Origin of the sequence: Amycolatopsis thermoflava N1165, from assembly GCF_000473265.1 — a bacterium.
Taxonomy (GTDB): domain Bacteria; phylum Actinomycetota; class Actinomycetes; order Mycobacteriales; family Pseudonocardiaceae; genus Amycolatopsis_E; species Amycolatopsis_E thermoflava.
In genome coordinates this window covers 1,183,076-1,238,994 of the sequence record NZ_KI421511.1, presented here as the reverse complement: position 1 = coordinate 1,238,994, position 55,919 = coordinate 1,183,076, and the positions used below count along the sequence as shown (strand labels likewise).

The 55,919-nt window shown below is 71.9% G+C and carries 55 protein-coding genes; 23 read left to right on the top strand and 32 right to left on the bottom strand.

Translation table 11 applies throughout. The features are described 5' to 3' along the window. Nucleotides 1–18: 18 nt before the first annotated feature. Nucleotides 19–1,740 carry a GAF domain-containing sensor histidine kinase gene (locus AMYTH_RS0106095; protein ID WP_027929543.1) on the bottom strand — a complete coding sequence of 574 codons (1,722 nt, stop codon included), beginning with the start codon at nt 1,738–1,740 and terminating at the stop codon, nt 19–21. 88 nt (nt 1,741–1,828) lie between these two features. Then, a complete protein-coding gene (locus AMYTH_RS0106090; RefSeq protein ID WP_027929542.1) occupies nt 1,829–2,263 on the bottom strand; it encodes an Lrp/AsnC family transcriptional regulator in 435 nt (144 codons plus the stop codon). A gap of 132 nt (nt 2,264–2,395) precedes the next feature. Here AMYTH_RS0106090 and pdhA point away from each other — a divergent pair, with 132 nt between their 5' ends. From pdhA to AMYTH_RS0106075, 3 genes are read left to right on the top strand one after another with little or no spacing between them, the layout of a single operon-like run. Then, nucleotides 2,396–3,484 (top strand): pyruvate dehydrogenase (acetyl-transferring) E1 component subunit alpha, encoded by a 1,089-nt coding sequence (pdhA, locus tag AMYTH_RS0106085; RefSeq protein WP_027929541.1) that lies wholly within the window; start codon nt 2,396–2,398, stop codon nt 3,482–3,484. Continuing rightward, a complete protein-coding gene (locus tag AMYTH_RS0106080) occupies nt 3,484–4,485 on the top strand; it encodes an alpha-ketoacid dehydrogenase subunit beta (protein ID WP_027929540.1) in 1,002 nt (333 codons plus the stop codon). The genes pdhA and AMYTH_RS0106080 overlap by 1 nt, the downstream gene beginning before the upstream one ends. Further along, entirely contained in the window at nt 4,482–5,735 is a 1,254-nt protein-coding gene (locus AMYTH_RS0106075; RefSeq protein WP_027929539.1) for a dihydrolipoamide acetyltransferase family protein, read from the top strand. Before AMYTH_RS0106080 ends, AMYTH_RS0106075 begins: the two co-directional genes overlap by 4 nt. Before the next feature lie 9 nt (nt 5,736–5,744). Here the strand turns inward: AMYTH_RS0106075 and AMYTH_RS0106070 are convergent, their stop codons facing one another. Genes AMYTH_RS0106070 through AMYTH_RS0106040 form a run of 7 tightly spaced genes read right to left on the bottom strand, consistent with a single transcriptional unit; the run spans nt 5,745 to nt 10,980 of the window. Beyond that, entirely contained in the window at nt 5,745–6,551 is an 807-nt protein-coding gene (locus AMYTH_RS0106070) for an alpha/beta hydrolase family protein (protein WP_027929538.1), read from the bottom strand. Then, entirely contained in the window at nt 6,548–6,724 is a 177-nt protein-coding gene (locus AMYTH_RS48670; protein ID WP_157360546.1) for a hypothetical protein, read from the bottom strand. The genes AMYTH_RS0106070 and AMYTH_RS48670 overlap by 4 nt, the downstream gene beginning before the upstream one ends. After that, a complete protein-coding gene (locus AMYTH_RS0106060; RefSeq protein WP_027929537.1) occupies nt 6,721–7,017 on the bottom strand; it encodes an MmgE/PrpD family protein in 297 nt (98 codons plus the stop codon). The genes AMYTH_RS48670 and AMYTH_RS0106060 overlap by 4 nt, the downstream gene beginning before the upstream one ends. Next, on the bottom strand, nt 7,007–7,333 hold the full coding sequence (locus tag AMYTH_RS0106055) for a DUF4387 domain-containing protein (protein WP_027929536.1): 327 nt from the start codon (nt 7,331–7,333) through the stop codon (nt 7,007–7,009). The genes AMYTH_RS0106060 and AMYTH_RS0106055 overlap by 11 nt, the downstream gene beginning before the upstream one ends. Next, nucleotides 7,326–8,708: an acyclic terpene utilization AtuA family protein gene (locus AMYTH_RS0106050; protein ID WP_228685260.1), complete on the bottom strand. Its 1,383-nt coding sequence runs from the start codon at nt 8,706–8,708 to the stop codon at nt 7,326–7,328. Before AMYTH_RS0106050 ends, AMYTH_RS0106055 begins: the two co-directional genes overlap by 8 nt. Before the next feature lie 5 nt (nt 8,709–8,713). Next, nucleotides 8,714–9,685 (bottom strand): NAD(P)-dependent oxidoreductase, encoded by a 972-nt coding sequence (locus tag AMYTH_RS0106045; RefSeq protein ID WP_027929534.1) that lies wholly within the window; start codon nt 9,683–9,685, stop codon nt 8,714–8,716. Nucleotides 9,686–9,708: 23 nt separating this feature from the next. Beyond that, complete coding sequence (locus AMYTH_RS0106040) at nt 9,709–10,980, bottom strand: MFS transporter (RefSeq protein ID WP_027929533.1); 1,272 nt, start codon at nt 10,978–10,980, stop codon at nt 9,709–9,711. 113 nt (nt 10,981–11,093) lie between these two features. On the opposite strand from AMYTH_RS0106040, the gene AMYTH_RS0106035 reads away from it, so the two are divergent. Then, complete coding sequence (locus AMYTH_RS0106035) at nt 11,094–11,831, top strand: GntR family transcriptional regulator (protein WP_027929532.1); 738 nt, start codon at nt 11,094–11,096, stop codon at nt 11,829–11,831. Nucleotides 11,832–11,876: 45 nt separating this feature from the next. Here the strand turns inward: AMYTH_RS0106035 and AMYTH_RS0106030 are convergent, their stop codons facing one another. Then, complete coding sequence (locus AMYTH_RS0106030) at nt 11,877–12,965, bottom strand: tartrate dehydrogenase (protein ID WP_027929531.1); 1,089 nt, start codon at nt 12,963–12,965, stop codon at nt 11,877–11,879. Nucleotides 12,966–13,070: 105 nt separating this feature from the next. Between AMYTH_RS0106030 and AMYTH_RS0106025 the strand changes: the two genes are divergently transcribed. Then, entirely contained in the window at nt 13,071–13,976 is a 906-nt protein-coding gene (locus tag AMYTH_RS0106025; RefSeq protein WP_027929530.1) for a LysR family transcriptional regulator, read from the top strand. A 479-nt stretch (nt 13,977–14,455) separates the two neighbouring features. Here the strand turns inward: AMYTH_RS0106025 and AMYTH_RS44150 are convergent, their stop codons facing one another. The 3 genes from AMYTH_RS44150 to AMYTH_RS0106005 all read right to left on the bottom strand — a co-directional run bounded on the left by AMYTH_RS44150 (nt 14,456) and on the right by AMYTH_RS0106005 (nt 19,638). Then, nucleotides 14,456–16,477, bottom strand: coding sequence for an APC family permease (locus tag AMYTH_RS44150; protein ID WP_037322327.1), 2,022 nt, complete (start codon nt 16,475–16,477; stop codon nt 14,456–14,458). A gap of 189 nt (nt 16,478–16,666) precedes the next feature. Beyond that, nucleotides 16,667–18,316, bottom strand: coding sequence for an amidohydrolase (locus AMYTH_RS0106010; protein WP_027929529.1), 1,650 nt, complete (start codon nt 18,314–18,316; stop codon nt 16,667–16,669). 14 nt (nt 18,317–18,330) lie between these two features. After that, a complete protein-coding gene (locus AMYTH_RS0106005) occupies nt 18,331–19,638 on the bottom strand; it encodes an MFS transporter (protein ID WP_027929528.1) in 1,308 nt (435 codons plus the stop codon). Nucleotides 19,639–19,752: 114 nt separating this feature from the next. On the opposite strand from AMYTH_RS0106005, the gene AMYTH_RS0106000 reads away from it, so the two are divergent. The 3 genes from AMYTH_RS0106000 (at nt 19,753) to AMYTH_RS47700 (ending at nt 22,401) form a co-directional block, all read left to right on the top strand. Continuing rightward, nucleotides 19,753–20,664, top strand: a complete 912-nt coding sequence (locus AMYTH_RS0106000; RefSeq protein WP_228685258.1) for a LysR family transcriptional regulator — start codon at nt 19,753–19,755, stop codon at nt 20,662–20,664. Between the two features lie 91 nt (nt 20,665–20,755). Then, nucleotides 20,756–21,898: an FAD-dependent oxidoreductase gene (locus AMYTH_RS0105995; protein WP_027929526.1), complete on the top strand. Its 1,143-nt coding sequence runs from the start codon at nt 20,756–20,758 to the stop codon at nt 21,896–21,898. 110 nt (nt 21,899–22,008) lie between these two features. Beyond that, complete coding sequence (locus AMYTH_RS47700) at nt 22,009–22,401, top strand: DUF5829 family protein (RefSeq protein ID WP_209440749.1); 393 nt, start codon at nt 22,009–22,011, stop codon at nt 22,399–22,401. Here the strand turns inward: AMYTH_RS47700 and AMYTH_RS0105990 are convergent. Continuing rightward, nucleotides 22,321–22,902, bottom strand: coding sequence for a TetR/AcrR family transcriptional regulator (locus tag AMYTH_RS0105990; RefSeq protein ID WP_027929525.1), 582 nt, complete (start codon nt 22,900–22,902; stop codon nt 22,321–22,323). The two genes, AMYTH_RS47700 and AMYTH_RS0105990, sit on opposite strands and share 81 nt — an antisense overlap. Before the next feature lie 84 nt (nt 22,903–22,986). On the opposite strand from AMYTH_RS0105990, the gene AMYTH_RS0105985 reads away from it, so the two are divergent. Then, nucleotides 22,987–23,946, top strand: coding sequence for an NADP-dependent oxidoreductase (locus AMYTH_RS0105985; protein WP_051362574.1), 960 nt, complete (start codon nt 22,987–22,989; stop codon nt 23,944–23,946). Nucleotides 23,947–24,335: 389 nt separating this feature from the next. Here the strand turns inward: AMYTH_RS0105985 and AMYTH_RS0105980 are convergent, their stop codons facing one another. Then, nucleotides 24,336–25,085: an IclR family transcriptional regulator gene (locus AMYTH_RS0105980; protein ID WP_027929523.1), complete on the bottom strand. Its 750-nt coding sequence runs from the start codon at nt 25,083–25,085 to the stop codon at nt 24,336–24,338. Nucleotides 25,086–25,244: 159 nt separating this feature from the next. Here AMYTH_RS0105980 and AMYTH_RS0105975 point away from each other — a divergent pair, with 159 nt between their 5' ends. The 9 genes from AMYTH_RS0105975 to AMYTH_RS0105935 are packed head-to-tail and all read left to right on the top strand — an operon-like array spanning nt 25,245 to nt 33,503. Then, on the top strand, nt 25,245–26,510 hold the full coding sequence (locus AMYTH_RS0105975; protein WP_027929522.1) for an MFS transporter: 1,266 nt from the start codon (nt 25,245–25,247) through the stop codon (nt 26,508–26,510). Beyond that, the gene (locus AMYTH_RS44145; protein ID WP_051362573.1) at nt 26,507–27,217 is read left to right on the top strand and encodes an alpha/beta fold hydrolase; all 711 of its coding nucleotides are present in this window, start codon (nt 26,507–26,509) and stop codon (nt 27,215–27,217) included. Before AMYTH_RS0105975 ends, AMYTH_RS44145 begins: the two co-directional genes overlap by 4 nt. Continuing rightward, the gene (locus AMYTH_RS0105965) at nt 27,214–27,960 is read left to right on the top strand and encodes an SDR family NAD(P)-dependent oxidoreductase (protein WP_027929521.1); all 747 of its coding nucleotides are present in this window, start codon (nt 27,214–27,216) and stop codon (nt 27,958–27,960) included. Before AMYTH_RS44145 ends, AMYTH_RS0105965 begins: the two co-directional genes overlap by 4 nt. Before the next feature lie 17 nt (nt 27,961–27,977). Next, nucleotides 27,978–28,601: a nuclear transport factor 2 family protein gene (locus tag AMYTH_RS0105960; protein ID WP_027929520.1), complete on the top strand. Its 624-nt coding sequence runs from the start codon at nt 27,978–27,980 to the stop codon at nt 28,599–28,601. Nucleotides 28,602–28,603: 2 nt separating this feature from the next. Then, complete coding sequence (locus AMYTH_RS44140; RefSeq protein WP_051362571.1) at nt 28,604–29,428, top strand: sugar phosphate isomerase/epimerase family protein; 825 nt, start codon at nt 28,604–28,606, stop codon at nt 29,426–29,428. Then, nucleotides 29,425–30,309 (top strand): intradiol ring-cleavage dioxygenase, encoded by an 885-nt coding sequence (locus AMYTH_RS0105950; protein WP_027929519.1) that lies wholly within the window; start codon nt 29,425–29,427, stop codon nt 30,307–30,309. The genes AMYTH_RS44140 and AMYTH_RS0105950 overlap by 4 nt, the downstream gene beginning before the upstream one ends. Beyond that, nucleotides 30,306–31,376 (top strand): maleylacetate reductase, encoded by a 1,071-nt coding sequence (locus tag AMYTH_RS0105945; protein ID WP_027929518.1) that lies wholly within the window; start codon nt 30,306–30,308, stop codon nt 31,374–31,376. Before AMYTH_RS0105950 ends, AMYTH_RS0105945 begins: the two co-directional genes overlap by 4 nt. Then, entirely contained in the window at nt 31,373–32,725 is a 1,353-nt protein-coding gene (locus AMYTH_RS0105940) for an MFS transporter (RefSeq protein WP_027929517.1), read from the top strand. Before AMYTH_RS0105945 ends, AMYTH_RS0105940 begins: the two co-directional genes overlap by 4 nt. Before the next feature lie 25 nt (nt 32,726–32,750). Further along, nucleotides 32,751–33,503, top strand: coding sequence for an SDR family NAD(P)-dependent oxidoreductase (locus AMYTH_RS0105935; RefSeq protein WP_027929516.1), 753 nt, complete (start codon nt 32,751–32,753; stop codon nt 33,501–33,503). A 1-nt stretch (nt 33,504) separates the two neighbouring features. On the opposite strand, the gene AMYTH_RS0105930 is transcribed toward AMYTH_RS0105935, so the two are convergent. The 3 genes from AMYTH_RS0105930 to AMYTH_RS0105920 are packed head-to-tail and all read right to left on the bottom strand — an operon-like array spanning nt 33,505 to nt 36,623. Next, nucleotides 33,505–34,392 carry an alpha/beta hydrolase gene (locus tag AMYTH_RS0105930; RefSeq protein WP_228684594.1) on the bottom strand — a complete coding sequence of 296 codons (888 nt, stop codon included), beginning with the start codon at nt 34,390–34,392 and terminating at the stop codon, nt 33,505–33,507. Nucleotides 34,393–34,425: 33 nt separating this feature from the next. Beyond that, a complete protein-coding gene (locus tag AMYTH_RS0105925; protein ID WP_027929514.1) occupies nt 34,426–35,784 on the bottom strand; it encodes an MFS transporter in 1,359 nt (452 codons plus the stop codon). After that, nucleotides 35,781–36,623 (bottom strand): alpha/beta hydrolase, encoded by an 843-nt coding sequence (locus AMYTH_RS0105920; RefSeq protein ID WP_027929513.1) that lies wholly within the window; start codon nt 36,621–36,623, stop codon nt 35,781–35,783. Before AMYTH_RS0105920 ends, AMYTH_RS0105925 begins: the two co-directional genes overlap by 4 nt. A gap of 103 nt (nt 36,624–36,726) precedes the next feature. Between AMYTH_RS0105920 and AMYTH_RS0105915 the strand changes: the two genes are divergently transcribed. Next, nucleotides 36,727–37,689 (top strand): LysR family transcriptional regulator, encoded by a 963-nt coding sequence (locus AMYTH_RS0105915; protein WP_027929512.1) that lies wholly within the window; start codon nt 36,727–36,729, stop codon nt 37,687–37,689. A gap of 77 nt (nt 37,690–37,766) precedes the next feature. Here AMYTH_RS0105915 and AMYTH_RS44135 read toward each other — a convergent pair whose 3' ends face one another. The 10 genes from AMYTH_RS44135 to AMYTH_RS0105860 all read right to left on the bottom strand — a co-directional run bounded on the left by AMYTH_RS44135 (nt 37,767) and on the right by AMYTH_RS0105860 (nt 48,679). Beyond that, nucleotides 37,767–39,416 (bottom strand): DUF7933 domain-containing protein, encoded by a 1,650-nt coding sequence (locus AMYTH_RS44135; protein WP_157360544.1) that lies wholly within the window; start codon nt 39,414–39,416, stop codon nt 37,767–37,769. A 203-nt stretch (nt 39,417–39,619) separates the two neighbouring features. Continuing rightward, nucleotides 39,620–40,324, bottom strand: coding sequence for a class E sortase (locus AMYTH_RS44130; protein WP_167344573.1), 705 nt, complete (start codon nt 40,322–40,324; stop codon nt 39,620–39,622). 25 nt (nt 40,325–40,349) lie between these two features. Next, nucleotides 40,350–42,020, bottom strand: coding sequence for a glycan biosynthesis hexose transferase WsfD (gene wsfD, locus AMYTH_RS0105895; protein ID WP_027929511.1), 1,671 nt, complete (start codon nt 42,018–42,020; stop codon nt 40,350–40,352). Then, nucleotides 42,017–42,856 (bottom strand): septum formation family protein, encoded by an 840-nt coding sequence (locus AMYTH_RS0105890; RefSeq protein WP_167344572.1) that lies wholly within the window; start codon nt 42,854–42,856, stop codon nt 42,017–42,019. Before AMYTH_RS0105890 ends, wsfD begins: the two co-directional genes overlap by 4 nt. Nucleotides 42,857–42,909: 53 nt before the next feature. Then, on the bottom strand, nt 42,910–44,280 hold the full coding sequence (locus AMYTH_RS44125) for a glycosyltransferase family 2 protein (protein WP_051362568.1): 1,371 nt from the start codon (nt 44,278–44,280) through the stop codon (nt 42,910–42,912). After that, entirely contained in the window at nt 44,277–44,861 is a 585-nt protein-coding gene (locus tag AMYTH_RS0105880; protein ID WP_027929509.1) for an exosortase/archaeosortase family protein, read from the bottom strand. The genes AMYTH_RS44125 and AMYTH_RS0105880 overlap by 4 nt, the downstream gene beginning before the upstream one ends. Before the next feature lie 149 nt (nt 44,862–45,010). Further along, nucleotides 45,011–45,223, bottom strand: coding sequence for a hypothetical protein (locus tag AMYTH_RS0105875; protein ID WP_027929508.1), 213 nt, complete (start codon nt 45,221–45,223; stop codon nt 45,011–45,013). Between the two features lie 113 nt (nt 45,224–45,336). Further along, on the bottom strand, nt 45,337–46,179 hold the full coding sequence (locus tag AMYTH_RS0105870; RefSeq protein ID WP_157360543.1) for a DUF11 domain-containing protein: 843 nt from the start codon (nt 46,177–46,179) through the stop codon (nt 45,337–45,339). A 195-nt stretch (nt 46,180–46,374) separates the two neighbouring features. Then, nucleotides 46,375–47,505, bottom strand: a complete 1,131-nt coding sequence (gene wecB / locus AMYTH_RS0105865; protein WP_051362567.1) for a non-hydrolyzing UDP-N-acetylglucosamine 2-epimerase — start codon at nt 47,503–47,505, stop codon at nt 46,375–46,377. A 118-nt stretch (nt 47,506–47,623) separates the two neighbouring features. Further along, nucleotides 47,624–48,679: a lytic transglycosylase domain-containing protein gene (locus tag AMYTH_RS0105860; protein ID WP_037322323.1), complete on the bottom strand. Its 1,056-nt coding sequence runs from the start codon at nt 48,677–48,679 to the stop codon at nt 47,624–47,626. A gap of 248 nt (nt 48,680–48,927) precedes the next feature. Here AMYTH_RS0105860 and AMYTH_RS46920 point away from each other — a divergent pair, with 248 nt between their 5' ends. Together AMYTH_RS46920 and AMYTH_RS0105850 are read left to right on the top strand one after the other, a co-directional pair. After that, a complete protein-coding gene (locus AMYTH_RS46920; protein WP_157360542.1) occupies nt 48,928–49,488 on the top strand; it encodes a hypothetical protein in 561 nt (186 codons plus the stop codon). A 78-nt stretch (nt 49,489–49,566) separates the two neighbouring features. Beyond that, a complete protein-coding gene (locus tag AMYTH_RS0105850) occupies nt 49,567–50,337 on the top strand; it encodes an alpha/beta fold hydrolase (RefSeq protein WP_027929503.1) in 771 nt (256 codons plus the stop codon). On the opposite strand, the gene AMYTH_RS0105845 is transcribed toward AMYTH_RS0105850, so the two are convergent. The 4 genes from AMYTH_RS0105845 to AMYTH_RS51055 form a co-directional block, all read right to left on the bottom strand. Next, the gene (locus AMYTH_RS0105845) at nt 50,334–51,218 is read right to left on the bottom strand and encodes an alpha/beta fold hydrolase (RefSeq protein ID WP_027929502.1); all 885 of its coding nucleotides are present in this window, start codon (nt 51,216–51,218) and stop codon (nt 50,334–50,336) included. The two genes, AMYTH_RS0105850 and AMYTH_RS0105845, sit on opposite strands and share 4 nt — an antisense overlap. A 110-nt stretch (nt 51,219–51,328) precedes the next feature. Next, on the bottom strand, nt 51,329–51,979 hold the full coding sequence (locus AMYTH_RS0105840) for a response regulator (protein ID WP_027929501.1): 651 nt from the start codon (nt 51,977–51,979) through the stop codon (nt 51,329–51,331). After that, on the bottom strand, nt 51,976–53,106 hold the full coding sequence (locus AMYTH_RS0105835; RefSeq protein WP_027929500.1) for a sensor histidine kinase: 1,131 nt from the start codon (nt 53,104–53,106) through the stop codon (nt 51,976–51,978). The genes AMYTH_RS0105840 and AMYTH_RS0105835 overlap by 4 nt, the downstream gene beginning before the upstream one ends. Further along, nucleotides 53,103–53,492: a SulP family inorganic anion transporter gene (locus AMYTH_RS51055; protein ID WP_027929499.1), complete on the bottom strand. Its 390-nt coding sequence runs from the start codon at nt 53,490–53,492 to the stop codon at nt 53,103–53,105. The genes AMYTH_RS0105835 and AMYTH_RS51055 overlap by 4 nt, the downstream gene beginning before the upstream one ends. Before the next feature lie 98 nt (nt 53,493–53,590). Here AMYTH_RS51055 and AMYTH_RS0105825 point away from each other — a divergent pair, with 98 nt between their 5' ends. Both AMYTH_RS0105825 and AMYTH_RS0105820 read left to right on the top strand, forming a co-directional pair. Beyond that, complete coding sequence (locus tag AMYTH_RS0105825; RefSeq protein WP_323807226.1) at nt 53,591–54,466, top strand: NAD(P)-dependent oxidoreductase; 876 nt, start codon at nt 53,591–53,593, stop codon at nt 54,464–54,466. A gap of 244 nt (nt 54,467–54,710) precedes the next feature. Next, complete coding sequence (locus AMYTH_RS0105820; RefSeq protein WP_027929497.1) at nt 54,711–55,307, top strand: hypothetical protein; 597 nt, start codon at nt 54,711–54,713, stop codon at nt 55,305–55,307. The last annotated feature ends 612 nt before the right edge of the window (nt 55,308–55,919 follow it).

Below are 55,919 nucleotides of genomic sequence, written 5' to 3'. Positions count from 1 at the left end.
ACCGCAGGCCCGGCGCGGTCAGGAAATCGGCGCGGCCCAGGTCAGCCGCGTCCCGCCGGTCTCGTCCGGAACGACGGAGAAGCTGCCACCCGCCTGGGTGGCGCGTTCGCACAGGTTGTGCAGGCCGCTGCGGGCCACGGTGGCCGGGATGCCGATCCCGTCGTCGACCACCTCGATGACCAGCTCGTCACTGGCCGAGACGGTGACCATCAGCGATTTGGCCCTGGCGTGCCGGACCGCGTTGGACAGCGCCTCCCGCAGCACCGCCTCGGCGTGCTCGGTCAGCTCCGGTCCCGCCACGCCGACCGGGCCGGACATCCGCACCGTGGTGCGCAGCCCGGTGTCCCCGGTGATCTCGGCGATGATGTCGTTGAGCCGTGTGCGCAGCTTCCCGGTGCCGTGCAGGCCGCCGTGCAGGTCGAAGATCGCGGTGCGGATCTCGGCGACGATGCTCTGCACGTCGTCGATCATGTCCGCCAGCCGCCGCTGGATTTCCGGGTTGCGGGAGCGCATGTGGGTGCTCTGCAACGCCAGCCCGTGGGCGAACAGGCGCTGGATCACGTGGTCGTGCAGGTCGCGGGCGATGCGGTCGCGGTCGGAGACCACCTTCAGCTCGTTGAGCGAACGCTGGTCCTCCGCGAGCTGCAACGCCAGCGCGGCCTGGTCGGCGAACGCCGCCGCCAACGGCAGATGGGCGCTGTCGAAGGCCGCGTCGCCCTTGCGCCGGACCACCACCAGCACGCCGGAGACCGACGTGCGGGACGCGCGCAGCGGCAGCACCAGCGCGGGACCGAACTCGGCGGACACCTCGAACTCCAGACTGTCCACCCGTCGCGGCTGGGCATCGGTGAACGCCGCCCCGCAGGTCGACCCCTCGACCGGGATCCGCTCGGTCAGCTGCCCCGGGCCGGGCCCGGCGTGCACGGTGACCACCAGTTCCGTCACGTCCTCCAGGGGCATGTCCGGATCCTCGGGTTGGGCGATCAGCGCGTAGTCCGCGCGCGCCAGCGTCAGGGCGCGGGTCGCGATGAGCGTGAGGACGTCGGCCGGATCGGCGGCGGCCAGCAGTTCGGCCCGGACCTCGCTGGTGGCCTCCTGCCACTGCTGCCGCAGCCGGGCCTGTTCGAACAGCCGCGCGTTCTCCACCGCGATGCCCGCCGCGGCCGCGAGCGCCAGCACGACGACTTCGTCGTCCTCGGTGAACGGCTGCCCGTTCGCCTTCTCGGTGAGGTAGAGGTTGCCGAACACCTCGTCCCGCACCCGCACGGGCACACCGAGGAACGAGTTCATCGGCGGGTGGTGCGCCGGGAACCCGGACGAGGCGACGTGCTGGGACAGGTCGTCCAGCCGGATCGGCTTGGGCTGCTCGATCAGCAGGCCCAGCAGGCCGTGCCCGGTGGGCAGGTCCCCGATCTCCCGGCGCGTGGCCTCGTCGATGCCCTCGTAGACGAACTCCGCCAGGGACTCGCGGTCCTGGGTGAGCACGCCCAGCGCGCCGTAGCGGCAGTCCACGAGCTCGATCGCCGAATGCACGATGCGCCGCAGGGTGGCGTCCAGTTCGAGCCCGCTCGCGACGGCGAGCATCGCCTCGAGCAGCCCGTCCATCTGGTCGCGCGACTGGACCAGCTCCTCGATGCGGTCCTGCACCTCACGCAGCAGTTCCCGCAGCCGCAACTGCGACAACGTCTCGCGCAGCGGCCGCTCCTGCCCCGCCAGGTCACGCCGATCCTCACCCGCCATGCCGACCATCGTGCCTCAACGCGCACGGCAGCGGGGCCGAAAGACCCCGGCGGGGAGGACTACGGGCTCTCCGGGGAAGCCTACTGGGTCAGTTCGCCGAGTCCTCGAAGATCAGGAACGTGCGGGTGCCGAGCACCTCGGGTATCGCCTGCAGTTGCTCGAGCACGACGCGGCGCAGCGCATCGTTGTCCGCGGCGCGCACCAGCAGCATCACGTCGAACTCACCGCCGGTGAGGGCCATGTGCCGGACCTCCGGGATGGTGCGCAGCCGCTCCTTGAGGTCCCGCCAGCCGTTCTGCCGCACGGTGAGGCTCACGTACGCCGAGGTGGTCAACCCGATCTTCACCGGGTCCACGGTGGCGGTGAACCCGGTGATGACTCCGCGCGCGGTGAGGCGGTCCAGGCGGGCGTAGGCGTTCGCGCGCGAGATCCGCACCCGCTCGGCGAGGGCGCGCACCGACAGCCGCCCGTCGGCGCGCAGCTCGGCGACGATCCGGCGGTCGACGTCGTCCAGGGTGTCCATCCGTCTCACTTCCCGGCGCCGAGACCGCCCTCCCGGAGAGAACCGATCCGATTCCGCACCGAAGAAGGCCGATCGTCTCGACTCTTCCCGTGTCTCTGGTCAAACTGCGCACGCTGACGGGACCATCCTGTCATGTCGTCCATCGCCGCCACACAAGTTCCGGACGAGGCGGCCGCCCCGGTCCGGCTGATCGACGAGCGCGGCGCGCACGTCGGCGAGCACCCGTTGCCGCCCGTGGCCGCGCTCGTCGCCGGGTACCGCGGGCTGCTCCTGGCCCGCCGCCTGAACGAGCAGGCCGGCGCGCTGGTCCGGCAGGGACGGCTCGCGGTGTACCCGTCCTCGCGGGGCCAGGAGGCCTGCCAGGTCGCCTGCGCCCAGGTGCTCGCCGAGGGCGACTGGCTGTTCCCGACCTACCGCGACACCGCGGCGGTCGCCGCCCGCGGCGTGGACCCGGTCGAGGTGCTGACCATGCTGCGCGGCGACTGGCACTGCGGCTACGACCCGGTGGCCCATCGCGTCGCCCCGCAGGCCACCCCGCTCGCGACCCAACTGCTGCACGCCGTCGGCGTCGCGCACGCGGCCCGGCTCAACGGCGAGGACACCGTGGTGATGGCGCTGTGCGGGGACGGCGCGACCAGCGAGGGCGACTTCCACGAGGCCTGCAACTTCGCCGCCGTCTTCCGCGCGCCGGTGGTGTTCTTCGTGCAGAACAACAAGTACGCGATCTCCGTGCCGCTGGCCCGCCAGTCGGTGGCGCCGTCGCTGGCGGCCAAGGCGGTCGGCTACGGCATGCCCGGTGTCCTGGTCGACGGCAACGACTTCGCCGCCCTCACCGTGGTGCTCGGCGAGGCGGTCGCCCGCGCCCGTGCCGGTGGCGGGCCGACGCTCGTCGAAGCCGACACCTACCGCATGGACGCCCACACCAACGCCGACGACGCCGCCCGCTACCGCACCGACGACGAAGTCGCCGGGTGGGTCCAACGCGACCCGCTGACCCGCCTGCGCACGCACCTGGCGGAAACCGGCGCGCTCGACGAGGAACGCGAGGCCGAGTTCGCCGCCGCGGCCGAGGAGATGGCGGCGCACGTCCGAGCCGGGCTCGGGGCCGAGACCCCGGTGGACCCGGAAGAGCTGTTCGCCCACGTCTACGCGACGCCCACCCCGCAACTGGCCGAGCAGCGCGCCGCCCTGCGCGCCGAGCTCGACTACGAGGAGGCCTGATGCCGCCGGCCAAGATGACCATGGCCCAGGCGATCAACACCGCCCTGCGCGACGCCATGACCGCCGACGACCAGGTCGTGGTCTTCGGCGAGGACGTCGGGCAGCTCGGCGGGGTGTTCCGCGTGACCGACGGCCTGCACCGCGACTTCGGCGAGGCCCGCTGCTTCGACACCCCGCTCGCCGAGTCCGGCATTGTCGGCCTGGCCGTCGGGATGGCGATGAACGGGATGCGCCCGGTGGTGGAGATGCAGTTCGACGCGTTCGCCTACCCCGCGTTCGAGCAGATCGCCAGCCACGTGGCCAAACTGGGCAACCGCACGCGCGGGCGCCTGCGGCTGCCGATGGTCATCCGCATCCCCTACGCCGGCGGCATCGGCGGGGTGGAGCACCACTGCGACTCCTCCGAGGCCTACTACGCCCACACCCCCGGCCTGACCGTCGTCACCCCGGCCACCAACGCCGACGCCTACGGCCTGCTGCGCGCGGCGATCGACAGCCCCGACCCGGTGGTGTTCCTCGAACCCAAGAAGCGTTACTTCGCCAAGGAAGAGGTCGACGTCGCCGAGGCCGTCCCGCCGATCGGGCGGGCGATCGTCCGCAAACCCGGCCGGGACGCCACCCTGATCGCCTACGGCCCGTCGGTGCCCGTCGCGCTCGCCGCGGCCGAGCAGGCCGCCACCGAGGGCCGCGACCTGGGCGTGGTCGACCTGCGCTCGATCGTCCCGTTCGACGACGACACCGTCTGCGCCGAGGTCCGCCGGACCGGGCGCGCCGTCGTGATCGCCGAGGCGCCCGGCTTCGCGTCCGTGGCCTCGGAAATCGCCGCCCGCGTGTCCGAGCGCTGCTTCCACCACCTGGAGGCCCCGGTGCGCCGGGTGACCGGGTTCGACGTGCCCTACCCGGCGCCGAAGCTGGAGCACCACTTCCTGCCCGGCACCGACCGGATCCTCGACGCCGTCGACACCCTGCAGTGGCAGGACTCCTGGGAGGTGACCGCGTGAGCGTGCAGGTCTTCACCCTGCCCGACCTCGGCGAGGGTCTCACCGAAGCGGAGCTCGTGCGCTGGCTGGTCAAGGTCGGCGACCCGGTCGCCGTCGACGCCCCCGTCGCCGAGGTCGAAACGGCCAAGGCCGCGGTCGAGGTGCCCTCCCCTTACGCGGGCGTGGTCGCCGCGCTGCACGGCGAGGAGGGCGCCACCCTCGCCGTCGGCGAGCCGCTGATCTCGGTCGCTCCCAGCACAGACGCGGGCGCGGCGAACGCCTATGTGGAGGAAGAGCGAGCCGGGTCCGGCAACGTCCTGATCGGCTACGGCACCACCGACGCCGCGCCGTCCCGACGCCGGCGTCGCGCGGCCACGAAGGCTGCGGCGTCGCCACGGCGCGACGGGGACCGGCCGGCCGTGGTGTCGCCGATCGTCCGCCAGCTCGCCCGCCGCACCGGCGTCGATCTGGAAGCGCTCACCGGCAGCGGGCCGGACGGCCTGATCACCCGCCGGGACGTGGAGGCGGCAGCCGTCCCGGAAGAGCAGGCGGCAGGCGACGTGGACGCGCGGACCGGGCTGCCGATCCGGACCCGGGTGCCGCTGACGGGCCTGCGCAAGGCGGTCGCCGAGACCCTCACCCGCAGCCGCGCGGAGATCCCGGAGGCCACCACCTGGGTGGACGTCGACGCGACGGCGCTGCTCGACCTGCGGGCCCAGCTCGCGGAAACCGGGCAGGCGCCGGGCATCCTCGCCATGGTCGCCCGCTTCGTGATCGCCGGCCTGGCCCGGTTCCCCGAGCTCAACGCCCGCGTGGACACCCGGCGCGGGGAGATCACCCACCTCGACGGCGTCAACCTCGGCCTCGCCGCGCAGACCGACCGCGGCCTCGTCGTCCCGGCGATCACCGGCGCCCACCGGCTCGGCATGCGCGGCCTGGAGGCCGAGATCCGCAGGCTCACCGCGGCGGCCCGCGCGGGCACCGCCACCGCGGCCGAGCTCAGCTCCAGCTCGTTCACGCTCAACAACTACGGGGTGCTCGGCGTCGACGGCAGCGCGGCGATCATCAACCATCCCGAGGTCGCGATCCTCGGGATGGGCCGCATCATCCCGCGGCCGTGGGTCGTCGGCGGTGAGGTCGTCGCGCGGCAGATCGTGCAGCTGTCCCTGGTGTTCGATCATCGGGTGTGCGACGGCGGCACCGCGGGCGGGTTCCTCCGCTACGTCGCCGACGCGATCGAGTCCCCGACCTCGGCGATGGCCGACCTGTGAGCGGCGCCCTCAGCCGGCCAGGAGGTCGTCGAAGAAGGCGGTGATCGACGGTTGCGTCCCGGCGGCGCTGTGGCCCACCCCGGGCACCTCGGCCGTCCGCACCGCAGCGCCGTGTGCCCGCAGGCTCGCGGCGAGGCGGGCCAGCTCGGCGGGCCGGCTGCGGCCGGGTTCGCCCATCGCGGCCAGGTCGGCGCGGCCGTCGTCGTCGGCGCCGATCACCAGCAGCACCGGCACCCCCGCCACCGCGGTGGGATCCACAGTGGACCCGAACCGGGACTGGGTGTCGCCGGTGCCGTCCGGCCAGGCGCGCGTGGGGTCGAGCACGGTCACGCTGCCCGGCGCGCTCACCGCGACGGCCTCGACCCGCTCCGGGTGGAGGTAGAGGAACCGGTGGGCGAACTGGCCGCCGCCGGAGTGCCCGCACAGCATCACGGTGCCCACCCGCGCGTTCCACCGCTCACGGACCTGGTCCAGGATCTCCAGCAGCACCAGGTCGAACCGGATGCCGAAGGCGTCGAGGGTCTTGTAGTTGTGCACGTCGTCGGGATCGCCGATGCCGGCCGGGAACAGCGGCGTCACGACGATGACGTCGTGCCGGTCGGCGAACGGGATCAGCCCCTCACGCAACGCGCCGACGTTGCGCCCGGTGCCGTGCACGGCCACCAGCACCGGCATCCGCGCCCCGGGCGTCCAGGTCCGCGGCACGTAGGCGCAGTAGCTGCAGCGCGGCTCGGTGGGCGCGGCGAAGAACGGGGTGCGGCCGGTCAGCAACCGGCGGCCGGGGTGCGTGGCGGGCAGGTCTTCGACACGGATCACGGAATCTCCCTTGTGGACGGCGGCCGGACGAGGACGAGCGCTTGGGTGAGCGCGATGACGGACGGGGCCGATTCGACGTGCCAGATCGCGTCGAGCATGCGACGGCACCACGCGGCCGTGGCCAGGGGTTCCACCAGAGCCAGGAACTTCTCCTCGAACTGCGCGTCGGTCATCGGCGTGCCGTGCCGGCGGGGGCGTCGTGGACCTCGCGGACGAGCCGCTCGCCGGAGGCGAGGTGGACGGGCCGGGATGTTGTCGCTCGGGTGCCCGGGGGCTCCAGGCCGAGGTAGCCGTCGTTGAAGTCCGGGTGCCGCACCATGGTGCCGTTCACGAACGCGGCGACGTCCGCCGTGGTGGTGTCCGTCGCGCCGAGCACTGTGGACGGTCCCGGCGGGAGGGCCCGCGCGAGCCGGCGGGCGGCCCGGCTGGGCTCGGCGTGGAAGGCGCCGAGGTCGTCAGCGATCATCGCGCCGGACCGGCAGGCGGGCCAGCGGGACGTGGTGCTGGCCCGCGTGCATGTCGCGGTCCCGCAGCGAGCCCTGGCTGACCGGGCGCGGGAAGGAGATCTTCACGACGTTCAGCGAGGGGATGCGGAACACCTGGACGGTGCTCTCCTCGACCCGGTACAGCTCCGCGATCACCCGCTCGTTGAGGAAGGACTCGTCGGCGGCGATCCGGTAGCCCTCGGCGTCGCGCAGGAAGACCTCCATGGTGACCCAGAACGGGCCGGCGTTCTTGGACCGCACTTCGTGGGCGAGGTCGGCGAGAGTGGTGTCAGGCACGGGTGTTCTCCCCCAGTTCGATGCGGAACAGGCTCAGCGGGTCGTCGCAGTCCACGACGTGGTTGAGCACGAACTCGTACGCCGCGCCGCGCTCGACCTCGGCGGGCGAGGACGCGAACGCGAAGCTGGGCAGGTAGTCCATCCCGGGCGCGGGCAGGTGCAGCATCAACGGGTTGGCGACCTTCGCCACCGCCGTGGCGGTCGCCTGGTCGGGCGCGTTGACCAGCAGCATCACGCCCACCTCGCGCGGCGGCCCGCTCTCCGGTTCGAGGTCGTCCAGCACCGCGTTGTGCCCGTAGAGGCGCAGGTCGAAGGCGTACTCGCCGTCCGCAAGCCCGAGCGTCTGGCCGACCCGCTGCCGGATCATCGTGCGCATCAGCTCGGCCCAGGCGTCGACGTCGGCCAGGATCAGCGGATCCCGGATCGCCGCGAACGACATGGTTTCGTAGCCGGTGACCCGGGCGCCCTCCAGCTTGATCGTGTACTGCCCGGCGACGTGGAACTTCGACCCCTCGACCCGGACAATCCGGTCGTCGAGCGCGGTGTAGCGCGCGTCCCGGACGTCGAGGGTGCCGTCGGGTTCGCGCATCTCGAACGGGTTCACCGTCTCGTACAGCATGTGGGCGGCCACCGTGATCGGCGTGCACGAAACCGTGGGATCCAGCGGCTCGATCGTGAAGCCGTCGGCGTCGATGGTGGCCAGGACCCCGCCCGCACGCGGGTTGGTGGTGCACTGCCCGCCGCACTCGACGATCTTGGCGGCGTGCCAGGTGGGTCCGGCCGGCATGCCCATCATGAGCGGGTAGGCGGCCGCCACGGCCGTGTCGGTGGCGCGGCCGGCGAGCACGACCTGGGCGCCCGCCCGCAGCGCCGCGACGATCGGCTCGTGTCCCATCGCACCGACGATGTGGGTGCAGCTTTCCAGGGTTTCGGCCCGCAGCTCCCCCAGCGGCGGCAGCGGGTGGACCCGCCCGGCGTTGAGGTGTTCCTTCAGATCGGCCGCGTTCTGCTCGCTGTAGATCTTCGCGACCGTCAGGTCGAGCCCTTCCTCCGCCATCACCTCGGCGGCGATCCCGGCCACCCAGTCCACCCCGCGGTCGGTGCCGCTGGTGCCGCACGAGCCCACGATCACGGGAATGCCCGCCTCCGCGGCGGCGGTGAACAGGCTGCGCAGATCGCGGGCCACCGCCTTGGCCGTCGTCTTGGCCGTCGCCGACCCCAGGTAGTGCGGGCCGGAATCCGTGGACCCGCCGTCGATGCTGATCACGTCGGCGCCGAGCGCGATGCCGCGCTCGATCGTGGCGTGGTCCCAGCCCGCGCCGAGCATGCCGCTCGGTGTCAGGACGCGGACGGACTTCACCGGTTCGGTGCCCATGTTCCTCATTTCTTTCCTTCGGTGGTCAGGGCGGCGTTCACCGCGAACCGCGGCCGGCCCTGCAGCGCTGCCACGAGTTCCTCGGCCCCCTGGCGTCCCGCGGCGGCCCGCGCCTGCGCGGTCTGCCCGGCCAGGTGGGAGTAGACGACGATGCCGTCGACGTCGCGCAATGGGCTGTCCGGCGGCAGCGGCTCCTCGGTCGCGACGTCGAGCGCGGCGCCCGCGATGTCCCCGGCACGCACGGCCTTGGCGAGCGCGTCCTCGTCGACGATCGGCCCGCGGGCGGTGTTCACGAGCAGTGCCGTGGGTTTCATCCGCCGGAAAGCCTTTTCTCCCAGCAGGCCGCGGGTTCGTTCGGTGAGTGAGGTGTGCACCGAGACGTAGTCGGCGACGGCGAGGAGCTCGGGCAGGTCCACGAACCGCACCGCGGGGTCGGTCCGCAGGTGTGCGGGCACGCCGGTGGTGCACACGACGGTCATGCCGAAGGCGCGGGCCAGCGGAACCACGGCGCGCGCGGACGCCCCGTACCCGATGAGACCGAGGGTCGCGCCGCGCAGCTCGTGGCCGTCTTCACGCGGCCAGGCGCCCCGGGCCACGCCGCAGGCGGACTGCACGAGACGCCGCGCCCCCGCGAGCAGCAGTCCCATCGTGTACTCGGCCACGGCGTTCGCGTTGATCCCGGGCAGGTTGCTGACGCTGATGCCGAGCCGGGCCGCGGCGGCCACGTCGATCGAGTCGTACCCCACGCCGGTGCGCACCACGACCCGCAGCCGGGGCGCCCGCGCGAGGACGCCGGCCGTCATCGGCTCGTTGGCCACCAGCGCGGCGTCGACCCCGGCGAGCGCCTCCGCGAGCCGGTCGGGGTCCCGCCTGCCGGTCATCGGCAGGTGTTCGGTCTCCAGCCCGGCGCCGCACAGGAACTGGTCGACCTCGTCGCCGGGACGGAGGTAGTCCGTGGTGATCAGGACGCGGAGCACGATCTCCTCTTTCTCCAGAGTGGTCAGACGGCGCGGTCGGTGGCGGAACGCCGCTGCAACGCCCAGACCCGGGCGACCGCCAGCACGGCGACAAGGGCGACGACCGCGACGTCGAGCAGCATCAACGGCCAGCCGGTGAGGTCGACCATGCCACCGACCAGCGCCGGGCCGAGGAACCCGCCACCGGCCCAGCCGACGGTGTAAAGACCGGTGTAAGTCCCGACGACCCGGTCGGAGGGGGCGAGGTTCCACAGGACGACCACCGCGTTGACGAGGAACGCCGACGCACCCGCGGAAGCCACGCACAGGGCCACGACGGCGCCGATCGCTGTCTGGACGACGGTGCCGAGCACCATGGCGGCCGCGAACACCGTCATCCCGGCGATCATCACGCGCAGCCGGCCGAAGCGCTCGGCGAGCATCGCCACCGGGAAGGCGGCCAGGATGAAGGCCACCCCGCTGGGCAGGGTCAGCCCGCCCGCGTCGCCGCGGGACAGGTCCAGCGCCGCCATCCCGTAGGAGGTGACGAGCGAGCGCGACGCCGCCCACGCGCCGCCGAACAGGAAGATCGACACGATGAGCAGCAGCCGGCTGCGGTCGCGGTCCGTCACGATGTCGGGCACGATGTCGCGCACCCGCACCTTGGCCACCGCCGGTTCGTCTCCCGCGCGGTCCTCTTCCACTGCCGCGCGGTAGGCCGGGGACCGGCTGTCCCGCACCTTCGCCGCCAGCACGGCCACCGAGACCACCATCAGCACCGCCGGGATCGCGAACGACAGGTTCGGGTGGTCGTCGACCAGGAAGAGGCTGATCAGCGCCGAGACGATCACCGTGATGCTCGAGGCGATCTTGACCACCGCGTTGGCGCGGCTGCGGCGCGCGGGGCTGATGAAGTCCGGGAGCAGGGACTCGGCGATGGGCTTGAACGAGTTCGCCACCAGCGCGTAGCTGAACATCGCCAGGATCAGCAGCGGCAGGGAGCCCGCGGTGAACGGGATGGCGACGAACAGCAGGGCCGCGACCGGCATCCCGGCGACGAGGTAGGGGATGCGCCTGCCCCAGGAGGTCCGGGTGTTGTCCGACCGGTTGCCCATCCAGGGCTGGACGAAGATGCCGAGCAGGTTGTCCATGCCCATCAGCAGGCCGACCAGCGCGGCGCTGCCGAGGTGCGCGCCGAGCAGCGGCGGGACCTGCGACTCGTAGAGGTTCCACGTCGACTCCTGCGCGAACACCGCCAGGGCCACGAAGAACGTGATCCGCCGACCGGTTCCCGCACGCCGCGTAGCCAGCGTCATCGCCACCACCCTTCCCTGTCGCCACGGCCTTGTGGCGAGCCCGACGCTACTTTGCTATAGCAAGATGGTCAATAGTTGCAAATGATCGCTGCGATGGCAGATAGGGTGATCGCATGGCAGGTGAGAGGTTGACGGGCCTGACGAGCGACACGCTGTCCGACCGCGCGTACCGCGCGATCCGCGCCGCGGTCACGACCGGCGAGCTGCGCCCGGGGCAGAAGGTGACCGAGCGCGGGCTGGCCGAGCGCCTGTCGGTAAGCCCGACCCCGGTGCGCGAGGCGATCCGGCGGCTCGAACAGGACGGCCTGCTGGAACGGACCGGACCACGCACCGTCAAGGTCGCCGAGGTCGCCAACGCCGCGGTGCAGGACCTCGCCGAGGTCGAGGTCGCGCTACGCGGGATGGTGGCCCGCTTCGCCGCGCGGCACGCGACCGAGGAGCAACTGGACCGGCTCGACGCCATCCTCGACGACGCCGACGACCTGCTGATCGTCATCCAGCAGCGGCACCAGGCCGGTGAGGACATCTCCCGCCAGCTGGGCCGGCTGCTGGACACCATGCAGCGGTTCAACGAGGTCGTCGAATCCTGCGCGGGCAACCCGGTGCTCGTGCGCCTGCTCGACCAGACCCGGGTGTTCTCCTGGGCGGAGCGGCGCACCAAGCTGATCGACCGCATCAACCAGGACGAGACGTTCGGCCTGGACCGCTACTCCAGCCACCGCGCGCTCGTGCGGGCGCTGCGGGCCCGCGACTCGGCCGCCGCGGAGGCGCTGGTGATCGAGGACGCCCGCGGCGGACTCGGCGACCTGCTCGCCGGCGCCCCGGCGGCGGTGCCCGCGGCGCAGCACTGACGGCCGGGACCACTGGTCAGAGACCCGCCGGGTCGACGGGGCGGGTCATGACGCCACCGCCCGCGCGATCTCGTCGGCGATCGCCGCGCCCAGTTTCTCGGTCGTCCCGGAGCCGCCGAGATCGGGGGTGTGCACCTCCGGCTGCTCGTCGAGCACGGTTTCGATCGCGGCGACGACCTGCGCGGCCGCGTCCGGCTCCCCCAGGTGGTCGAGCATCATCGCGCCGCTCCAGATCTGCCCGACCGGGTTGGCGATCCCGCGCCCGGCGATGTCCGGGGCCGAGCCGTGCACCGGCTCGAACAGGCTGGGCCAGGTGCGGTCGGGGTTGATGTTGGCGCTGGGCGCGATGCCGATCGTGCCGGCGCACGCCGGGCCGAGGTCGGACAGGATGTCGCCGAACAGGTTGCTGGCCACCACGACGTCGTAGTCCTGGGGCCGCAGGACGAACTTGGCGGTGAGGATGTCGATGTGGTCGGAGTCCGCGGCGACGTCCGGGTACCGCCCGGCCATCGCGGCCGCGCGCTCGTCCCAGTAGGGCATCGTGATGGAGATGCCGTTGCTCTTGGTCGCCCACGTCAGGTGCTTGCGCGGGCGCGCGGCGGCCAGCTCGAACGCGTACCGCAGCACCCGGTCCACCCCGGTCCGGGTCATCACGGTCTCCTGCACCACGGTTTCGCGGTCGGTGCCCTCGAAGATCCGGCCTCCGATGCTGGAGTACTCGCCCTCGGTGTTCTCGCGGACGACGACGAAATCGATGTCGCCCGGACCGTGGTCCCGCAGCGGGCTGCGCACCCCGCGCAGCAGCCGGACCGGCCGGAGGTTGACGTACTGGTCGAACCCGCGCCGGAACCGCAGGAGACTCCCCCACAACGACACGTGGTCGGGCACGACGTCGGGCCTGCCGACCGCGCCGAAGAAGATCGCGTCGAAGCCGCCGAGCACTTCCCGCCAGTCCGGCGGCAGCATTTCGCCGTGGCGCACCCAGTAGTCGGCGCTGGCGAAGTCGAACTCGGTGACGTCGAGATCGAAGCCGTGGCCGCGGGCGGCGGCACGCAGGCACCGCAACCCCTCGGGCACGACCTCACGTCCGATGCCATCCCCCGGGACGACGGCGATGCGGTAACGGTGGGACACGGCAGCTCCTTGTGGTCGGGCCCTTCACCTTGATCGGCGCGGCACACCACGACAAGAGCTCTCCGGGCAACCTATCCTTTCGCTCAGGGAAAGAAAGGGGCGCGTGTGAGCTCGATCGACGATCTCCGCTTCTTCCACGTGGTCGCCGCGAGCGAGACGCTGACCGCCGCCGCCCGCGAACTCGGGTCCTCGCTGCCCGCGGTCAGCAAACGCCTGCGGGCGCTGGAACAACGGCTCGACGCGCGCCTGGTGCACCGCGGCACGCGGCGGCTGGTGCTGACCTCCGAGGGCGAGCTCTACGCCGCCCGCCTGGAGACGATCCTCGACCAGGTCCGCGAGCTCGACGACCTGATCACGCACCGGTCGGCCGACCTGCGCGGCTCGGTCGTGGTCCAGGCCACCCTCGGCCTCGGACGCGCCCACGTCGCGCCCCTGCTCGGCGAGTTCACCGCGCGGCATCCCCAGCTGAACATCCGGCTGCACACCACGCCGCTGCCGCTGCGCCCGCACCGGCGCGAGTTCGACATGGCCGTGCACGTCGGCGCCCCGCCGGATTCGACGCTGCGGATGCGGCGGCTGGCCCGCAACCGGCGCGTGCCCTGCGCCGCACCGTCCTACCTGGACCGCAAGGGCATGCCGGAACGGGTCGAGGACCTGGCCGACCACGACTGCATCGTGCTGCGCGAGAACGAAGGGGACTTCGACCTGTGGCGGTTCGGCACCGCGGGCCGGCCGAGGCAGGTGCGCGTGCGCGGCCGCCTGTCCAGCGACGACGGGGACGTCGTCACCGACTGGGCCCTGCGGGGACACGGGGTGATCATGCGCTCGGAGTGGCAGGTCAGGTCGCATTTGGACAGTGGCGCGCTCGTCCGCGTGCTGCCCGGAGTCCCCACCCCGCCCGCCGACATCTACGCCCTCCTCGCCGACGACGTCCACGTGCCGCGGCGGGTCAGCGAGCTGATCGACCACCTGGCGGCCCGGCTGCCTGCCCGGATCGCCGGGTCGCGCTGAGGCGCCCCAGCAGTCACGGCACAGGCGCGCCGTTCAATGCCGACCCGGCGGGCGGACAGTGGCCCGCAGCTAGCAACCGCGGCGCGGCCAGCGCGCCCGCGCCGACGCTCAGCGCACGAACGCCACGGCCGCGAGAGCTTCCGGCACAGCGCCGGATCTTCGCTGGAACACTGTGAGGTGGCCCGCGCCCGGCGCGCGCTCTGGGACGAGCTGGGCACCGCCGGCCCCGGTGCCGATCTGGGCGACCCGCTTGCCGGGCAGGTCGTAGTCGTGGTCCCAGCCGGCGCTGCGCAGGAGCTGCCTACATCCGCGACCACTTCCCGAGGTGGCAGCAAAACTGGCAGCCGTGCGAGGGGATTTCGCGCCGCCCGCGCCGCCGGAGCGCGACCCCGGGGTCGAAGTGGACCACGAGCACGCGCAGCCGCAACATCACCGGCCGGACATACCCGATCGACGGAGGCCGGTTGGGGCGTCCGGCGTCACCGGGGTTGCCCGGTTCGGCGCGGCCCGTGTGTGGGGATGCCGCGCCGGACGTCGCCAGGCAGGCGGTCGAGGCGTTCGAGGTTCCGCGCGGTGCTGGAGTGCAGCTGCCAGGGCACGCTGACGACCATCACAGCGGGTTCGAACAGCAGCCTGCTCTTCAGGCGCAGGGCGCTCTGGTTGTGCAGCAGGTTCTCCCACCAGTGGCCGACGACGTACTCGGGGATGTAGACGCAGATGACGTCTCGGGGGCTGTCGCGGCGCAGCTTCTTGATGTAGTTGACCACCGGCCTGGCGATCTCCCGGTACGGGGATTCCAGCACCAGCAGCGGGATCGCGAGGTCGTGGCTTTCCCAGACGCGCTGCAGCTCGCGGGTTTCGGCGTCGTCGACGTTGATGGTGATCGCGGTCAGCGTGTCGGGGCGGGCGGCCTTCGCGAAGGCCAGAGCGCGCTGGGTGGGTTTGTGCAGTGTCGAGACCAGGACGACGGCGTGCACGCGGCTGGGCAACAGCGTCCCGGTCTCGTCGGGGGCGAGTTCCTCCCGCACCTGCTGGTAGTGCCGCCGGATCGCGCGCATCAGCAGGAACAGCAGGGGGATCGCGATGACCACCAGGTAGGCGCCGCCGGAGAACTTCGTGATCAGCACGACGACCAGCACGACGCCGGTGAAGCACGCGCCGAATGCGTTGATGGCCCGGCCACGCCGGACACGCCGGCGCGACCCCGGATCGGTGGCGGTGCGCAGTTCCTGATTCCAGTGCCGGACCATCCCGGCCTGGCACAACGTGAACGAGGTGAACACACCGATGATGTAGAGCTGGATCAGCCGGGTCGTGGAACCGTCGAAGGCGTAGATCAGCGCCGCGGCCACCATCGCGAGCAGGACGATCCCGTTGGAGAAGGTGAGCCGGTCCCCGCGGGTGTGCAGCTGCCGGGGCAGGTACCGGTCCCGCGCCAGGATCGCGCCGAGGAGCGGGAAGCCGTTGAAGGCGGTGTTGGCAGCCAGGATCAGGATGAGCGCCGCGGTGGCCTGGATGTAGAAGAACCCCGCGCTGTGGTCGCCGCCGAAGACCGCGGCGGCGATCTGCGCGATCACCGTCCGCTGTGCCGCGTTCTCGCAGCTGCCCGGGAAGCCCGCCAGGTCGCACGGGTTCTCGGCGATCCTGACCTGCGCGATCAGGGCCAGCAGCGTGATGCCGCTGAACATCGCGATCGACAACGCGCCCATCGCCGTCATCGTGCGCGCGGCGTTGAGGCCCTTCGGCTTGCGGAAGGCCGGGACGCCGTTGGAGATCGCCTCGGCGCCGGTGAGCGCGGTGCAGCCGGAGGAGAACGCCCTCAGCACGAGGAACGCCAGCGCGAGCCCGGTCAGCCCGGCCTGCTCGGCGTGGATGTCGTAGTGCGCGCTCTCGGCCACCGGTCGATGCCCGGCCAGGGTCTCGGCCAGACCGGCCACGATCATGATGAGCACACCGGCGACGAACGCGTAGGTGGGCACCGCGAAGGTGCGCCCCGACTCGCGTACCCCGCGCAGGTTCACCGCGGTCAGCAGCAGCACGAACACGAGGTTGATCAGCACGCGGTGAGGGTTGAGCTCCGGCAGCGCCGAAATGATGTTGTCCACCCCGGCGGCGACCGACACCGCCACGGTGAGCACGTAGTCCACCAGCAAGGCGCCCGCGACCACCAGGCCGGCGTTGCGCCCCAGGTTCTGCGACGCGACTTCGTAGGAGCCGCCGCCGGTCGGGTAGGCCCGCACCACCTGGCGGTAGGACAGCACGACCACGACCAGCAGGACCACCACCGCCAGCGCGATCCACGGGGTCAGGTGCAGGAACGCCACCCCGCCGAGCGAGAGGATCAGCAGGATTTCCTGGGTGGCGTAGGTGACCGAGGACAGCGGGTCGCTGGCGAAGATCGGCAGTGCGATCCGCTTCGGCAGCAACTCGTGCGACAGCCGGTCGCTGCGGAACGGGCGCCCGACCACCAGGCGCTTGAGCACGGACGTTGCGGAAGGCACGAAGGCAGGGTAGGCAGCAGGTGATGGGCCGAACGGCCGCGCGGCGTATGGATCCCGTCAAAAATCCGCCCGCGTCGCGGGGCCGCTGCCGGAATTCGACCGGTGAGATCAGGGCCGGGTCGAGCCTCGGAACCCGCGGCCGCCGCAACCGGGTCCGGCCGGGATGACGGCGCCAGGCGAGTGCGCTCGTCAGGACGGGGCCAGCGCACCCTCCGCGTCGTAGCCGAAGACGCCGCCCACCATCGTCGCCCGGACTTGGAGCTCCCGGATCCGGTCGGGCGCAACCTGGAGCAGGTCGTCGGACAGCACGGTGAGGTCGGCCAGGTTGCCCCGCCGCAACGCGCCCTTCCGCGTCTCCTCGTGCACGGCGTGCGCGGAGCCGATCGTGTACGCCCGCAGGGCCTGCGCCGGGGTGAGCGCTTCGCCCGGGGCGATCGGCGCCCCGGACGCCGAGCGGCGGTTGACCATGTCGTGGATGCTGATCAGCGGCTCCCCCGGCACCACCGGCGCGTCGGTCGACCCGGGCAGCTCGACACCGGCCTCGACGAAACTACGCATCCGGTACGCGCGCTCCACGCGATCCGCGCCCAGCGCGGCGAGGAAACCGTCGCCGAGCGCGGAGATGAACCGCCCCTGCGGCACCGGGATCACGCCCGCCGACACGATCCGCGCGACCTGCTCGTCGGAGGCGACCCCGACGTGTTCGACGCGGTGCCGGGCATCGGGCCGCGGCAGGCGTTTCTGGGCCTCCTCGTAGGCGCCGAGCACGACGTCCAGCGCGTGGTCGCCGATGGCGTGCGTGGCGATCTGCCACCCGTTCTCGTGGCCGCGCAGGATGTTCTCCCGCAACGCCTCGGCCTCGGCGAGCAGGAACCCGCGGTTGCCGGGGCTGTCGCGGTAGTCGCAGCACATCGCCGCGGTCCGGCCGATCAGCGACCCGTCGGACACGATCTTCACCGGCCCCAGCCGGAACCACTCGTCGCCGATCCCGCTGCGCAGCCCGAGGTCCAGTCCCCAGCCGTCCAGGCCGTCGTCGACCCGCCCGAGGTCGTGCACCGCGTCGATGAACGGCATCGCCGTGACGCGGGTGCGGAGGTTCCCCCGCTCGTAGGCCGTCTGGAACGCCCGGGCGTCCGCGGGACCGTGGCCGATCAGCCGTCCGCCGATCCCCGGCTCGGTCACGCTGGTCAGCCCGTGGCGCAGCGCCCACGCCGACGCGGCTTCCAGCGCCGCCACCAGCTCCTCCTGCGGCACCGGCTTGAGCACGTGGCTGACCAGCGTCATGGCCTGCTCCTGCAGCAGACCGGTGTGCACGCCGTCGCGGAACACGGCGCTGCCGCCGGGCGGCGCCGTCACCACGTCCGGATCGGGATGCCCGGCCCGCCGGAACGCCTCGGTGTTCGCCACCGCCATGTGGTTGGAGTTGTGCACCAGGTAGACCGGCCTGCCGCCGGCGATGCGGTCGAGCACCTGCCGCGTGGGGTGCTCGCCGATCTTGTTCTGGTCGTAGCCGTTGCCGATCACCCACGCGCCGTCGGGTTTCCCGGCGGCCCACTCCTCGACGCGGCGGTAGAGCGCGTCCAGCGTCGGCGCGGCCTCGGCGGACAGGTCGAGCTGCGTCATCTCCTTGCCCAGCATGGAGAAGTGCAGGTGGGCGTCGTTGAACCCGGGCACGACCGGGGCGCCGCCGAGGTCGTGGCGCGCGTCCGCGGTGACGCCGTCGAGCTCCTCGTCGAAGCCGGCGATCCGGCCGTGCAGCACGCCGACCGAGCGCGCGCGCGGACGCGCCGGGTCGAGGGTGGTGATGCGGGCGTTGGTGATGATCGTGTCGATGCGCATGAGGTATGTCCCAATCAGACCGAAGCGGTGACGGTTGGCGTGGCGGACCTGCGGACGAGTGCGGACAGCACGGTCACGCCGGCCGCGGTGACTCCGATGAGGACGAGGTAGAACACCGCCACCCCGGCCCAGTGGCCGCCGCCGAGCCCGAGGAAGAGCTGCGCGAGCAGCGGCGTCGTGCCACCGATGACCGTCGAGCAGAGCTGGTAGGCGAACGAGATGCCGGTGTAGCGCACGCCCACCGGGAACGCCTGGGCGAGGAACCCGGCGAGCACCGCGTAGTAGCCCGTCCCGGCGATCGTGCTCAGCCCGATGCCGAGCAGGATGAGCGCGGGTTTCCCGGTGCCGGCGAGCAGGAACATCGGCACGGCCAGCGCCGCGGTGGCCGCCAGCGTGCCGACCATGAACCGGGCCGCGCCGACCCGCTCCGCGAGCCGGGTGGCCACCGGCTGCCACAGGAACTGCACGACCGCGTTGGCCAGCAGCAGGTTCAGCATGACCTGGCGGCTGACCCCGAGCTGCGAGGTCGCGTAGGCGAGCATGAACGTGCTGAGGAAGTAGGCCATGCCGATGCCGAGCGCGCTGGCGAACACGGCGGCGACGACCCGTCGCCAGTGGTGGGCGAGCAGCTCGGCGATCGGCAGCTTCACCGGCGGGGCCTGCTCGACGCGCTGGGTGAACTCCCGCGACTCCTCCAGTTTCAGGCGGGTCACCAGCCCGATGACGACGAGCAGGGCCGACAGCAGGAACGGGATCCGCCAGCCCCACGTCGCGAACGCGTCCCCGGGCAGGGCCGCGACCAGCGCCATGACGAGGGTCGCGAGGATATTGCCCGCGGGCGAGCCCTGCTGCACGAACATCCCGCCCCGCAGCGCGCGGCCGCTCGCCCCGCTCTCGGTGGCCAGCAGGACGGCGCCGCCCCACTCCCCGCCGACGGCGAAACCCTGGAGCGCGCGCAGCAGCACCAGCAGGATCGGCGCGGCGACCCCGATGGTCGCATATCCCGGCAGCACGCCGATCGCGAACGTGGCCACGCCCATGATCAACAGAGTCGCGACCAGCGTGTTCTTCCGGCCCAGCCGGTCGCCGAGGTGCCCGAACACGATGCCGCCGATCGGTCGCGCGAGGAAACCCGCCCAGAACGTCGCGAACGATGCCAGCAGCGCCGTGGACGTGTCGAACGTCGGGAAGAACACCGGCCCGAAGGCGATCGCCGCGGCGGTGCCGAAGATGTAGAAGTCGTACCACTCGACCGCGGTGCCCACGAAGGCCGCGATGCGGGCACGTCTGCCCTGACGTGCGGCCGTCTCGTCGTCGGACATGTCGCCTCCGGTGTGATGCGGGTGAATGTGCCAGGAATTCTCAGTGGCCACATGCCATGCTGTCGAATACTGATTTCGCAAGGACTTGATGCTCGGGAGGCATGCGGCGTGGAGATGCGGGTGGTGAAGTACTTCCTCGCGGTCGCGGAGGCGGGTTCGATCACCGAGGGGTCACGGCGCCTGCACGTCACGCAACCGTCGGTGTCCCGGCAGCTCCGCGCGCTGGAACAGGAGCTCGGCGTCACCCTGTTCCAGCGGGGCCACGGCGCGCTGAGCCTGACGCACGCCGGCAGGCGGTTCCTCGACGCGGCGCGGGACCTGGTGCTGCGCGAGCAGATGGCCCGCGACGCCGTCGGGCTGGACCAGATCCGCGGCGCGCGGTGGCGGGTGGTCGCGCCGTTCACGACGATCGTCCGGTCGCTGGCGCCGTTCATCGCCGAACACGGGGCGAGCCATCCGGTGATCGACGCGCTCGAATGCGAGCCGGTCGCGGTGTTCGAGCGCACCCGGGTGCTGGGCGCGGACCTGGGGGTCTCCACCGTGGCGCCCCCCGCCGACTGGGCGTCCCGGCGGCTCGTCGACGTGGGGATCACCGTCCACGTCGCGGGTGACCACCCGCTGGCCGGCCGCTCCGACGTGGAGATCCGCGAACTGGCGCGGCACCCGCTGGTGCTGATGGACCGGACGAACGTGGCGCGGCTGGCGTTCGACGAGGCGGTCGCGACCGCGGGCGTGGACGTGCCGGAGGCGATCGAGATGAGCTCGGCGTTCATGGCGCAGGGCCTCGCGGCGAGCGGCCGCGGCGCCGCGGTGATGACCAATGCCCCGGCGTTCGGCCTGCACGCGGTGCGCATCATGCTGGACGGGCGCCAGATCCGGCTCGGCCTGCACGCAGGCTGGGACCCGACCCACTACGCCGCCCAGGCGATCTGCCGGTGGGTCGAGGAGTTCGCGGAATGGCACGCGGACGTCCCGGAAGCGGTGCACGTCGACGACCCGCCCGCCGCACCGGAAGTCAGCGCCTGACAGGCCGGTGTCAGCGCGCTGTGCTCCCGCTGCCAGCGAACCCCTCCAATGTCAGGGACGAAGACGTTCCCGACTTTGAAGGAAGTTTCCGATGCGCACCCCAGTCACGATCATCGGCGCCGGTCTCGGCGGGCTCACCCTCGCCCGCGTGCTGCACGTCCACGGCATCCCCGCCGCCGTCTACGAGGCGGAGCCGTCGCCGATGGCGCGCACGCAGGGCGGGATGCTCGACATCCACGACTACAACGGGCAACTCGCCGTCGAGGCCGCCGGCCTGATGGCGGAGTTCCGCGGTCTCGTGCTGGAGGGCCGCCAGGCGATGCGGATCCTCGACCAGGCCGGCACCGTGCTGTTCGAGAAGTCCGACGACGGCACTGGCGGCCGTCCCGAGGTGCAGCGGGGCGAGCTGCGCCGGATGCTGCTCGACGCGCTCCCCGCCGGCACCGTCCACTGGGGACACAAGGCGAGCGGCGCCCGCACCCTCGGCGACGGCCGGCACGAGGTGACCTTCACCGACGGCCGCACCGTCGTCACGGACCTGCTGATCGGCGCCGACGGCGCGTGGTCCCGGGTCCGGCCACTGCTGACCGGCGCCACGCCCGAGTACACCGGCACGGCGTACGTCGAGACGTACCTGTTCGACGCCGACACGCGGCACCCCGCCACGGCGAAGGCGGTCGGCGGCGGCTCGATGATCGCGAACGGCCCCACCCCGGACGCGGCGATCTTCGCCCACCGCGAGCGTGGCGACACCCTGCACGGCTACATCGAGCTCACCCGGCCGCTGGACTGGTTCGCCGCCGTGGACTTCGCCGACCCGGCCGCGGCCACCGCGCGGATCGCGCGGGAGTTCGACGGCTGGGCTCCGGAGCTGACGGCACTGATCACCGACAGCGACACCGCGCCGGTCCTGCGCCCGCACCACGCCCTGCCCGCCGGCCACCGCTGGGAGCGCGTGCCGGGAGCGACGCTCGTCGGCGACGCGGCGCACCTCGCCGCGCCCAACGGCGAAGGCGCGAACCTGGCCATGCTGGACGGCGCCGAACTCGCCCAAGCCCTGGCCGCGCACGAGGACGTCGAGACCGCACTGGCCGAGTACGAACAGACGATGTTCACGCGGGCCGCCAACCCGCCCGACGAGAGCGCCCTCCTGGAAAGCGTTTTCGGCGGCACGATCCCGCAGAGCCTGGCCGCCCTGTTCGGGGATCGGACCGGTACTGCGCAAAACGGGTGACGGCTGGGACAATTCCGGCAGAACGGTTCTACTGTCGTCGACATGGGGAGACGTCGGTGAATTCTCGGCATGCTTTGTGCGATGGCTGTGGGATTCGCCGGAATCACCTGATGCGCGACGTCACCGGGATCCGGATCGGGATCACCGCGGGCGATCACGCCGACACGGTGCCGTTGCTGCGGGCCGGCGGTTTCGCGGTCCGGACCACCCCGCAGGGCACGGTCGCCACCCGCGGTGGCACGACGATCCGGTTGGATGTCCTGCCACTGGGCGAAATCGGTCTGCGCAGTGTCGAGTTTTCGCTCAGCACGGCGGTGCACCACCGGCACGTGGGGCGGATCGGCAATTCCGAACTGGTGGTCGGGCCGGGACCGCGTGCGCACTGGACGTTCGGGTTCCGGGGACAGGGATCCGCATGCGGATCAACGCCGCCGCGAAGAAGGCCGGAGTCCGTCCATCAGGAGGTTCAGCAAGCGCGCTGCCATCGCCTTGTGCTCGGGTGAACCCGCCACGGTGAAGATGCCGATGAGAGCGGCTGCGATGTCTTCGGCGGGGACGTCGCCACGGAGTTGGCCGCTCGTGCGACCGGCGTCGAGGATCTCGTCGATGGCCGCGAGCAGCTCGGTCCGGGTGTGGGCATGCCCGATCTCCCCCGATTCGATCATCGCGAGCAACGTGTCCAGCATCCCGTTCTTGGTCGCGACCCACTCCCCGAACAGGTCCATCCACCGTCGCAGGGCCGCGGGCGGGTCGAGTTCGGCGAGGAGCTCACGAGCGCCGGAGGTGAGCCGCGCGACCTGGTCCCGGTAGACCGCGTCGACCAGCGACTCCCGGGTCGGGAAGTGCCGGTAGAGCGTGGCGATGCCCACCCCGGCTTCGCTGGCGATCGCGCGCATCGACGGCTCGGTCTCCGCCGAGGCGAACAAGCGGGTCGCCACGGCCAGCAGCTGCTGGCGGTTGCGGGCCGCGTCCGCTCGCGGTCTGCGGGTCTCCTCGGCGGCCAAAACGGATCACGCTCCACTTGTGTTAGCCTGGTGTTGAAACGGAGCATAGTCCGCTTACTGAGCCGCGACTGGAGACAGGTGAACATGGCAGAACCGAACGTCAACACGCCGGCGATCACGAGCCGGGCGGTTCAGTTCGAGTCGTTCGGCGGGCCGGAGGCCTTGACCGTCCGCGAGGTGCCCGTGCCGCAGGCCGGTCCGGGACAGATCCGCGTGCGGGTCGCCGCGGCCGGCCTGAACCCGATGGACTGGTTCATGACCTCGGACGCGGAGACCGCGGCGCGATTCGGGTTGAGCCTGCCCTGCGGGTTCGGCACCGACTACGCCGGCGTCGTGGACCAGGTCGGTGACGGGGTGCGCGAGTTCGCGGTCGGTGACCGGGTGTTCGGCGGCGCCCTGTCCCGCGCGGTCGCCGACTACGTCGTCGTGGACGAGGCGGGGACCATCGCGGTGGGCGGCGAGGCCCACCACACCCCCGACGGCATCGATGACCGGACCGCCGCCACCCTTGCCATCGCGGGACGCACGGCGGCCGCGGCCCTCGCCGTGGTCGATCCCGGCCCGGGCGACACGGTGCTCATCGGCGGCGCGGGAGGCGGGGTCGGTGTGTTCGCCGTCCAGCTCGCGCGCCGCGCGGGCGCACGGGTGATCGGGACGGGGTCGGCATCCTCGGCCGAGGCCCTGCGAGCCCTGGGGGCCGAGCCGGTCACCTACGGCGACGGCCTGGTCGACCGGGTCCGCGCGCTGGCTCCAGCCGGCGTCACCGCGGCCATGGACCTGCACGGGACGGACACGGCGCAGGCGGCACGGAAACTCGGCGTGCCCGACGCACGCATCACCACCATCGCCGCCCAGGTCGACGGGATCACGCCGGCGAACGGCGCCGGCGCACCCCAAGGCGCCCTCGAGGAGATCGCCGGCCTGGTCGCGACGGGCCGGCTCCGGGTGCCGATCGCGGCGCGCTACCCGGTCGAGCAGATCCGCGCCGCGGTCGAGCTCCAAGCGGCGCGGCACGTGCACGGGAAGGTCGTCATCGACCTCTAGATGTTGTGACGTGAGGTTGTGGACGGCGTGTTGGGGTTGATTGTAGGGAGGACCTCCGGGCGGAGTGGGTGTTGCGACGCATCCACACCAGCCCTGGAGGTCCTCGATGGGTCACGCTGACGCAGGGCACCACGGTGTATGACCGGCAGTTGATCGTGCAGCGTTATCAGGCGGGGTGGCCGGCGGCGCGGATCGGCTGAGCAGCTCGGGGTGGCCCGTTCCACGGTCTACGAGTGGTTGTCCCGGCGCCGGGAGGAGGGCGCGCTCTGACGTCCGCGGGGTGATGACCGCCGGGTGAGCAGCGGGAGGGTTGGTCAAGGCCAGGACCGGCCTGGCCACACTGCTCATCCGGCCTTGAGGACAGGCCGCCAACGCCGCCCCGCCAGGGCTCACCCGGCCCAGCGGGCGATGCCGAGCGCCGCGGTGCGCACGGCGGGCGCGAGCCGGTCGACGGCGGCCCTGGAATGCGCCACGATGCCGAGCGCGGCGCGCACCCGGCCGTCCAGGCCGAGGATCGGGGCGGCGACCGACACCGCGCCCAGCGTCATCTCCTCGTAGGAGTAGGCGACCCCGGTCTTGCGGACCTCCTCCAGCGCGGCCGCGAGCCGGCCGGGCTGGGTGATCGTGTGCGGGGTCATCCGCGCCAGACCCGCCTCGACGACCGACCGGAGCAGGTCCTTTCCGGAGAACGCCAGGAAGACCTTGCCGACGCCGGTCGCGTGCAGCGGCAGGCGGCCGCCGACTTCGGTTCGCGTCGGAACGGCCTTGGTGCTGGAGATCTTCTCGATGCACAGCGCCTGCGTGCCCTCCAGGACGGTGAGCTGGAGGTTCTCCTGGGTCGCCTGGAAGAGGTCGTGCATGTAGGGCAGGGCGGCTTCCCGCAGCCCGCGCTGCTGCGGGGCGAGCGTCCCGATCGTCCACAGTCGCATCCCGATGCGGTACCGGCCGTCCTCGAGCCGTTCCAGCCCGCCCCACTCCCGGAGCTCGGTGATCAGCCGGCGCGCGGTCGACACGGGCAGACCGCTGCGCGTGGCCACCTCGGTGAGTGTGAGCGCCGGATGCGCCACGTCGAAGCAGTCGAGCACGGTCAGCAGCCGCCGGGACACCGACTGACCGGGCGTGTTCGTTCGGCCCGCCATGCCGTCAATGTACGGGCGATTGCCACTGGACGGCAATCACGTCTGGCGTCGGGCGGCGCCTGGGCCGCAGGATCCCTACGTTCCCGCCACACCGGAGCAGAACGAGGAGGTTCTGAGCATGACGAACACCGACCGGGCGTGTGCCCGCCGTGTCACTGGGTGGACGAACCGGTGAGCGGGTTCTGGACGCGCCAGGGCATCGTCCCGCACCTGCGCTGGGGCTTCGTGGCGCTCACGTTGTTCATGATCGGCGACGGGATCGAATCCGGATTCCTCTCCCCCTACCTCGCCGAGCACGGCTTCGGCCCGGGCCAGACGTCGCTGCTGTGGAGCGTCTACGGGTTCGTCGTCGCCGTCGCCGCGTGGCTGTCGGGCGCGCTCGCCGAGGCCTTCGGCCCCCGGCGGGTGATGTTCGCCGGATTCGCGATCTGGGTGGTCTTCGAGATCGCCTTCCTGTTCGCGCTGGCCCAGGGCGACTTCACGCTCATGCTGATCAGCTTCGGCGTCCGCGGCCTTGGCTATCCGCTGTTCTCCTACGGCTTCCTCGTGTGGGTGGCCATGGACACGCCGGAGTCGGTGATGGGCAAGGCCGTGGGCTGGTACTGGTTCTTCTTCGTACTCGGCCTCGGGGTGATCAGCTCCTACTACGCGGGCGCGGTCATCCCGCTGATCGGCGAGTTCGCCACCCTGGTCACCTCGCTCGCGTTCATCGGCGCGGGCGGGATCCTGCTCGCGTTCCCGGTCAAGGCCCGCCCGCAGCAGCCCGCCGGCGTCAAGGCCAGCCTGCGCACCGTCCTCGGCGCCGTCACCGTCGTCGTCGAACGGCCCAAGGTCGGCATCGGCGGGATCGTCCGGATGATCAACACCCTCGGGTTCTACGCCTTCGTCGTCTTCCTGGGCACGTTCATGGTCCGCGACGTCGGACTGTCCACTCCGGAATGGCAGACGGTGTGGGGCACCATGCTGCTGACCAACATCCTCGCCAACGTGCTCTTCGGCTACGTCGCCGACAAGATCGGCCGCGTCCGGACGGTGGCGTGGTTCGGCGGTTTCCTCTGCGCCCTCAGCGTGCCCGCCTTCTACTACGTGCCGGCGCTGCTGGGACCGAACTTCTGGGCGATCCTCGTGATCGCGATCGTCTACGGCGCCGCGCTCTCCGGATTCGTTCCCCTCTCGGCGATCCTGCCCGCGCTGGCCCCGCACCGCGTCGGCGGCGCCGTCGCGATCCTGAACCTCGGCGCGGGGGTCAGCCAGTTCATGGGACCCGTCGTCGCCGGGCTGGTGGCGCCGATCGGTGTCTCCGGGACGCTCTGGGTGATCGCCGGCATCTACGTCGCCGGGATCGTGCTCACCTTCTCCCTCCGCACCCGGGACACCACCGTGTCCACAGCAGACGAGCCACTCATCGAAAGGACCGCGTCATGACCGACCATCCCACCATCGTCCTCGTGCACGGGATGTGGCACGGCGGCTGGGCCTGGGAACGCGTCGCGTCCCTGCTCGAAGCCGACGGCTACCCCTGCGTCCGGGTCACGCTGCCCGGCAAGGACCGGGCCCCGGGGGATCCGACGTTCCGCGGGCACTGCGACCACCTCGTCCGCGTGCTCGCCGGCATCCCCGGCGACATCGTGCTCGTCGGCCACTCCTACTCCGGCGCCCTGCTCACCGAGGTCGGCGACGCCCCAGGCGTGCGCGCCCTGGTCTACCTGAGCGCGTTCTGCCTGGAACCCGGGGAGTCGGTCGCCTCCGTCAACGACGCCGAAGCGGGCTCCCAGGCGGGCAAGGACGACATCCGCCAGGTCGGCGACTACCTGGTCATCGACCCGGACACCGCGCGGCACGCCTTCTACCACGACTGCACGCCCTCGGACGCGGCGAGCGCGGCCGCACGTCTCACCCCGGAGCACGCCGACGCCCGCACCGCGGTCGTCTCCCGCGCGGCCTGGCGCACGGTCCCCGCCCACTTCGTCGTCTGCACGCTCGACCGGGCCTGCACGCCGGAGGTCCAGCGCAAGATGGCCGCGAGGGTGGGCTCGGTGAGCGAACTCGAATCGAGCCACTCCCCCATGCTGTCGATGCCCGGCGCCGTGGCCGACACGATCGTCAAGGTCGCGACGGAGCACGCGTCATGACCGCCCCAGTCGCGATCGTGACCGGTGGCGCGGGCGGCATGGGCACGGCCATCGCCACGGCCCTGCTCGCTGACGGCTTCCGGGTCGCGCTGCTGGACCGCCGCGGCGCGAAGGAGGCCGCGGATCAGTTCACCGGCGAGGTCCTGGGGGTCGAGGCCGACGTCACCGACGAGGCATCGGTCCAGGCCGCCGTCGAGCAGGTGGAGGCCACCTGGGGCCGGGTCGACGCGCTGGTGAACAACGCCGGCATCGAGCCGCCGCACACCGTCGCGGACCTGGACCTCGCAACCTGGCAGGCGACGTTGCAGGTCAACCTGACCGGGCCGGTGCTGCTGATGAAGCACTGCGTGCCGCTGTGGCGGCGGCAGGGCGGCGGCCGCGTGGTGTCGATCGGCTCACGCGTGTGGCTCGGCGGCGGCTGGACGCCGGCGTACTCCGCGTCGAAGGCGGGACTCGTCGGGCTGACCCGGGTGGCCTGCCGCGAACTGGGCCCGCTCGGGGTCACGGTCAACGTCGTCGCGCCGAGTTTCGTGCACACCGCGTTCAACGCCCAGAAGGCCGATCCGGAGTTCCTCGACGACTACACCGGCCGGTTCGCCGCCGCCTCGCCGCTGGGCAGGCTCGTGGAGCCCGCCGACGTCGCGAACACCGTGGCCTTCCTGGTGTCCGACCGCGCCCGCAACATCACGGGCGAAGTGATACACGTCGCCGCCGGCACTCAGCTGGCGCCGGCGATCCGATGACAAGGAGGTTGGAAAACGTGCCGACAAGCCTCGAAGACAGGCTGGAACTGCGTGAACTCGTCGACAACTGGGTCGTCTGGCGCGACGCCGGGGACTGGGACCGCTTCGCGACGGTCTGGCACCCGACCCAGGGGTGGATGACCGCCACCTGGTTCCAGGGCCCGGCCGCGGAGTTCATCGCGGTCAGCCGCGAGGGATTCGAGCGTGGCGTGAACATCCTGCACTTCCTCGGCGGCCACAGCGCCGACGTGCACGGCGACCGGGCCGTCGTCCAGACGAAGATGACCATCAGCCAGCGCGCGAGCGTCGACGGGGTCGAGGCCGACGTCGTGTGCACCGGCCGGTTCTACGACTTCTGCTGCCGCCACGAGGGCGAATGGAAGATCGTGCGCAGGCAGCCGATCTACGAGAAGGACCGGCTCGACCCCGTCGACCCGGCCGCGCGGCTGGAACTCGACACCGCACTGTTGAACCGGTTCCCGTCCGGGTACCGCCACCTGGCGTACCTGCAGACCAAGGCCGGGTTCACAGTCAAGACCGGGCTGCCCGGACTCACCGGCGAAGCGGTGCTCCGCCTGTACGACGAGGGCGCCAAATGGCTCGCGGGCTCGGCCACCGCGGGCGAAGTCGGCAAAGGATGAGCATGAAACACCTCAACTGCAGCGCCAGCACGCTGCGCACGGCGGACCTGCCCACCCGCGTGGCCGCCGCGGCCGAGGCCGGGTTCACCGGCATCGGGCTGCGGGTGAGCGACTACCTCGGCACGGACCTGTCCGACGGGCAGATCCGCGACCTGCTGGACCAGCACGGACTGCGGGTGCTCGAAGTGGAGCACAACTGGGACTGGTCCCTGGGCGCGGATCCGGCGGAGGAGGCCATGTTCCGGCTCGCCGACCGGATCGGGGTGCGGCACCTCAATGTGCCGATGTTCCAGGCGCACCCGATCGCGGACCTGGTGGAGCCGTTCGGGGCGCTGTGCGACCGCGCCGCCGAGCACGGTGTGCTGGTCGGCTTCGAGTTCCTGCCCTACAGCCACGTCCGCACGCTCGCCCAGGTGTGGGAGGTGGTCGCCGCGGCGGACCGGCGCAACGGCGGGATCACCCTCGACCTGTGGCACTGGTTCCGCTCCGGCGCCACGCCCGGCGACCTCGACGGCATTCCCGCCACCAAGATCACCACGGTGCAGCTGTGCGACGTCCGGCCCGAACCGGACCCCGACATGACCGAGGAGGCCCGCCACCGGCGGCTGCTCCCCGGCCGCGGCGCCGGGGACACGCTCGCCGTGCTCGGCGCCCTGCGCGACCGCGGCGTCACCGCGCCGGTGTCGGTGGAGGTCTTCTCCGACGACCTCGACGCCCGCCCCGCCGGGGAGTCGGCCCGGCTCGCCTTCGCCGCGGGCGCCGAGGTCCTCGACCGCGCCGGACTGGCCGCGCCGGAGTGGACGACCAATCTCGAGGAGGGCCGATGACCGGGTTTTCCGAAGACACCTCCGCGCAGGTCGTCGCCGAGAGTTTCGCCGGCACCCCTGATCCGCGGCTGAAGCAGGTCCTGACGAGCCTCGTCGAGCACGTGCACGCGTTCGTCAAGGACGTCGAGCTCACCGACGCCGAGTGGCAGCAGGCGATCGATTTCCTCACCGCGACCGGCCACATGTGCGACGGCACCCGGCAGGAGTTCGTCCTGCTCTCCGACGTGCTCGGGGTGTCGATGCTCGTCGACGCGATCAACAACCGGAAATCCGCCGCCGCCACCGACACCACGGTCCTCGGCCCGTTCCACATGGTCGACTCCCCGCCGCGCGAGCTCGGCGCGAACATCTCGCTCGACGGCAACGGTGAGCCGTGCGTGTTCGCCGGGCAGGTCCGCTCCTCCGACGGCACCCCGCTGCCGGGCGCGCGGGTCGACGTGTGGCAGGCCAACGGCGCCGGGTACTACGACGTGCAGCAACCCGGCGTGCAGCCCGAGCGGAACCTGCGCGGGCTGTTCGTCACCGACGAGCACGGCCGGTTCTGGCTGCGCACGGTGGTGCCCCGCTACTACCCGATCCCGGACGACGGACCGGTCGGGCGGCTGCTCGCCGCCACCAAGCGGCACCCGAACCGGCCCGCGCACATCCACGTCATCGCCGACGCCGCCGGCCACGCCCCGCTCACCACCCACGTCTTCGTGGAAGGCAGCCCGTACCTGGACTCCGACACGGTGTTCGGGGTCAAGGAGTCGCTGATCCGGCCGGTCACCGACGTCGACGACCCGGATCGCGCCCGGCGCTACGGGGTCGCGAACCCGTTCCGGCTCATCGAGTTCGACATCGTCCTGGATCGCGTCGTCTCAAACGAGGTGCGGCGATGACCCACGACTTCGTGCACGAGAGCCGTCCCGGCCGGGTCGTCTTCGCGGTGGGCGCGGCGAGCCGGCTGGCCGGCGAGGTCGAGCGGCTGGGCCTGCGCAGGCTGATCGTGCTGTGCACCCCGGAACAGGCGGAACTGGCCGCCGAGCTCACCGCACCGCTCGGCGACCGGATCGCGGCGCTGCACCCGCACGCCACCCCGCACGTGCCGGTCGCGGTCGCGACGACGGCGGTCGCACGCAGCCGGGAGATCGGCGCCGACGGATGCCTCGCCATCGGTGGTGGTTCCTCCATCGGCCTGGCCAAGGCGATCGCGAAAGACACCGGGCTGCCCGTCGTCGCGGTGCCCACGACCTACGCCGGCTCGGAGATGACGCCGATCTGGGGCCTGACCGACGGCGGCCGCAAGACCACCGGCCGCGATCCCCGTGTCCTGCCGTCCACTGTGGTCTACGACCCGCGGCTGACCCTCACCCTGCCGACGGCCCTGTCGGTCACCAGCGGCGTCAACGCCCTCGCCCACGCCGCCGAAGCGCTCTACGCGCCCGACGGCTCACCGATCACCGCGTTGATGGCGGCCGAGTCGGCACGCGCCCTCGCCGCCGCACTCCCCCGGGTCGCCGCCGATCCGCACGACCTCGACGCCCGATCCGAGGCCCTCTACGGAGCGTGGCTCGCCGGCAGCGTGCTGGGCGCGACCACGATGTCGTTGCACCACAAGCTGTGCCACATCCTCGGCGGCACGTTCGACCTCCCGCACGCCGAAACCCACACCGCGGTACTCCCGCACGTTCTCGCGTTCAACCTCCCGGCCGCACCCCGGGCACGGGCCGCGTTGCAGAACGCGTTCGGGGCCGGCGATCCGGCCGCGCACCTGTTCCGCCTCGCCGACGACCTCGGCGCCGACATGTCCCTCAAGTCGCTCGGGATGCCGGCGGACGGTGTGGACACCGTGGTGGCCCAGGCGTTGTCCGCGCCCTACGCCAATCCCCGGCCGGTGACGGAACACGACCTGCGGATCCTGCTCGGCAATGCCCTCACCGGCTCCTGTCCAACGGAGGACACGTGACCACTCTCGACCTGCAACACGTCATCGACCGCAACAAGGTCGGGCCCCTGCAACGCAAAGTCCTGCTGCTCTGCCTGGGCGTGGTGGTGCTCGACGGCCTGGACCTCGCCGTCGTCGCCTACATCGGCCCGCCCCTGCTCGCCGACTGGGGCCTGTCCAAGGCCCAGCTCGGGCCGGTGATCACCAGCGGGCTGCTCGGCATGGCGCTCGGGTCCCTGGTCGCCGGGCCGATCGCGGACCGCATCGGCCGGCGCAAGATCATCCTCGCCTCGATGGTCTTCTTCGGGGTGATGTGCGCGGCGACCGCGCTGGCCCCGAACGTGGTGTGGTTCTCGATCCTGCGCCTGCTCACCGGTTTCGGCCTCGGCGCCGCGCTGCCCAACGCGACGACGCTGGTGTCCGAGTACGCTCCCGTGCGGCGCCGCGGCACGATGATGGCGCTCACCTACTGCGGACACACCCTCGGTGGCGCGATCGCCGGGTTCCTCACCAGCCTCGTCGTGGAGGTCGCGAGCTGGCACTGGGCTCTGGTCGCCGCCGGTGTCCTGCCCCTCGCCTACGCCGTCGTCGTCTACTTCGCGCTGCCTGAGTCGCCGAAGTACCTCGCCCGTCAGGCCGGGCGGGAGGCCGAACTGCTGGGCCTGGTGAACCGGATCGTGCCCGAGAACTTCCCGCCCGGCACCCGGTTCGCCCTCAACGAGCCGGCCGTCGACGCGAAGGTCCGGGTCGCCGGGCTGGTCGCCCGCCGGTTCCGGCTGGGGACCGCCGCCATCTGGATCGGCTTCAGCGCGGCGTTCTTCATCGTCTACCTGACCAACAGCTGGATGCCCATCCTGATGACCGACATCGGCTTCTCCCTGACCGCCGCCGCCACGATGGGGCTGCTGCTGCAGGCCGGCGGAACCCTGGGCAACCTCGGGATCGGGTCGGCGATGGACCGCTTCGGCATGCACCGCACGGTCGTCGCCGCCATGGGCTGCGCCTCGGTGATGTTCGTGCTCGTGGCCGTCGCGCCGCCGAACGTGCTGGTGCTCGGGACACTGATGTTCGTGATGGGCATGTTCACCAATACCTGCGGCACCGCCTTCCCGATCATCGGCGCCGCCTTCTACCCCACGAGCATCCGCGCCACCGGAACCAGCTGGGCGACCGGCGTCGCCCGGTTCGGCGCCATCGGCGGCGCGGCCATCGGAACGGTGCTCGTCGCCGCCGGCCTCAACTACCACCAGGTGTTCCTCTCGCTGCTCATCCCCGGCGCCGTGTGCATCCTGGCCGTCATCGTCAAGGGCAGGCGAGCGCGCACACCGGCAGGCGAACCCGTCGCCGGACGCGTCTCCGCCCGCAGCTGAGCAGCCTCACGAAAGGACCCCGATCATGCGACTGCGCGACAAGACCGCGCTGATCACCGGCGCCTCCAGCGGCATGGGCCGCGCCACCGCCACGACGTTCGCCCGCGAGGGCGCGACCGTGGTGGTCGCCGACATCAACGACGACGACGGCGCGGCCGTGGTCAAGGAGATCGAGGCCGACGGCGGGCGGGCGCGCTACCTCCACCTCGACGTCACCGACGAGGATTCGTGGACCACCGGGATCGACGAGATCGTCGCGGAGTTCGGGCGGCTCGACGTGCTGGTCAACAACGCCGGCATCAGCGGCACCTTCGACCCCGACCTCACCAGCACCGCGTTCTTCGACCAGCTCATGCTGGTCAACGCCAAGGGTGTGTTCCTCGGCATCAAGCACGGCGCCGCCGCGATGGCCCGCTCCGGCGGCGGCTCGATCGTCAACCTGTCCTCGATCTCGGCCTCGATCGGCCAGCTCGGCGTGCACCTCGGCTACGGGGCGTCCAAGGCCGCCGTCAAGTCGATGACCCGGACCGCCGCCGTGCACTACGCCGACGACGGGATCCGGGCCAACGCGGTCGCTCCGGGGATGCTCCCGCCGATGCGGACCTCCCGCGGCTCCGCCGACCCGGTGTGGCGGGCCAGGCAACTCGACGGGGTGCCGATGAAGCGGGCCGGCGAGGTGCGGGAGGTCGCCGACGTCGTCCTCTTCCTCGCCAGCGACGAGGCGTCCTACGTGACCGGCGTGGAGGTCCTGGTCGACGGCGGGCTGACCGCGGTGTGACTCACCGCCGGGCGAGGAACGCCTCCACGGCGGCCACCACGTCCCCCGGCGCTTCCTCGGGGACGTAGTGGCCGCCCGGCACGGCGTGGCCGCGCACGGCGGCGGGATCGGCGTGGTGCTCCTGCCAGACGCGCACCACGTCGGTCCCGCCGAGCCCGCCCTCGGCGCCCCACAACAGGAGCAGCGGCGCCCGCACCCGCAACCCCCGCTCGTGATCGGCCTGGTCGCGGTCCAGATCGGTGGCGAAGCCGGTGCGGTAGTCCTCGAAGGACGCCCGCAGGTGCCCCGGATCGCTGAACGCGGCGACGTAGTGCTGGAACGTCTCCGCGTCGACCGCGCCGGAGTCGAGCACCCGGGCGAAGAAGTGCCGCAGGTACGCCTCGACGTTGCCGGCGACCAGCGTCGCCGCCAGCTCCGGGTTCCGGTGGAAGAACCAGTGCCACATCGCGCTCGCCGAGTCGCGGTCGAACGTGTCCATGACGACCCTGGTCGGCAGGATGTCCAGCAGCACCAGGGCGTCGATGTCCGAGGGGTGGTCCAGGGCCCAGCGGTGCGCCACGCGGGCGCCGCGATCGTGGCCGATCACCACCGCCGAGGAGAACCCGAGGTGGTGGACGAGGGCGCTGAGGTCGGCGGCGGTGGCGCGCTTGTCGTAGTCCCCCGACCGCGCCAGGCCCGAGTCACCGTACCCACGCAGGTCCGGGACGATGAGGGTGCGCCCGCGGCTGAGCGGCTCCACCACGTGCCGCCAGCAGGCGTGCGTCTGCGGCCAGCCGTGCACCAGCACGGCGGCCTCGGGCCCGTCGCCGACGACGCGGTAGGCCAGCTCGACGTCGTCGAGGCGCACCGACTCGCGGATGTCCCACGGCATGATTTCCCCTTGCTTCAACGGACTTTCCTCGATCCACAGTGCACGCGCCGCTCAGCCCACACCAAGCGGTGGTTGCCGCTCAGTGGCAGCCGGGCGCCGCGCGCCCAGCCGAGCGGTGGCCAGGGCCGCGAGCAGGAACACGACGGCCTCGTAGACCATCGCCGAGCCCATCGCCCCGGCGGTGTACACGACCCCGGCCACCGCCACCCCCACCGTGCCGCCGAGCTGCTGCGCGGTGGGCAGCAACCCGGACACCGAACTCGCCGCGTCCGCCGGGACCCGTTGCAGCACCAGGGAAAACGCCGAGGCGGTGAAGACACCGAACGCGAAGCCTCCCGCGCCCAACACCGCCCACAGGACCGGCGCCGGCGCCGGCAGCGCCGGGATGACGAGCAGCGACACCACGGCGAGCCCGGCGGACGCGGCGGCCAGTGCCACGGCGCCGAACCGGCGTGCCGCGGCTTCGGCGACCCCGCTGCCCAGCAGCGCGCCGACCGCGTACGGTGCGACCGTCAACGCGGTGACCAGCGGGTCGCGGTGCAGCTCGCCCTGCAGGTACAGGGAGAGCAGCAGGCTGAACGACGGGATCCCGGCGTTGAACAGCAGCACCGCGCCGATGCCCCAGCGGGTCGTCCTCGCCGCCAGGGCTGCCGGGTGCACCAACGGGTGCCGCACCCGCCGTTGTGACGCGGCGAAGGCGGCGAGCAACCCCAGCGCCACCACCAGGCTGACCCACGTCCACACCGGCCAGGCCGCGTCCTGGCCGAGGGTCAGCGGCAGCACCAGCAGCACCAGCCCCGCCAGGGACAACGCGGCGCCGACCGGGTCCACCCGGCTCGCGACCACCGGCCCGCGCGCTGCGGGCAGCACCCGGAACAAGGTCAGCGCGGCGATCCCGACCGGAACCGGCAACGCCAGCGCGACCCGCCAGCCGGCCCTGAACGGGTCGAAGTGCAGCAGGACGCCGCAGCACAGCGGCCCGGCGAGCGAGGCGATCGCCATCGTCGCCCCGTACCGGCCCAGCACCGCCGCCCGCCGGCCCGCGGGCACCGCGGTCTGGATCAGCGACAGGATCTGCGGCGCCACCAGGCCGCTGCCCGCCCCCTGCACCAGCCTGGCGGCCACCAGCCACTCCACGTCCGGCGCGGCGGCCGCGGCCAGCGACGCCAGCGTGAACACGGCCGTGCCGGCGACGAACAGCCGCCGGTAGCCGAACCGGTCGCCGAGCCGCGCCGCGGTGATCAGCGCGCAGGCATAGGTGAGCGTGTAGCCGGCCAGGGCGAGCTGGCCCGCGCCCGAGCCGGCGGCGAGGTCGTGGCGGATGCGCGGCACGGCCAGCTGCATGACGGTGACGCTCATCAGCTGGACGAACGTCCCCGACAGCAGCACGGCCTGAGCGGCGGGCCTCATGCCTTCGCGATCCGGCCGAGGAGTTCGGCGAGCTCGCCGGGCCGGGTCAGGAACGGCGAATGCCCGCCGGGCAGGGAATGCACCGTGAACGGGTTGTCCGGTGTCACCCGGTCCGCTTCGGCGATCATCAGGTCCTGCGTGACCGGCGGCAACGCGAGGTCGCCGGTCAGCCGGATGTAGCTGCGCGGCACGCGGCCCCACCGTGCGGCGGTGACGGGGAACTCCCCGGCCAGCGACACCAGGGGTTCGTCGGGGTGCAGCGTGAGGCGCCAGCCGGGGCGGTCCGCGGGCCAGTCGTTGAGGAACGCCTGCCGGATCACCTCCACTTCGGACGGATCAGTCGAGAGCGGGTTGATGCGGAACGCGCCGATCACCTCGGGGTCGCCGGCCCGCGGCACCTGGACGGCGCCGGCGTTCTCCGGCGCGGTGACGTAGTCCATGAAGCGTGGCCGGCCCGCCGGCACGAACGCCGACAGGTACACCACGTGGTCGGCCAGCTCCGGCCGCCGCTCGATCGCGGCCGACGCCGGGCCGCCGCCCGCGCTGTGCGCGACGAGGACCACCCGCGCGTACCGGCGGCGCACCTCGGCGAGGTCGGCGACCAGCGCGTCGACGAGCACGCCGGTGGTGAGCCCGGTGAGCGCGGACGGTTCGGTGGCCAGGCCCGGCTGCCCCGGCTGCAGGTACCCGGTCGGGGTCGGCGCGGTCACGCCGTGCCCGGGCAGGTCCACGGCCACGCTGGGCACACCGGAGGCGGCCAGTGCGCGTTGGGTCGCGGCCCAGTGCAGCGAGGAGTGCCAGGCACCGTGGACGAACACGCAGGCGGTGGTCTCGTTCATGACGTCCTTTCGACGGCTGTGGGGAACGAGGTCCACTTCATCGCGTCGTGTGACGGTCATCCACTTCCATATCTGGATCACCCCGGCGCGATATCTTGTGCGTATGGAAGTGCGTCACCTCCGGTACGCCCTGGCGCTGGCCGAGCACCAGCACTTCGGCCGGGCGGCCGCGTCCCTCGGGATCGCGCAGCCGCCGCTGTCCACGCAGATCGCGGCTGTCGAACGCGAGATCGGTGAGCGGCTGTTCGACCGCACGCCCCGCGGCGTGTTCCCGACCGCCGCCGGCACCGCGTTCCTCGCCAGGGCACGGCGCGCGCTGAGCGAGATGACCGCCGCCGCGGTCGAGGCCGGCCGCGCGGCTCGCGGCGAAACGGGTCAGCTGCGGATGGGTTTCATCGGCTCGGCGTTGCTCGAGCCGCTGCCCGGCGTGCTGGGACGCTTTCGCACCGCGCGGCCGGACGTCCGGCTCGACCTGCATGAGATGAACAGCCCGGACGGGACCGCGGCCCTCGTCGCGGGCGACCTCGACGTCGCGGTCGGCCGTGGCGCACCCCGGGGCGCCGGGGTCGAAGGGCTGGTGACCGTGCCGATCGGCGCCGACCACCTGGTCGCCGTGGTCGGGGTCGCCCACCCCTTCGCGGGCCGCGGCGAGATCCGGCTCGAACAGCTGGCTGCCGAGCAGCTGATCATGTCGGCGCCGGAACAGGAACCCGCGGTGGCCGCCCATCTGCGCAGCCTGTTCGGCGCGGACACGTCGGCGCTGGACGCGGCCACCCGGTCGCGGGACGTCCACACGATCATCGGCCTCGCGGCCTGCGGCGTCGGCGTGGGCCTCGGCCCGGCCCGGATGCGGCTGGTCACCCGCAAGGACGTCTGGTTCTGCGACGTCGCCCCGCGCTTCCGCCTGCCGGACCTGCACCTGTCCTTCCGCGCGGCCGACGACTCACCGGTGCTCGCCGCGTTCCTGGACATCGTGCGCGCGAACTGCGCCGAAGTCGGCTCCCGCCTCGACGACATCCTCGCCCGGCGGCAGGCCCGCTCGATCAACCCGGACCTGGCCGGCTGACCACATCGGACGGTTCGCCCGGCAACGCTTCCGGGTAGGCGGCTCGCCGCGGCGCGCGACGAGCCGCCTCCTCCCCGTCAGTTGACGATCGACCGCCGGCGCAGGACCCACGCGGCGGCGCCGGCCAGGGCGCCGACACCGCCGATGGCGAGGCTCACCAGCGGCACGACCCGCACCGTCTTGGAACCGGTGTTGTTGCTCGGGTCGCCGTCCGGGTCGTTCCCGGTGACCTGGGCGGCGTTGGTCAGGTACTTCGCCACCCCGTCCGGATTGACCGCGTCCACCGTGCCGGAGATCTCGTAGCTCACCGAGTCACCCGCGGCCAGCGGACCACCCGTGCAGATGATCACGCTGTCCGAGCCGACCGAGCAGCCCGCGGGCACCTGCACGTCCACCAGGCCGGCCGGGATCGGGTCGGTCACGGTGTATCCCGAGGACTCCGCAGGGCCGAGGTTCATCACCGTGATCGTGTAGGTGATGCGGTCACCGGGCCGCACCTCGTCCTGCGGTGCGGTCTTGCTCAGCGCCAGGTCGGCGCTCGGGTCCGGCTCCACGAACGTGACCGTCGTGTCCGCGGGCGGGTTGAGCCCGACCAGCGACATGTTGCCGGGACCGTTGGTGTAGCTGCCGGCGGTGCCGGAGGTCACCGGCACGCTGACAGTGCACGACGCCATCCCCGCGGTCAGGTTGCCGGTCACGCTGACCGAGGTGGCGCCGGCCGCCGCGGTCACCGCACCGCTCGGGCAGTTCGTCGTCCCGGCGCCGGCCACCGTCAGCCCGGCGGGCAGCGCGTCGGTGAACGACCAGCCGTTCTTCGCCGCCAGCTCGCTGGTGTTGGTGATGGTGAACGTCAGCGTCGAGGTCCCGCCGGTGTTCACCTCCACCGGGCTGAACGACTTGTCCAGCTGCGGCGTCACATCGAGGATCTTGATGTTGTCGAAGGCGTGGTCGTTACCGGTGCCGCTGGGCTGGTTGTTGACCATCTGCACGCCGATCGAGCTGCCGTTGACCAGCACCGCGCCGTTGGAGGTGTAGGTGCCGACAGTGGCGGATTTGGCCGGCGCCGACCCGATCTGCGGCACGTTGATCGTCCGCGAAGCGCCGCAGCCGTCGATCTGGGAGCCGACCGGCCTCGCCCTCCCCGCCTCGTCGAGCAACGAGAACTGCAGCAGCGGGTGGTTGGCGAAGCAGTTGATCACCGCCACGTCCACGCTGAACGTGACGAACCGGTTGCTGCCGCTGAACGGGATGTTCGAGGCGGTCTTGAACTCGACGTGCGGAGCCCCCGGGTTACCCGCGGTCATCGCCGACACCGCGTAGTTGCTGTTCGGCGCGACGCCCGTGTAGGAGCCCAGGGCGTAGGCCATCTGCTGCACCGCGTTCCAGGTTCCCTGGTTCGAACAATCGTTGACCTGGGCGGCGGGCGCCACCGGCTGGGCCGACGAGGCGATCCAACCGTTGCACATCGACAGCCACTGCGGATCGGCGCCGTAGCGCTGGCCGCCGGCCCCGGTGTACTGGTTCAGCCGGACGATCGGGGTCGCGGCCGGGCGGTTCTGGAAGTTCTCGGCGTAGATCGTCGTCGGCGCCTGTGGGGTGCCCGGTGACCCGGGCGTGGTCGCCATCGCGAACGACGCGCCGGCCGCCGCGACGACCGCCGCCACCCCGGCCACCGCGCCGGCCCGGCGGACCATGGACGACTTCCACCATTGTCGTGGTCGCGTCACGTCTCCTCCTCCATGACAAAAGCTCCGTTCCGATTGAGACGGTGCGAGCGGAACCGCCCGCGAAGACAAGACGGGGAAAACTCACGCCGACATGACGCGGTCGGCGTCCGGTCGGCCCACCGTGGTGCCGTGCACCTGCGGAACTTCGCGCGGCGCCTCGTCCGATCGGAGGAGGCCGGCCCCGTCGCGTGTGGACATCCGGCTCAGCCCGCCGGCTCGACCGGCACGGTCCGGACGCCGGACAGGCTCGCGTGGACGATCAGCCGCTGGTAGCTCGCCCACTTCGGGTTGCACGTCGTCAGCGTGAGAACCGGTTCCACTGGCTGCGCGCCCGGATCGCCGGGCACCGGCGCGATCACGCCGACGTCACCGGGCCGGACGATCTCGGTGCCGGTGACCGTGTAGGTGTACTCGGTCGCACCGGCCTGCACCTGGATCGAATCGCCCGCGGCGAGCCGGTCCAGATCCCAGAACACACCCGGCGCGCGGTGCCCGGCCACGGCGAAATTGCCCGGCTGCCCGGGAAAAGCGGTGCCGGGATAGTGGCCGGGACCGCGTCGCAGATCGGCCAGAGTCACACCCTCCACGACCACCCAGCGCGCGCCGAGCCGCGGGATGGACAGCCGCACCAGGGGCCGCCCCTGCGCCGGTGGCACCGCCGCGTCCCACGGGTTGCCGACCACCGGCGCGGGCAGACCGGACGGGTCCGGCTGCTCCCACTGCTGGATCAGTTCCTGCTCCAGCGTGCGTTGTTCCGCACCGGTGCGGGCCGGCACGACGTACAGCTGGTAGACCACGAACAGCAGGGCGACGAAGCCGAGCGTGAGGCAGGTGCTCCCGAGGGCGCCGTAGACCCGCGGTTTCCACCCGATCCGAGGCCTCGCCCGCCCTGCCGCGGCTGTGCTCACCGAACCTCCCATGCGGAACCCCCGCTCACACCGGTTCCAGTTCCCTTTCCCGTTCGCCGCCCCGCACGGCGCCCGTGACGTGCCGCGCGCGCCTGCGCTGCCAGGGCCACGGCACGCCGGTGTTCGGCAGCTTCTGGCCGGGCAGGAACTGGTCGGGCCGGCCGATCTTGTCGATCGCGCCGAGCGCCGCCACCAGCGCGGGGAACAACAGGAACGTGCTGTAGACCACGAAGATCGAGTGCTTGACGATGTCGTTCAGCCCGTCCGACAGCAGCACGGACGCCAGCTGCGCCACGGTGTTGAGCGAGAGCGCCACGAGCAGCCAGCCGATGCTGCGGCCCGCGGCGCCGAGCCGCCGGTGCAGGGCGAGCCAGGCGCCGAGCGCGAGCGAACCCAGCCACAGCACGGGGAAGACGACCCAGCGGACCGGGCGGAACAGGGTGAACAGCGCTCCCCCGGCGAACACCCGGTTTTCCTGGCTGTAGGCCGGTTTTCCGCTGTCCGGCGTGTAGTTGCCGAGGTAGCCGGGCCGGGCCTGGGTCACCGCGTCCAGCCCGCGGTCGAGCACCGCGAAGATCCGCGCCGGATGGGTGGCGTAGAACCCCGCGATCCTGGTCATGCTCATGTCGTCGAGGAACTCGCGGTAGCCCTGCGGCACCTCGCCCGGTCCGGACAGCGCCAGGATCGACTCGCCGTCGTACCGGGCCAGGCTCTCGTCCACGCCGAGGTCCCGCAGGTCCTGCCGCGGGTCCGAGCCCAGCGGCAGGATCGTGCCGAACACCTGGTGGAAGTGGTAGATCTCGGTGAGCCACCGCGACTGCGAGCTCGCGAACTGGACACACCCGAACACGAGCAACCCGCAGATCACGACCGCGGGCGTCCGCCGCAGCGCACCCACCAGCGCCCGCCGCCGCAGCCCGCGCGGCGGTTCCGGGCAGAGTTCGCGGCGCGTCCTCCGCAGCTTCGCCAGCCACGGGAAGCGCACCGGCCGGACCAGCATGGCGGGCAGCACCCCGGCGAACATGGTGATCGTCTGGGTCTTCGCCATCACCGTCCACAACACGGCGGCCGAGACCAGCAGCAGGTCGGCGACGGTCACGAAGTTCCGGCGCAACAGGCGGAGCAGCGCGGCGACGATCAGCAGCATCCCGATGATCGCGGCAGGCTCGCTCAGCGGCGAGACGAAGTAGGGGGCGATCGTGGAGTCGGCGGTGAACAGGCCGATCAGGGACACCACCAGCACCCGCACCCACACCGGCAGCGGGAGCGCCGCGCAGATCAGCCCGATGGCCAGGCCGAAGAACACCGACACGACCACCCCGAGGACGCGCAGGTCGAGCGCGTGGTCGAAGCCGAACACCGGGGTGAGCAGTTTCGCCAGCCACAGGAAGTACCACTGGCTGCTCAGGTACGGCTCGCCGGTGCCACCCGCGCTGCACGCTTCGCCGTACCAGACGTGGGTGTCGTACACCGGGTTCAGGTAGGCCCAGGTGTCGTGGCCGTTGGGCACGGCGGCGACCTGGAGCTGGCACATCAGGCGGTGGCCGTCGAAGTTGTCCGCGAGCCCCACCGCGCCGCCGACGAACAGGCGGGCCAGCATGATCACGGTCCACAGCACGCCCAGCGCGGTGGAGACCACGGGGATGCGCCGTCCCGGCTCGGCGAGCCAGGACCAGGTGCGCCGCACGGCGGTCACGCGCTCGCCCCCGCCGGGTAGGCCCGGACGCTCCGGTCCAGGGTCACCGCCGGGTCCGACGGCGCCAGCCAGCACCGGCCCACCCGGCTGTCCTGCCGGATCGACGGGTCGCCGGGCACCTCGACCACGACCGTGAGGTCCGGCCGCGACGCGGGCGGCGCGCCCAGGTAGGCCTCCGCTTCGGGGCCGCACAGCCGGCGCGCCACGCCGACCATGAAGTCACGGCCCTTCTCCACCTGGTCCGGGCCGAACAGCAGCCACGGGTTGACCAGCTCGCGGTTGTGCGGCTGGTCGCACGTCACCTCGCTGCCGTCGAGACGGCAGGTGCGGAAGCGCGACCCGTCCGGGGTCTTCAGGGAGTCCTTGAACGGGAACGACACCGTCACCGGCGTCAGCTGCCCACGGGGCACGTTCATCACGTCGCACCGCATCCGCCGCTCGCCACCGCGCCACTCCTCCTCGGTCGGGAAGAAGGCGACGGTCGTGAGGTCGCGGACGGCGTCGCGCTCGTCCGCGCCCACGTAGGCGTTCAGCACGTCGCCACCGCACAACGGGGGTCCTTCCTTCTGCAGCAGCACCGGGCTGGGACGCTCCGGCTCCGCCGCCAGGCCGGCGGGCAGCTCCACCACCTGGTAGGTCTCGGTGGTGTGCTCGCTGTCGCACGGGACGACCGGTTTGGTGTCGGTCAGGAACGCCCACGAGGTCTCCACCGGCTGGTCGAGCCGGTGGCACGCCCCGACGTCCCACTTGGTGCGCAGCTCTCCCGCACCGAGCCCGGGCGGGCTCTGGATGAAACCCGCGGCGGCCAGCGCGACCCCGCCCAGCGTGACGATCACCAGCAAGCTTGCCCAGGCGCCCCGGGCGATTGCGCGTCGCACTGTTCCCGACCTCATTTCGTGACGGCGCCGACGGCGGGCGCCCGCGTCCCGGCCAGCTCGCTGTTGCGCCGGGTCTTCTTCCAGCTGCCCCGCCCGCTGACGAACCGGCCGAAGGCGCGCCAGGCGATGACGTAGTTCAGGACCGAGTACAGCGCGACCGACAGTCCGTAGTAGACGGCGGAGCGGCGGCTGACCCCGGGTTCGCAGCGGGACCGGTAGAACCAGCCCCAGATCGCGAACTCCGCGACACCCACGACGGCGTAGGCGAACATGAGCAGCAGGCCGCCGTTGGCGAGGAAGCCCGCCATGAAGTCGCGGTAGGCCGCGGCGTTGAAGGCGAAGACCGCCAGCGGGATGACGTACACGATCGAGCCGACGACCTGGACCCACGGCCGCAGCATGAAGTAGAGGATCTCCAGGAACCCCGCGGTCGAGAAGCACGGCGATCCCCACACCCTGGGCAGGTACCGGAGGCACTGCATGGATCCCTGCGCCCAGCGGGTGCGTTGCACGACCAGCGGCGGCAGGCTCCACAACGCCTCCTGGTCCACCCAGGACCCGCGGCTGTAGGCCGTCCGCCACCCGGCGAGCATCAGCCGCAGCCCCAGCTCGAAGTCCTCCAGGAGCGCGTTGCCCCAGGGTTCCGCCGACTCTCCCGCGATGCTGTCCAGCGCGGTGAGCCGGTTCATCTGGCCGTTGCCACCCATGTTCACGGTGCCCGTCCGGCGACGGATGATCTGCATGGCCGAGATCGGGCCGCGGAACTCGATGTCCTGCATGCGGGCGAGCATCGCCGCGAACTTGTTCGCCAGTGGGCCCTTGCCCGGCAGCGGCCGCTCGACGTCCCGGTTGACCATCCGGACCTCGACCTGCACCGCGCCGACCGACTCGTCGGCGAACGCGTCCGGGCCCGCGCACAGCTCGAGCATGTTGGCCGACGGCCTGCCGTCCGCGTCCACCACGACGACGATCGTGCGGGCCCGCAGGTCCGAATCCCCGACATGCCGGCTGATCTCCCGGTAGCCGTGGTTCAGCGCGGCACCCTTCCCCTTGCGGGCGTCCGGCAGTTTCCGCGCCAGCAGGTGGATGCGGGGGTTGCGCGCCGCCCGCTCGGCGACGATCGCCGCGGTGCCGTCACCGGAGGCGTCGTCGATCACCCACAGGTGCGCCTCGGGGAAAGTGCTCTCCAGGTAGCCGAGCGTCCCGCCGATCACGGCCTGCTCGTCCCGGCAGGGGATGACGAAGTGCCAGTCCAGCTCACCGGGGTCGCCCGGCCGCTCCGGCTTCGCCTTGACGAACCCGCGCACCAGGATGCACACGTAAGCCAGGAAGACCAGTCCGAGGAAGAACGACAGGCTGATCGAGACTTCGAGCAGGCTCATCGGCCGTCCGCCTCCCGCCGCCGTCCGGTCGTGATCCTGATGTAGAGCAGGATCGCGACACCGCCCGCGGTCAGCATCACCAGCGACCCGATGAGCACGTGGGCCCAGTCGAGCCCGGTCTCGCCGAAGCGGCCGCCGAGCATCACGATCAGCATCAGCCGGATGTTGTTGGCGACCGCGACGATGAGGAAGCCGAGCAGCGTCGCGAGGACGAGCCGCATCCGGGAGCGGGCCCTGGACAGGAACAGCGCGCCGGAGGTCAGGAACAACGGGGCCACGAGCAGCGCGCTGCTGCACGCCAGGGAGACGTTGATGCCCATGACGCCGGGCGAGGCCGACGTCCGGAAGTACAGCACCGGATGCCCGGGCACGGCGAAGGTGTACTGCCCGGAGACGGCGGTCACCAGTTCACCGGCGAGCCAGGTCTCGAAGATCCGGTAGCTGTCCTGGAAGGCGATCAGGGCCACCGCGACGCCGAAGCACAGCGCCGCGGCCAGCCACCCCAGCCAGGACCGGTGCGTGCGCCCGGACGGGTTCGCCGGGATCCCGGACCAGGGAACGGCGGCGCTCTCGCTCGTCACGCGTCCTCCCTCGTCGGCGCCGGCCGGTTCGCCGGGTCACTTTCAGCTGTGCACATCGCTGGTCCCACAGTCCTCTCGCTCTCGCAGCCGTGCCCGCACTCCGCGTTCATCCCGGTGCCCGCACCGGGATGAACGCGGAACCGCGCCCGTCAGACTGCTCCGCCGAACGGCCGGGGCGCGGTGCCACCGAGCGCGGCGAGGTTGCGGGCCACCACGTTCTTCCGCACGAGGGTCATCCCGGCGAACAGCAGCACCACCCCCAGCCCGACGAGCAACCCGAGCACCGGCGACCCGGTGGCCGCCAGGGCCCCCATCCCGCCGGCCGTGCCGCCGGTGTGGGGACCGATTCCACCTGCGTACATCTCGATCCGTCCTTTCCGTCTCGCGACTCCGCCCTGAAGACCGGCCGAGGCGCGCGAACATGTCGCCACTTATGGCGGACGGGCGGCCGCCCGTCGATCTGCGGTGCGGGAGGTCAGGCCGCCACGCGCCGGCGGAGCAGCCACACCGCTGTCCCGCCCAGGCCCAGCGCGGCGCCCACGCCACCGGCGATCATCGGGACGTTCACCGTCACGATCGCGGCCGAGGTGTTGTTGGCCGTGTTCGGATCCGTCTCGTTCCCGCTGACCCGGGCCGTGTTGGTCACCGTCACCGCGTCAGTGCCGGCCGGCACGTCCGCCGCGGTCGCGGTCACGAGATAGGTCCGGCTCTCCCCCGCGGCGAGCGGCCCACCGCTGCAGGTGACCACACCGCCGGCGAGGGAACAGTCGTCCGGGACCTCGACGTCGACCAGACCGGCCGGGACCGGGTCGGTCATCGTGTGCCCGGTGGAGTCCCCGGGGCCGTGGTTCGTCACCACGATGGCGTAGCTGATCCGCTCACCCTGCTGCACCTCATCGACGGACGGCTCGGTGCTCTTGGTCACGCCCAGGTCCGCGCACGTCGAGGTGTTGTAGGTGTAGGTCGCGGAGAAGCCGCTGATGTCCCAGGCCTTGGAGCCGCCGTGGTAGGTCTCCAGGATCATCCAGTACTTGACGTTCCCGGCGGCGAGGTCCGCCGCCGGGACCTCGACGGTGGTCTCCAGGGTCTGGGTGCCGCCGACGGGCATGTCGGGTGTGGTGTTCGTGCCCGGGGCGGTGTCGAAGTCGGTGCCCCGTTCGGCGAACCCGTTCTGCCCGAACCCGGCATTCGGGCCGAGGAGGTGCACCGTCGACCGCACGGTGACAGTCGCCGTGCCGTCGTCGCAGTCGGGCCGGGGAGCCTGGAGTTTCGCGGCGATCGTGTTGTAGGTCTGGCCGTCCTGGTACGGCTGCGACACCGGGCCCACTTGCGCGGATCCGCCGGCCCAGAACGCGTTCACATCCCCGGTCCACCAGGGCCAGATACCGGGGAAGGCGCCATCTTCTTCGCATTCTGCCTCCTGTCGAGTTTTTCGGACTGCACCAGGAGGACCGCTCACTATCGGGCGACCTGTCGCGAATGTCGCCGCCCTACTCCATTGAAGGGGATCCGCTTAGGAGGCGAACCGGCGGGCGATCTCGGCGACGATGCGTTCGGAGGCGCGGCCGTCGCCGAACGGGGACGACGCGCGGGCGAGCTGGGCGTGCAGGCCGGGCAGATCGTCGAGCCACTTGGCCGCGGTCTTGCTGATCAGCGGTCCTGGCGAGACGAGCACCGCGAAATCACGCATCGCCTCCGGCCGCTCGGTGGAGCGGCGCACGACGATCAGGGGCCGCTTGAGAACGGTGCATTCCTCTTGCAGGCCACCGGAGTCGGACACCAGCAGCGCCGCGTGGGCCGCCAGTCCAAGGAACTCCGACGGGCCGAGCGGTCCGGTGACGGCGAGCCCGTCGAGGTGGTGCGCCAGCCCGTGCTGTTCGACCGCCCGCAGAGTACGGGGGTGCAAGGGCAGCACGACGCGGCACGGGATCCGGTTCAGCTCGGCCAGGATGGTGGCCAGCGCGGCGGGGTCGTCGGTGTTCTCCGGCCGGTGGACGGTGGCGAGGACGTACCGGTCGGCGACCAGCTCCCGGTCGGCAAGGAGCTGCTCGCGCCGCGCGGGATGGGGCAGCTGCGAGAGGACGGCTTCGACGACGGTGTTGCCGGTGCGGATCACCGAGCTGCCGGTGATGCCCTCCCGGGCGAGGTTGCCGACGTTGTCGTCGGTGGCCGCGCAGAGCAGGTCCGACACGTGGTCGGTGACGATCCGGTTGTGTTCCTCGGGCATGGTGCGGTCGAAGCTGCGCAGCCCGGCTTCGACGTGGACCACGGGAACCGACCGGGCATTGCCGGCCAGCGCTCCGGCGACGGTCGCGTTGGTGTCGCCCTGCACGACGACGGCGGCCGGGGTGACCTCGGCGAACAAGAGATCGAGCGCCTCCAGCGCCGCGGCGATCTGCCCCGCCCTGGTGGCTCCGCCGACCGCGAACCGGACGTCCGGCAGCGGCAACCCGAGCTCGGTGAAGAACACGTCGGACATGGCCTCGTCGTAATGCTGTCCGGTGTGGACGATCCGCGCCTTCGGACCGAGACGCCGGATGATCCCGGCGAGCTTGACGATTTCGGGCCGGGTGCCGAGCACCACCGCCACCCCGCCGTCGGGGAGGGCCGCGGTCTCCGCGCTGACTCTGTCCGTTGTGGTCACTGGGTTTCCTTCCGCAGGAAGATGTCTCGTCACCCGGAAGACCTCCCGCGGCGTCCGAACTTCACGGCAGGAGCGGGATTTTCCGGTGATCTCCCCCACCCCGAGGAGGAAACACCCCTCATCCGGTGGTGGTGGTCGTTGCCGTGCTGGACCTGGTCTTGCTGGGAGCCGAGCTCGACGACGGTCGCGACGAGGACGGCGACGGCGTGGAGCTGGTGGTGCTGGAGCTGGACGTGGCCGGGCTGCTGGTGCCCGTGCTGGGTGTCGTGCTCATGCTGGGCGTCGTGCTCGTGGCCGGCGCCGTCGTGCTCGGCGCGGGAACCTCGGTCACCTGCGGAGGAGGCGGCGGGGTGGTCACCGGGGGCGGCGCGGGCGCGACGGCCGGCACCGCGATGGCCGCCACCGCGCCGCGGGCATAGGCGTCGGCGAGGGCGAGCACGAGGTCGACGTAGGCGTCGGAGTGGTTGTACCGGAACACCGCCGCCCGCAACTGCCCCGGATCGGCGAGGTTCCCACCGCCCGCGCACAGGTACCGCCCCGCCGCGAGCGCCGCGTCGAAGATGTTGTCCGGATCGGCTCTGCGGTCGCCGTTCCCGTCGGCGGCGTAGGCGCGCCACGTCGACGGGATGAACTGCATCGGCCCGACCGCTCGATCCAGGACGGGGTCCCCGTCGAGTGCGCCGCGGTCGGTGTCCGGAATGGACGCGGTGCCGCCCGCGCCGTCCAGTGCCAGACCACGGATCCGCGGCACCACCGAGCCGTCCTCGTACACCTGGGAGCCGCCGTGGCGGCCGTGGTTGGATTCCACCCGTCCGATCGCGGCGAGCACTGTCCAGCTGAGGCCGCACCCGGCGACCGCGTCCGCGGCCCGGTGGTAAGCCGCCAGCGCGGCGGCCGGAACCCCGACGCCCAGCGAAACCGGCGACGCCCTGACCCGCGGGCCGGGAGCCGGCAGCGAGGTCGGCGGCGGCAAAGTCGGCGGCACGGGCAGGCGCGGCGGCTGGGCGACCACCTCGTACGGCCGCCCAAGGTCGTCGATCCGGGGCGGTTCGCCCAGGGACAGCGCCTGCGGCACGGCCGTCCCGGCGCCGGAGCCGTCCACCGGCAGGGCGGTCACACCCACCAGGGCCAGCCCGGCGCCCAGCAGGCCGGCGGCGCGGGTCACGTGTTTCATACCGATGCTCGCCCCTCGTACGTCCGCTGCTTGCCGCGGCGCCCCGCGGCATCCACCGGCAGCGGCGGTCCCGCTCCGGCTTTCGATGAGAGGACCGGACCACCCGCCGCGGCATCACGCGCACCACCTCCAATCGGGTGAGCTGCCCGAGTCCAGGTGCTCGTGCCCCGACCGCAGAGCGCGCAGCCTTCCGCCGCGCCGGGGCAGCCAGGTGCTTCGGCTCTGCGCTGCCCCTGTGCTCCATTCGTGTGGCGCAGTGTGGTTCGCGTCACATCGATCATCCGCCGGCCATAGTCTTCGACCTCGGCACGATCTCGTCCGAACAAGGGGGAAAGATGAGATTGCTTCGACGGGCCGCGTTGTTCGCGGTTTCGGTGATCATGGTTCTGTCCACCGCGGTCACGCCCACTGCCGGGGCCGCGCCCGCCATCGCCGCGGAACCCTCGGCGGTGCCGTTCTCACCCGATGACGACGTCACGATCAGCGAGATCGCTTTCGTCCACACCGCGGACGGCCTTCGGCGCGCCAAAGAATACGTGCACAGCGGCGACTCCTGCGCTTTCGCTTTCTGCACGATCCAGAATTCCTCCGGCGGGCGTTTCTACAAGGTCTTCAAAATGAGCCCGTCGATCTACGTGTGCACCACCGTGCGGTTGTCCAACTTCCTCGGGCGCTGGGACACGCACAACCACAGCACCGACACGGCGGAATTGCAGGACCAGTACTTCCGCACCAACTCCATCTTCCCGCCGGGACGCCGGGACCCCGCACGCTGGGACCCGATCTACTTCATCACGTTCTGCCAGTGACGACACGTCCGGCGAGATACAGTCCTCTCCAGAGGCCAGGCGGCCACCAGCGGCACTGCTCGGCGCGAACGGAGGGCGATGGACGACCGGGTGATCGCGCCGGACGGTACTCCGCTCGCGGTGCAGCGCCGGGGCAGTGGGCCGCCCCTCGTGCTGCTCGCCGGCCAGGCCAACGACCACACCTGGTGGGACTCCGCCCGCGGCGACTTCGCCCGGACCACCATCACGATGGACTACCGCGGCACCGGCGCGAGCGGCAAGCCCGACGTGCCCTACTCCACCCCGCTGTTCGCCGACGACGTGGTCGCGGTGCTGGACGGGCTCGGCATCGAACAGGCCGACGTGTACGGCACCTCGATGGGCGGCCGGGTGGCGCAGTGGCTGGCGATCCGGCACCCGCACCGGGTGCGCCGGCTCGTGCTGGGCTGCACCTCACCGGGAGGGCGCCATGCCGTCGAGCGGTCGGCGGAGGTGCGCCGCGCCCTGCTGCGGCCGGACGCCCGCGAGACGCTGGCCGACCTGATGTACACGCCGGGGTGGCGGGCGACCCACCCCGGCCCGTACCGCACGCTCGGCGACCCGTCGATGCCCCCGCACGCCCGCAAACACCACCTGCGGGCCAGCGACCAGCACGACGCCTGGGACGCCCTGCCCCGGATCACCGCCCCCACACTCGTCCTGCACGGCGAGGACGACCGGCTCACCCCGGCCGTCAACGCCACCCTGCTCGCCCAGCGCATCCCCCGCGCCCGCCTGCACCTCTTCCCCGCAGCACGCCACGCCTACTTCGAGGAATGCCGCCCCCACGCCAGCACCCTCGTCGAAGACTTCCTCACCACGGCGAGCTAGGCGTCAGCGGCGACGCGCTCGATGGCCTGCACAGCGACGTCGGGCTGGTCGACGTAGATGTAGTGGCCGCTGTTCGCCGCCGTGACCGGGTTGCTGTCGCTCGACAGTTTCAGCCACTTGTCCTGCCCCGCGGCCCACGCCTGCTCCAGCGCGGCGCCGTACTCGGGCACGGCGGCCAGGTACGGCTGCCCGTGCCGGATCACCTCCACCGGGATGTCCCCCGCGTAGCCCACCTCCCCGTCCTGCATGGCCAGCATCTCCGGGTTCTCCCCGCCGTAGACCGCGAGGCTCTGCGCGCGCAGCTCGGCCGCCGGGCCGGTGGCCGACTCCGGGATCGCCGCCGTGGTGTCGCCGATGATGGTCGACGGCGTGGCGTCCATCAGCACAAGACCCGCGACCCGGTCGCGGTGGGCGGGCGCGTAACGGGCGGCGATCAGCCCGCCCAGGGAATGCCCGGCCAGCACCACCGGTTGGTCACCGGCAACGCGGTCCAGCACCCCGGTCAGAATCCGGCCGGCGCTGTCGAACGTCTGCGGACCGGCCGGCTGGTCGCTCGCGCCCTCGCCCAGCCGGTCGTAGGAACAGACCCGGCCCTTGGTGCTCAGCGTCTGCTGGAACGCGGCCAGCTTGTCCAGACCATCGCCGAGACCGGCCAGCAGCACGACGACCGGCCGGTCTTCCATCTCGGTACCGGAACAGGACACGTTCACCGAACGGCCGTCGACGGTGATCTTCGCCGTGCCGGAGATCGGCTCCTGACCGGCGGCCGCCGACGCCGGGGCCTCCGACGACTCGGCGGCCTCGTCGCACGCGGCCAGCACCGGCGCGGCCACGGCGCACAGCAGCGCGGCGACAGCAGTTGACTTGATGTTGCGGAACATTCAGTTCTCCAGTGGGATTCTCGATCAGCGCCACGCACGCTAGAGGAGCGGCGCGGTCCGAAAGATCCCCGCGGGGTGGACATTCGCGGGTAGCTCGCACGGGGGACAGCTCAGCGGGCCAGGCCGTGGCGGTAGGCGTAGACGACGGCCTGGACGCGGTCGCGCAGGTCGAGCTTGGTGAGGATCCGGGAGACGTAGGTCTTGACGGTTTCGGGGCTGAGCACCAGGGTCGCCGCGATCTCGCTGTTGGACAGGCCGTCGGCGATCAGGCGCAGGACTTCCAGCTCGCGCGGGGTCAGCGGGGTTTCGCCGTCGGTGTCCTGCGGCGGCCGGATCCGGGCGGCGAACCGGCCGATGAGCCGGCGGGTCACCTCCGGGGCCACCAAAGCGGCTCCGGTGGCGACGGTGCGGATGCCGTGCAGCAGCTGTGCCGGCGGGGCGTCCTTGAGGAGGAACCCGCTGGCGCCGGCCCGCAGCGCCTCGTAGACGTATTCGTCGAGGTTGAACGTGGTCACCACGAGCACCTTGACCGGCTGGGCCACCCCCGCGCCGGCCAGCAGGCGGGTCGCCTCGATGCCGTCGAGGACCGGCATCCGCACGTCCATCACCACGACGTCCGGCCGCAGCCGCGCGGCGAGGTCGACCGCGGTCCGGCCGTCACCGCACTCGCCGGCGACCTCGAGATCGGGCTGGGCGTCGATGATCGTGGTGAACCCGGCGCGGATCAGCGCCTGGTCGTCGCACACCAGGACGCGGGTCACGACGCGCTGCCGGCGGGAATCCGGGCGTGCACCACGAATCCGCCGTCCTCCTGCCGCGCTGTCCGGAACTCGCCGCCGAGCCCGCCGACCCGTTCGCGGAGCCCGGCCAGTCCCCGTCCGCTGCCGCCGACCGGCGCGGTGGGTGAGCCCGCGCTGTCGGTGGCGACCTCGACCGTGATCTCCCGGTTCCCGTGCCGCACAAGGACACTGGTGCGGCTGCCGTGGGCGTACTTGAGCGCGTTGGTCAACGCCTCTTGCACGACCCGGTATGCCGTCGCTCCCGCGGTGCCGGTGGGCGGGCGGCCTTCCTCGGTGTACTCCACCGGCTGCCCGGCCTGCCGGGCCTGCTCCACGAGCGCGCGCACATCGCTCCGCTGCCCGGTGTCCTGCTGGGGATCGAGCACGTCGAGCAGCTGCCGCAGGTCGGTGATGGCCCGGCGGCCGGAATCGGTGACGGTGGACAGCGCCTGGTCGAGGCGATCACCGGTCAGGTAACGCGCCGCCTCGGTCTGCACGACCATCGCCGTCACGTGGTGGGTGACGACGTCGTGCAGTTCCCGGGCGATGCGGGTGCGTTCGGCGATGCGGGCGGTTTCGGCGGCGTGCAGACGGCGTTCCGCCTCGGCGGCGCGGGATTGGCGCAACCTGCTGCCGATTCCCCAGAGCAGAACCAGGGCCAGGTAGAACGACACGAACCCGGCGACGCCTTCGGCCGGCTCGGGACCGGAGAGGGCGATGGCCAGCGGGACGTAGGCCGCCGACGCCACGATCGCGGTCGTCCACCGCCACCGGTCCAGGTGCGCCCCGGCGCTGATCAGCGCGATCGGCAACGCGGTGCCCGCGACCGTGTGGTAGCCGTGCAGCTGGTCGAGCGCGAAGCCCGTCGACACCAGCGCGAGGCAGGCGGCCGGGAGGCGCCTCCGGACGATCAGCGGTAGGCATTCGACGGCGACCACGGCGAGGCCCAGCGCGTCCATCGGACGGTCCGGCACGTCGCCGAGCCGCGTGCCGTTGTTCTGCAACGCGGGGATCAGCGACGGCAGGAGCAGCACCAGCGCGAGCGGCGCGTCGCGGACCGTGACGTCGAAGCGCCACCACCGATCCGCACTGCGTCGGACGACGATCACGGGAGGAGAGTAGTGGCCCCCGGGATGACGTCGTTCACTGGCTGCCGGCGAGTTCGCCGTACAGGCGGGCGTGCAAGGCACAGGACCATCAGCAACACCCCGGCCAGGAATGTCGGGCCGGGTGCGCGCCCCCGGCCCGCACGTTGATCATCGTCTGGCCGATCATCGCGCAGGTCGATCAGCCCGGGCACCTGCGCCAGGAAGAGGAGGATGGCCAGCGCGTTGACGAAGCCGACCATCGCGCTGCCCGGCACGAACCGCATCAGCCGGGCCACCCCGAGCGAGCCGGGCACGATCTGGAAGATCCCGCCCAGGATCACCGTCGCGACCGGGTGCCCCAGCCCGTGCTCACAGGCCGGTGGGGCGACCGCGATGACCACGGCCATCGTGCAAGGTGGCCGCGAACTCCTCGGCGATCACCGGCTTGCGGCGCACCTCCGCTCGTCCGCGGTCCACGATCCCTTGACCTCGACCTTACTGGAGATTGCATCGTCACGGCATGACGACGAAAACCGATGCGGTGACCGTGCTCGGCCTCGGCGAGATGGGCTCGGCGATCGCCAGGGTGTTCCTGGAGCGCGGGTACCACACGACGATCTGGAACCGCACCGCGAGCAAGGCGGCGCCTCTGGTCGAGGCCGGAGCCACCGCGGCCCCGACAGCAGCGGAAGCCGTCGCGGCGAGCCCGCTCGTGGTGGTGTGCCTGCTCGACGGCGCCGCGGTGGACGGCGTGCTGTCGTCCATTGCGGACACCGCCCAGGGCAAAGTGCTGGTCAACGTCACGAGCGGCTCGCCGGGCCAGGCCCGGGCGAACGACCGGTGGGCACACGAGCACGGCGCCCGCTACGTCGACGGCAAGATCATGGGCGACCCGCCGTACGTGGGCACCCCGAACGCCCGGTTCCTCTTCAGCGGCACCGCGTTCGCCGAGCACGAGGAGGCGCTGCGCGAGCTGGGGGCAGTCAGCTACCACGGCGAGGAACCCGGCGCGGCGGCCGTGGAGTTCCTGGCCCACGTCGCCATGGGGTACGAACTGCTCCTCGGCTTCCTGCACACCCTCAAGCTCGTGCAGGCGGAAGGCGCCGACGTGGCCGGGTTCGCCGAGCGCTTCGCCGCTTCGCTGACCGCCTACCAGCCGCTGCTGACCTCGATCGCCAAGGCCGTCGAGAACCGCGAGTACCCGCCGGACCTGGGCCCGCTCGACGTCCAGGTCGCGTTGATGGACGACCTGATCGGCCACCGCGAGTCGGCCGGTGTGGAAGCCGTCCGCATGCGGGAGACCAAGGAGCTGATGACGCGCCGGATCGCCGAAGGTCACGGTGGTCAGGGCTTCTCGAGCGTGTTCGAGCTGTTGAGCTAGCACGGATCCGGGCCGGGGGCGGCGGATCCCCGTCGTCCCCGCGGAGTCAGCCCCCTTCCGTCAGATCCCGGGTGACCCCGAAGTAGCGGTCGAGGATCACAGCCGTAGGAGTACGTCATACGCTAATCACGCCAAGGTATTCCCTGGACACACCACGATGGGGTTGGTTGATCTCGGAGACAACGGCGAAGAGATCCGATAGAACAGGTGCACGCCTCGACCGCCACACCCAAGGGGGAACACCATGCGCCGCTACCTTCCTGTCGCCGCGATCGCGCTCCTGTTGACCGGCTGCTCAACGACGACCCCGCAGCGTTCCGGCAGCCTCCCCGAGCAGCCGACGCTGACGGCACCCACCAGCAACCAGACCGGCACGAGCAGCCAGACCGGCGCGAGCGGCTACGTTCCGCTGGAGCTCGGCGACACAGCCGAGCTGAGCGCCGAAGTCGACGGCAGCAAACCCGCGACGTGGACGATCGAGAAGATCGAGATCGACCCGCCATGCAGCGGGCGCAACGGGTCAAGCGATACCGGGCATGTTCTCGTGCTGCATGTGCGGGCCGACAGCGGCCCGGACAAATACGCCGCAGAGCAGATCCCCGACGCGTTCAGGTACACGTCGTTCGCCGAACCCGGCAAGAACGGCACGGCGATCCAGGCCTCGCCCTCGCTGTGCAAATCTTCCGAACCCCACAGCCAACCACTGCCGGTGCCGTACCAGTTGAACCAGCAGCTCACCGGCACAGTCGCACTGATCGTGCCGGAGGCGAACGGCACGCTGATCCAGAACAACCCACTGCTGAAGGGCGAAGGCTGGCGATGGTCGTATCCGGCGAAATAGTCCAGCCGGCATCTGGGCGGCATTCGCCCAGACCACGCGCGCGCACTTTCGGCGCGCAGGCCGAGGAGGAGTGATCATGGCGGAGGACGACACGGAGCCCGACTGGGACCGGAGCGACCCGCTGTGGCGGTTGCGCCGGCGCTTCTGGCTGCGCAAGCATCCACGGCCGCCGCTCCCTCAACTTCCCCGGCATGATCCACCGCCGCCAACGGACCCTCTGCCGCCCGTTTGAACCCCAAGCCGCCCGCGTCGCGCTCGGCTACCGCGTACACCAGCAACTGGCGGACTCGATCATCCGCGCCGCCCGGACAAGCCGCGCACTGAGCGGCCTTCCCGATCCGCCAGCGGACGAAGACCCCGAGGGAGCACCGAGCACGGGCGACCCTGAGCGGGGCTACCGGGAGCTGGGCGACGTGCGCGCGCCCGGCGCGGATGAGCAGAATCAGCCCGGCGGTGGCCACATCTCGCCGAGCCACGGGTGTGCGGCGAACCGGTCGCGGGCGGCGTGCCGCCAACCGCGGGGCGAACATCTGGGCAGCGTGACGACGGGGGTGACGTGCGCACCGGAGATCGCGCCGGGCAAGGGCGATCAGCACGCCCAGGCCGAACACG

Coding starts and splice junctions, on each gene's coding strand:
- AMYTH_RS0105925 (WP_027929514.1), bottom strand. CDS start 35,784: ATGAGGCCCGCCGCTCAGGCCGTGCTGCTGTCGGGGACGTTCGTCCAG.
- AMYTH_RS48670 (WP_157360546.1), bottom strand. CDS start 6,724: ATGACCGACGCGCAGTTCGAGGAGAAGTTCCTGGCTCTGGTGGAACCC.
- AMYTH_RS0106060 (WP_027929537.1), bottom strand. CDS start 7,017: ATGATCGCTGACGACCTCGGCGCCTTCCACGCCGAGCCCAGCCGGGCC.
- AMYTH_RS51055 (WP_027929499.1), bottom strand. CDS start 53,492: ATGGCCGTGGTCATCGCGGTCGCCCCACCGGCCTGTGAGCACGGGCTG.
- AMYTH_RS0105985 (WP_051362574.1), top strand. CDS start 22,987: ATGGCAGAACCGAACGTCAACACGCCGGCGATCACGAGCCGGGCGGTT.
- AMYTH_RS0106050 (WP_228685260.1), bottom strand. CDS start 8,708: ATGGGCACCGAACCGGTGAAGTCCGTCCGCGTCCTGACACCGAGCGGC.
- AMYTH_RS0105820 (WP_027929497.1), top strand. CDS start 54,711: ATGCGCCGCTACCTTCCTGTCGCCGCGATCGCGCTCCTGTTGACCGGC.
- pdhA (WP_027929541.1), top strand. CDS start 2,396: ATGTCGTCCATCGCCGCCACACAAGTTCCGGACGAGGCGGCCGCCCCG.
- AMYTH_RS0105945 (WP_027929518.1), top strand. CDS start 30,306: ATGACCCACGACTTCGTGCACGAGAGCCGTCCCGGCCGGGTCGTCTTC.
- AMYTH_RS0105920 (WP_027929513.1), bottom strand. CDS start 36,623: ATGAACGAGACCACCGCCTGCGTGTTCGTCCACGGTGCCTGGCACTCC.
- AMYTH_RS0105935 (WP_027929516.1), top strand. CDS start 32,751: ATGCGACTGCGCGACAAGACCGCGCTGATCACCGGCGCCTCCAGCGGC.
- AMYTH_RS0106010 (WP_027929529.1), bottom strand. CDS start 18,316: ATGCGCATCGACACGATCATCACCAACGCCCGCATCACCACCCTCGAC.
- AMYTH_RS44140 (WP_051362571.1), top strand. CDS start 28,604: ATGAAACACCTCAACTGCAGCGCCAGCACGCTGCGCACGGCGGACCTG.
- AMYTH_RS0105950 (WP_027929519.1), top strand. CDS start 29,425: ATGACCGGGTTTTCCGAAGACACCTCCGCGCAGGTCGTCGCCGAGAGT.
- AMYTH_RS0105995 (WP_027929526.1), top strand. CDS start 20,756: ATGCGCACCCCAGTCACGATCATCGGCGCCGGTCTCGGCGGGCTCACC.
- AMYTH_RS0106090 (WP_027929542.1), bottom strand. CDS start 2,263: ATGGACACCCTGGACGACGTCGACCGCCGGATCGTCGCCGAGCTGCGC.
- AMYTH_RS0106005 (WP_027929528.1), bottom strand. CDS start 19,638: ATGTCCGACGACGAGACGGCCGCACGTCAGGGCAGACGTGCCCGCATC.
- AMYTH_RS47700 (WP_209440749.1), top strand. CDS start 22,009: ATGCGCGACGTCACCGGGATCCGGATCGGGATCACCGCGGGCGATCAC.
- AMYTH_RS0105850 (WP_027929503.1), top strand. CDS start 49,567: ATGGACGACCGGGTGATCGCGCCGGACGGTACTCCGCTCGCGGTGCAG.
- AMYTH_RS0106095 (WP_027929543.1), bottom strand. CDS start 1,740: ATGGCGGGTGAGGATCGGCGTGACCTGGCGGGGCAGGAGCGGCCGCTG.
- AMYTH_RS0105915 (WP_027929512.1), top strand. CDS start 36,727: ATGGAAGTGCGTCACCTCCGGTACGCCCTGGCGCTGGCCGAGCACCAG.
- AMYTH_RS0105980 (WP_027929523.1), bottom strand. CDS start 25,085: ATGGCGGGCCGAACGAACACGCCCGGTCAGTCGGTGTCCCGGCGGCTG.
- AMYTH_RS0106035 (WP_027929532.1), top strand. CDS start 11,094: ATGGCAGGTGAGAGGTTGACGGGCCTGACGAGCGACACGCTGTCCGAC.
- AMYTH_RS0105875 (WP_027929508.1), bottom strand. CDS start 45,223: ATGTACGCAGGTGGAATCGGTCCCCACACCGGCGGCACGGCCGGCGGG.
- AMYTH_RS0106080 (WP_027929540.1), top strand. CDS start 3,484: ATGCCGCCGGCCAAGATGACCATGGCCCAGGCGATCAACACCGCCCTG.
- AMYTH_RS0105845 (WP_027929502.1), bottom strand. CDS start 51,218: ATGTTCCGCAACATCAAGTCAACTGCTGTCGCCGCGCTGCTGTGCGCC.
- AMYTH_RS0106040 (WP_027929533.1), bottom strand. CDS start 10,980: ATGACGCTGGCTACGCGGCGTGCGGGAACCGGTCGGCGGATCACGTTC.
- AMYTH_RS0106000 (WP_228685258.1), top strand. CDS start 19,753: ATGCGGGTGGTGAAGTACTTCCTCGCGGTCGCGGAGGCGGGTTCGATC.
- AMYTH_RS0105860 (WP_037322323.1), bottom strand. CDS start 48,679: ATGAAACACGTGACCCGCGCCGCCGGCCTGCTGGGCGCCGGGCTGGCC.
- AMYTH_RS0105965 (WP_027929521.1), top strand. CDS start 27,214: ATGACCGCCCCAGTCGCGATCGTGACCGGTGGCGCGGGCGGCATGGGC.
- AMYTH_RS44125 (WP_051362568.1), bottom strand. CDS start 44,280: ATGAGCCTGCTCGAAGTCTCGATCAGCCTGTCGTTCTTCCTCGGACTG.
- AMYTH_RS44145 (WP_051362573.1), top strand. CDS start 26,507: ATGACCGACCATCCCACCATCGTCCTCGTGCACGGGATGTGGCACGGC.